The organism is Pseudoalteromonas sp. 68 DY56-GL68, assembly GCF_041414825.1.
GTDB lineage: Bacteria > Pseudomonadota > Gammaproteobacteria > Enterobacterales > Alteromonadaceae > Pseudoalteromonas.
In genome coordinates this window covers 749,729-807,399 of the sequence record NZ_JAOCZL010000006.1, presented here as the reverse complement: position 1 = coordinate 807,399, position 57,671 = coordinate 749,729, and the positions used below count along the sequence as shown (strand labels likewise).

47 protein-coding genes (2 of these 47 running past the window's edge) are annotated in these 57,671 nt (G+C 40.5%); 15 read left to right on the top strand and 32 right to left on the bottom strand.

All coding sequences use genetic code 11. From position 1 onward, the window contains the following. Positions 1-574, bottom strand: partial view of a LysR family transcriptional regulator gene (locus NYF15_RS04395; RefSeq protein ID WP_237119094.1) — the 5' portion only. 332 nt of this gene lie to the left of the window's left edge; only the first 574 of its 906 coding nucleotides appear in the window; it begins with the start codon at positions 572-574; the stop codon falls past the left edge of the window. A gap of 119 nt (positions 575-693) precedes the next feature. Between NYF15_RS04395 and NYF15_RS04390 the strand changes: the two genes are divergently transcribed. Beyond that, positions 694-2,670, top strand: coding sequence for a ligand-gated channel protein (locus NYF15_RS04390; RefSeq protein ID WP_371352910.1), 1,977 nt, complete (start codon positions 694-696; stop codon positions 2,668-2,670). Positions 2,671-2,748: 78 nt separating this feature from the next. Here the strand turns inward: NYF15_RS04390 and NYF15_RS04385 are convergent, their stop codons facing one another. From NYF15_RS04385 to NYF15_RS04375, 3 genes are read right to left on the bottom strand one after another with little or no spacing between them, the layout of a single operon-like run. Beyond that, positions 2,749-3,669, bottom strand: a complete 921-nt coding sequence (locus NYF15_RS04385; protein WP_371352909.1) for a sugar kinase — start codon at positions 3,667-3,669, stop codon at positions 2,749-2,751. Then, positions 3,669-5,156: a UxaA family hydrolase gene (locus tag NYF15_RS04380; RefSeq protein WP_371352908.1), complete on the bottom strand. Its 1,488-nt coding sequence runs from the start codon at positions 5,154-5,156 to the stop codon at positions 3,669-3,671. Before NYF15_RS04380 ends, NYF15_RS04385 begins: the two co-directional genes overlap by 1 nt. A gap of 2 nt (positions 5,157-5,158) precedes the next feature. Beyond that, the gene (locus NYF15_RS04375; protein ID WP_371352907.1) at positions 5,159-6,616 is read right to left on the bottom strand and encodes a tagaturonate reductase; all 1,458 of its coding nucleotides are present in this window, start codon (positions 6,614-6,616) and stop codon (positions 5,159-5,161) included. A gap of 286 nt (positions 6,617-6,902) precedes the next feature. Here NYF15_RS04375 and NYF15_RS04370 point away from each other — a divergent pair, with 286 nt between their 5' ends. From NYF15_RS04370 to NYF15_RS04355, 4 genes are all read left to right on the top strand, one after another. Further along, on the top strand, positions 6,903-7,892 hold the full coding sequence (locus tag NYF15_RS04370; protein WP_371352906.1) for a TRAP transporter substrate-binding protein: 990 nt from the start codon (positions 6,903-6,905) through the stop codon (positions 7,890-7,892). Then, the gene (locus tag NYF15_RS04365) at positions 7,889-8,374 is read left to right on the top strand and encodes a TRAP transporter small permease (RefSeq protein WP_062565778.1); all 486 of its coding nucleotides are present in this window, start codon (positions 7,889-7,891) and stop codon (positions 8,372-8,374) included. Before NYF15_RS04370 ends, NYF15_RS04365 begins: the two co-directional genes overlap by 4 nt. Beyond that, positions 8,374-9,675 (top strand): TRAP transporter large permease, encoded by a 1,302-nt coding sequence (locus NYF15_RS04360; RefSeq protein WP_289097049.1) that lies wholly within the window; start codon positions 8,374-8,376, stop codon positions 9,673-9,675. The genes NYF15_RS04365 and NYF15_RS04360 overlap by 1 nt, the downstream gene beginning before the upstream one ends. Positions 9,676-9,763: 88 nt before the next feature. Beyond that, positions 9,764-10,780, top strand: a complete 1,017-nt coding sequence (locus NYF15_RS04355) for a LacI family DNA-binding transcriptional regulator (protein ID WP_371352905.1) — start codon at positions 9,764-9,766, stop codon at positions 10,778-10,780. A gap of 35 nt (positions 10,781-10,815) precedes the next feature. Here NYF15_RS04355 and uxaC read toward each other — a convergent pair whose 3' ends face one another. Both uxaC and NYF15_RS04345 read right to left on the bottom strand, forming a co-directional pair. Then, positions 10,816-12,258, bottom strand: coding sequence for a glucuronate isomerase (uxaC, locus tag NYF15_RS04350; protein WP_371352904.1), 1,443 nt, complete (start codon positions 12,256-12,258; stop codon positions 10,816-10,818). Between the two features lie 286 nt (positions 12,259-12,544). Beyond that, the gene (locus NYF15_RS04345; protein ID WP_371352903.1) at positions 12,545-15,325 is read right to left on the bottom strand and encodes a TonB-dependent receptor; all 2,781 of its coding nucleotides are present in this window, start codon (positions 15,323-15,325) and stop codon (positions 12,545-12,547) included. Positions 15,326-16,028: 703 nt separating this feature from the next. Here NYF15_RS04345 and NYF15_RS04340 point away from each other — a divergent pair. Further along, positions 16,029-18,983, top strand: a complete 2,955-nt coding sequence (locus tag NYF15_RS04340; protein ID WP_371352902.1) for a glycoside hydrolase family 2 TIM barrel-domain containing protein — start codon at positions 16,029-16,031, stop codon at positions 18,981-18,983. An 84-nt stretch (positions 18,984-19,067) separates the two neighbouring features. Here the strand turns inward: NYF15_RS04340 and NYF15_RS04335 are convergent, their stop codons facing one another. The 7 genes from NYF15_RS04335 to NYF15_RS04305 form a co-directional block, all read right to left on the bottom strand. Continuing rightward, positions 19,068-19,292 (bottom strand): hypothetical protein, encoded by a 225-nt coding sequence (locus tag NYF15_RS04335; protein ID WP_371352901.1) that lies wholly within the window; start codon positions 19,290-19,292, stop codon positions 19,068-19,070. After that, complete coding sequence (locus NYF15_RS04330; RefSeq protein ID WP_371352900.1) at positions 19,289-20,896, bottom strand: PepSY-associated TM helix domain-containing protein; 1,608 nt, start codon at positions 20,894-20,896, stop codon at positions 19,289-19,291. Before NYF15_RS04330 ends, NYF15_RS04335 begins: the two co-directional genes overlap by 4 nt. Further along, entirely contained in the window at positions 20,893-21,180 is a 288-nt protein-coding gene (locus NYF15_RS04325) for a hypothetical protein (protein WP_371352899.1), read from the bottom strand. Before NYF15_RS04325 ends, NYF15_RS04330 begins: the two co-directional genes overlap by 4 nt. A gap of 42 nt (positions 21,181-21,222) precedes the next feature. Continuing rightward, positions 21,223-23,562, bottom strand: a complete 2,340-nt coding sequence (locus NYF15_RS04320; RefSeq protein ID WP_371352898.1) for a TonB-dependent receptor — start codon at positions 23,560-23,562, stop codon at positions 21,223-21,225. A gap of 169 nt (positions 23,563-23,731) precedes the next feature. Further along, positions 23,732-24,595, bottom strand: coding sequence for a DMT family transporter (locus NYF15_RS04315; RefSeq protein WP_237115373.1), 864 nt, complete (start codon positions 24,593-24,595; stop codon positions 23,732-23,734). Between the two features lie 148 nt (positions 24,596-24,743). Then, positions 24,744-26,315 (bottom strand): PepSY-associated TM helix domain-containing protein, encoded by a 1,572-nt coding sequence (locus tag NYF15_RS04310; RefSeq protein WP_371352897.1) that lies wholly within the window; start codon positions 26,313-26,315, stop codon positions 24,744-24,746. Beyond that, positions 26,312-26,602, bottom strand: a complete 291-nt coding sequence (locus NYF15_RS04305) for a hypothetical protein (protein ID WP_371352896.1) — start codon at positions 26,600-26,602, stop codon at positions 26,312-26,314. Before NYF15_RS04305 ends, NYF15_RS04310 begins: the two co-directional genes overlap by 4 nt. Positions 26,603-27,007: 405 nt before the next feature. Between NYF15_RS04305 and NYF15_RS04300 the strand changes: the two genes are divergently transcribed. Beyond that, positions 27,008-29,059 carry a TonB-dependent receptor gene (locus NYF15_RS04300; RefSeq protein WP_371352895.1) on the top strand — a complete coding sequence of 684 codons (2,052 nt, stop codon included), beginning with the start codon at positions 27,008-27,010 and terminating at the stop codon, positions 29,057-29,059. A 36-nt stretch (positions 29,060-29,095) separates the two neighbouring features. Here NYF15_RS04300 and NYF15_RS04295 read toward each other — a convergent pair whose 3' ends face one another. From NYF15_RS04295 to NYF15_RS04255, 9 genes are all read right to left on the bottom strand, one after another. Beyond that, the gene (locus NYF15_RS04295; RefSeq protein WP_371352894.1) at positions 29,096-30,268 is read right to left on the bottom strand and encodes a methyl-accepting chemotaxis protein; all 1,173 of its coding nucleotides are present in this window, start codon (positions 30,266-30,268) and stop codon (positions 29,096-29,098) included. Beyond that, positions 30,265-30,762 carry a hypothetical protein gene (locus NYF15_RS04290; protein ID WP_371352893.1) on the bottom strand — a complete coding sequence of 166 codons (498 nt, stop codon included), beginning with the start codon at positions 30,760-30,762 and terminating at the stop codon, positions 30,265-30,267. Before NYF15_RS04290 ends, NYF15_RS04295 begins: the two co-directional genes overlap by 4 nt. 134 nt (positions 30,763-30,896) lie before the next feature. After that, positions 30,897-31,889 carry a Gfo/Idh/MocA family protein gene (locus tag NYF15_RS04285; RefSeq protein WP_371352892.1) on the bottom strand — a complete coding sequence of 331 codons (993 nt, stop codon included), beginning with the start codon at positions 31,887-31,889 and terminating at the stop codon, positions 30,897-30,899. 2 nt (positions 31,890-31,891) lie between these two features. Beyond that, positions 31,892-32,692: a class I SAM-dependent methyltransferase gene (locus tag NYF15_RS04280; protein WP_371352891.1), complete on the bottom strand. Its 801-nt coding sequence runs from the start codon at positions 32,690-32,692 to the stop codon at positions 31,892-31,894. A 4-nt stretch (positions 32,693-32,696) separates the two neighbouring features. After that, positions 32,697-33,068 carry a hypothetical protein gene (locus NYF15_RS04275; protein ID WP_371352890.1) on the bottom strand — a complete coding sequence of 124 codons (372 nt, stop codon included), beginning with the start codon at positions 33,066-33,068 and terminating at the stop codon, positions 32,697-32,699. A 54-nt stretch (positions 33,069-33,122) separates the two neighbouring features. Then, positions 33,123-33,542, bottom strand: coding sequence for a DUF3429 domain-containing protein (locus NYF15_RS04270; protein WP_237127335.1), 420 nt, complete (start codon positions 33,540-33,542; stop codon positions 33,123-33,125). Between the two features lie 99 nt (positions 33,543-33,641). Then, positions 33,642-35,177 carry a long-chain fatty acid--CoA ligase gene (locus tag NYF15_RS04265; RefSeq protein ID WP_371352889.1) on the bottom strand — a complete coding sequence of 512 codons (1,536 nt, stop codon included), beginning with the start codon at positions 35,175-35,177 and terminating at the stop codon, positions 33,642-33,644. 9 nt (positions 35,178-35,186) lie between these two features. After that, positions 35,187-35,879 (bottom strand): hypothetical protein, encoded by a 693-nt coding sequence (locus NYF15_RS04260; protein ID WP_371352888.1) that lies wholly within the window; start codon positions 35,877-35,879, stop codon positions 35,187-35,189. A 97-nt stretch (positions 35,880-35,976) separates the two neighbouring features. Further along, a complete protein-coding gene (locus NYF15_RS04255; RefSeq protein ID WP_371352887.1) occupies positions 35,977-36,996 on the bottom strand; it encodes an AraC family transcriptional regulator in 1,020 nt (339 codons plus the stop codon). Positions 36,997-37,138: 142 nt separating this feature from the next. On the opposite strand from NYF15_RS04255, the gene NYF15_RS04250 reads away from it, so the two are divergent. From NYF15_RS04250 to ahpF, 3 genes are all read left to right on the top strand, one after another. Then, positions 37,139-37,642, top strand: coding sequence for a 2,4'-dihydroxyacetophenone dioxygenase family protein (locus tag NYF15_RS04250; protein ID WP_237119082.1), 504 nt, complete (start codon positions 37,139-37,141; stop codon positions 37,640-37,642). 207 nt (positions 37,643-37,849) lie between these two features. Beyond that, entirely contained in the window at positions 37,850-38,419 is a 570-nt protein-coding gene (gene ahpC / locus NYF15_RS04245; protein ID WP_130152382.1) for an alkyl hydroperoxide reductase subunit C, read from the top strand. A 154-nt stretch (positions 38,420-38,573) separates the two neighbouring features. After that, positions 38,574-40,154 carry an alkyl hydroperoxide reductase subunit F gene (ahpF, locus tag NYF15_RS04240; protein ID WP_130152381.1) on the top strand — a complete coding sequence of 527 codons (1,581 nt, stop codon included), beginning with the start codon at positions 38,574-38,576 and terminating at the stop codon, positions 40,152-40,154. A 102-nt stretch (positions 40,155-40,256) separates the two neighbouring features. Here the strand turns inward: ahpF and NYF15_RS04235 are convergent, their stop codons facing one another. The 8 genes from NYF15_RS04235 to NYF15_RS04200 form a co-directional block, all read right to left on the bottom strand. Next, a complete protein-coding gene (locus tag NYF15_RS04235; protein WP_371352886.1) occupies positions 40,257-40,727 on the bottom strand; it encodes a DM13 domain-containing protein in 471 nt (156 codons plus the stop codon). 5 nt (positions 40,728-40,732) lie between these two features. Further along, on the bottom strand, positions 40,733-41,539 hold the full coding sequence (locus tag NYF15_RS04230; protein WP_371352885.1) for a substrate-binding periplasmic protein: 807 nt from the start codon (positions 41,537-41,539) through the stop codon (positions 40,733-40,735). 37 nt (positions 41,540-41,576) lie between these two features. Continuing rightward, complete coding sequence (locus NYF15_RS04225; protein WP_237119079.1) at positions 41,577-43,202, bottom strand: methyl-accepting chemotaxis protein; 1,626 nt, start codon at positions 43,200-43,202, stop codon at positions 41,577-41,579. 142 nt (positions 43,203-43,344) lie between these two features. Beyond that, positions 43,345-43,698: a hypothetical protein gene (locus NYF15_RS04220; RefSeq protein ID WP_371352884.1), complete on the bottom strand. Its 354-nt coding sequence runs from the start codon at positions 43,696-43,698 to the stop codon at positions 43,345-43,347. A 97-nt stretch (positions 43,699-43,795) separates the two neighbouring features. Next, positions 43,796-44,632, bottom strand: a complete 837-nt coding sequence (locus tag NYF15_RS04215) for a patatin family protein (RefSeq protein ID WP_130152376.1) — start codon at positions 44,630-44,632, stop codon at positions 43,796-43,798. 221 nt (positions 44,633-44,853) lie between these two features. Further along, on the bottom strand, positions 44,854-45,747 hold the full coding sequence (locus NYF15_RS04210; protein ID WP_371352883.1) for a bile acid:sodium symporter family protein: 894 nt from the start codon (positions 45,745-45,747) through the stop codon (positions 44,854-44,856). Positions 45,748-45,756: 9 nt separating this feature from the next. Continuing rightward, positions 45,757-46,506, bottom strand: a complete 750-nt coding sequence (locus NYF15_RS04205; RefSeq protein ID WP_371352882.1) for a class II aldolase/adducin family protein — start codon at positions 46,504-46,506, stop codon at positions 45,757-45,759. A 9-nt stretch (positions 46,507-46,515) separates the two neighbouring features. Next, positions 46,516-46,836, bottom strand: a complete 321-nt coding sequence (locus NYF15_RS04200) for a DUF962 domain-containing protein (protein WP_062567566.1) — start codon at positions 46,834-46,836, stop codon at positions 46,516-46,518. A gap of 82 nt (positions 46,837-46,918) precedes the next feature. Between NYF15_RS04200 and NYF15_RS04195 the strand changes: the two genes are divergently transcribed. Continuing rightward, complete coding sequence (locus NYF15_RS04195) at positions 46,919-47,893, top strand: AraC family transcriptional regulator ligand-binding domain-containing protein (protein ID WP_371352881.1); 975 nt, start codon at positions 46,919-46,921, stop codon at positions 47,891-47,893. A gap of 43 nt (positions 47,894-47,936) precedes the next feature. On the opposite strand, the gene NYF15_RS04190 is transcribed toward NYF15_RS04195, so the two are convergent. Further along, the gene (locus NYF15_RS04190) at positions 47,937-50,117 is read right to left on the bottom strand and encodes a TonB-dependent hemoglobin/transferrin/lactoferrin family receptor (protein ID WP_371352880.1); all 2,181 of its coding nucleotides are present in this window, start codon (positions 50,115-50,117) and stop codon (positions 47,937-47,939) included. Between the two features lie 176 nt (positions 50,118-50,293). Here NYF15_RS04190 and NYF15_RS04185 point away from each other — a divergent pair, with 176 nt between their 5' ends. The 4 genes from NYF15_RS04185 (at position 50,294) to NYF15_RS04170 (ending at position 57,172) form a co-directional block, all read left to right on the top strand. After that, positions 50,294-50,821, top strand: a complete 528-nt coding sequence (locus NYF15_RS04185) for a MotA/TolQ/ExbB proton channel family protein (protein WP_130152365.1) — start codon at positions 50,294-50,296, stop codon at positions 50,819-50,821. A 1-nt stretch (position 50,822) separates the two neighbouring features. Further along, positions 50,823-51,167 carry a DUF2149 domain-containing protein gene (locus NYF15_RS04180; RefSeq protein WP_237119072.1) on the top strand — a complete coding sequence of 115 codons (345 nt, stop codon included), beginning with the start codon at positions 50,823-50,825 and terminating at the stop codon, positions 51,165-51,167. Beyond that, positions 51,164-55,066 carry a cobaltochelatase subunit CobN gene (gene cobN, locus NYF15_RS04175; protein WP_371352879.1) on the top strand — a complete coding sequence of 1,301 codons (3,903 nt, stop codon included), beginning with the start codon at positions 51,164-51,166 and terminating at the stop codon, positions 55,064-55,066. Before NYF15_RS04180 ends, cobN begins: the two co-directional genes overlap by 4 nt. A 171-nt stretch (positions 55,067-55,237) precedes the next feature. Further along, positions 55,238-57,172, top strand: a complete 1,935-nt coding sequence (locus NYF15_RS04170) for a methyl-accepting chemotaxis protein (protein WP_371352878.1) — start codon at positions 55,238-55,240, stop codon at positions 57,170-57,172. A 23-nt stretch (positions 57,173-57,195) separates the two neighbouring features. Here NYF15_RS04170 and NYF15_RS04165 read toward each other — a convergent pair whose 3' ends face one another. Continuing rightward, on the bottom strand, positions 57,196-57,671 hold the end of the coding sequence (locus NYF15_RS04165; RefSeq protein ID WP_371352877.1) for a diguanylate cyclase domain-containing protein. The gene runs 970 nt beyond the window's last position; the window shows 476 of its 1,446 coding nt (coding positions 971-1,446); the start codon falls outside the window, past its right edge; its stop codon occupies positions 57,196-57,198.

The window sequence follows — 57,671 nt, the reverse complement described above, 5'->3', positions numbered from 1 at the left end:
CTCTGGCATGGCATTCAAGATCATTCCATGTTGCGTGCTGAATTTTGCTGAGCGGGTGATCTTTATGGGCGCATAATTTAAGTGGCCATGTTGCGAGTTTACGAGCCACTAAATTAGAGTCTGTTAAAGGGCCGATTGCAATGGCCAAATCAGCACCAGATTTGATCATATCGACGGGTTCATCTGTTAAAACAAGCTGAATACTTAAATCATCAAATTGATGGATCAGCTGTTTTAACGGCTCACTCAATAAACCACTGCCAAAACCTACCGGCGCAACAAGTTTTAGCTCCCCACTTGGATTTCTTTGCAAATTTTGCAATTGACTACTGGCATGTTCTGCCAGTGTGAGCATTTTCAAACAGCTTTGATAATACACATGCCCAGCTTCTGTTAGGGTCAATTCTCTTGGGCTTCGATTAAATAAACTTAACCCAACCTCTTGTTCTAAATGTTTGATGTGTTGGCTTACCGCAGATGTGGTCATTGCCAGCTCTGTTGCGGCACTGCTCATATTGCCTGTTTCAACTGTTCGAGAAAATACTCGTAATGTTTTAACTAGTTTTGAGTTCATTGTTCAGGCCTTCTTAATTCAGTTTTAAGAAATCGTAAATTGTAGAAATAGGGACTTCTCATTAATATCGCAAACGCTAATTATTATCATTTATAAAACAAATGTCACGGAGTATTATTATGTCGAGGGTAGTTTCTACGCTTTTACCACTTAGCGCAGCAGTGTTAGCTGGATTGTCTAGCTACGCAAATGCAGATGATAAAAAACAAGATATGGAAGTAATCGTGGTATCAGCATCTGGCTATGAGCAAATGCTTAAAGAAGCGCCTGCGAGTATTAGTGTGATTGATCGTGAACAACTAGAAAAACGCTTTTATCGTGACTTAACAGATGCCATGACTGACGTGCCCGGTGTTGTTGTAACAGGCGGCGGGGACCGAAAGGACATTAGCTTACGTGGTATGGCAAACCAATACACCTTAATTTTAATTGATGGTCAACGCCAAACCTCACGCGAAACCCGCCCAAACAGTGATGGCCCAGGTGTTGAAGGGGCGTGGACTCCACCTATTTCGGCGATTGAACGTATCGAAGTTATCCGCGGTCCTATGTCGTCATTATATGGCTCAGATGCAATTGGTGGGGTTATCAATATTATTACTCGCAAAACACCAGAAAAATGGTATGGCGAACTGCGTTTAGACAGCACCATTCAAGAGTCAAGTGAGTCGGGTAATATCAATCAAGGCAGTTTCTTTACTGCGGGTGGTTTAATTCCTGAGTTATTAGGTATGCAGCTATCGGGTCAATTTTCAAAGCGTGATGAAGACGATTTTGAAGCAGGCTTTCGTGGCAAAGAGCAAAGTAACTTAAAAGCGAAGTTTATTTTAACCCCATCAGATAGTCACGAAGTGATGCTTGAGATAGGCGGCGCACGACAAAAGCTCGATGAAACATTGGGTAAAACGGTTGCTCCTTTAGCTGAGGGCGAAAGTTGTGGGCGCAATGGTTGCCCTGAATCATCAACAACTGAATATGAGCAAGAGACCTATTCATTGAGTCATAATGGCTTTTATGATTTTGGCTCATCACGCAGTTACATAAAATACGATAAATTCGATAATACTTCTCGTGAAATGTATGTTGAAAATACGGATGCACAAACAAGCTGGACTTTACCTTTTACCAATCATAACGCTGCATTTGGTGCGTCGTATTTAAAAGAAGAGCTGGACGATTACACCAGTAACCGCATTAGTGATTTAACCCATGTGGAGAATGAGCAATGGTCGGTGTTTGCTGAAGATGAATGGAGTGCAACTAAGCGTTTCAAGCTAACAACAGGGCTTCGTTACGATCATGATGGTAACTTTGCAGGCCACTTTAGTCCTCGATTATATGGTGTATACACTGCATCAAAAGCGATAACACTTAAAGGGGGGATTTCAACAGGCTTTAGAGCGCCGAATATTCGTCAATCTACCGCAGCTTGGGGGCAAGTGAGCCGTGGCGGTAACATTTACGGTAACCCTGATTTGAACCCTGAAAAGTCAGTAAACTATGAAATGGGTATTTATTATGATGCAAATCGTGATTTAACTCTTTCGAGCACAATATTCTACAACGAATTTGATGACAAAATTACCCGTATTTCATGCCCATTAACACAGTGTACCGATGGACCAAACCAGTTTGGTTCAATGCCGACGACCTATGTCAATGTGGATGAAGCCGTCACGCAAGGTTTTGAGTTATCTGTATCTTACGACATTACCAGTGAGCTTGATGTAAGTGCAAATTACACTTACACAGATTCTGAGCAAAAAACCGGTGAATATAAGGGCAGTCCACTTAACCAATTACCTAAGCATATTGTCCAAACCTCAGTAAATTGGCGTCCGGTTGATAAGCTAGGCACGTGGTTACGCGTTCATTACCGTGGTGAAGAAAGCCAGCCTACAACAGGGCCATCACAAAGCAGCCTAATAGCGCCAGATTACACCTTGGCTGATATTGGCGGTAACTATGATTTAAGCCGCAGCATTAAGTTAGGTTTTGGTGTTTATAATCTATTTGATAAAAAAATCACTGAAGATGAATACGGCTATGTTGAAGATGGTCGACGTTATTGGGTATCGCTAGGCTTTAACTTTTAAAGGGTAATTATTAAGTTATTTGTATTGATAGGTTTAACCACTGAGTTAATTGGTGGTTAAACCTTATTTTAGTAAAACTTAGGTTGTTATCTCAACGATAGCGCCTTGATGCTGAATGACTTGACCTGCAATATAATTTCCTTGTTTTGCGCATTTTTCAATAGCCTGTTCCTGCAGCCAAGCAGATAAAAAACCAGCATTGAATGCATCTCCTGCCGCTGTTGTATCAATGACTTTGTTAATCTTATTGGTAGGATAATGTGTTGCACTTTGCTGCTCTAACGTACTGTATTGGCAGCCATTTTCACCATCTTTAATTACAAGCTCTTTAACGCCTAATCTATGAAGCCGTTCTCTACAAGCTGAAATATCTTTGCAATTCCAAATCAGCGCTTCATCATCAAACGTTACCAAAGCCAGGTCGGCTAATTGCGCCATCCGCTTATTAATATCCTGACAGTATTGCATCGAGTGCCATAACGAAGGCCTGTGATTGCTATCATAAATTATTTTAACACCTGCGCGTTTTAAGTTTGTCAACTCGTTAAGTAATGCATAGCAATCATCTGGGGGCAAAATTGCCAAACTAATGCCTGATAAATAAATAGCATCAAACTCAGTTAATTTATTGATGATATTATAAAATTTGGGCTGCTGAACAAGGTGTTTTGCTGCAGAATTATTGCGCCAATATTGAAAAGAACGCTCGCCATGTTGGTCTGTTTGAATCATATAAAGGCCAGCGTGTCTTTGCTTATCTTTGAGAACAAAGTCGCAATTTATTTGATAATCCTGCCAACGAGCTATCATAGCTTGGCTTAATGCATCTTCACCCATGGCAGTTACATAACAGGCATCGACTTTTTCGCCCGCTAATTTCTTTAGGTAAATTGCGGTATTCATGGTGTCACCACCAAAGTTTTGTTGCATGGCTGTGAACAGCTTGCCAGACAATTCCACCATACACTCTCCAATAATGGCGACTTTTTTAGCCTGCATTACAGAGTGACTCCTTTTTTCCAAATGGCGACTTCACGAATATCATTTATTTCGTTACAAGTTGGCTTTCCATTTACTACCTCAACTAATAAATCGACAAATTCCTGATGCACTTCAGGCATGCTTTTACCGCTGACTAGCACACCGGCATCAAAGTCTATCCAGCGCGTTTTTTTATTCGCTAGCTCTGAGTTAGTAGCAATTTTTAAAGTCGGCACAAAGCCACCATAAGGGGTACCTCGGCCGGTTGTGAATAACACAATATGACAGCCTGCAGCGGCAAGTGCGCTGGTGGCAATGGGATCATTACCCGGTGCATTAAGTAAATTTAAACCAGCGACACTTAAGCGTTCACCATACTCAAGCACAGCCTGTACTTTGCTTGTGCCAGCCTTTTGTGTACAACCCAACGACTTATCTTCTAATGTACTAATTCCGCCTTTTTTATTGCCTGGAGAAGGGTTTTCGTAAATAGGCTGATTATGTGCTTTGTAATAACCTTTAAAGTTATTAACCATGCTGACAAGTTGATTAAAGGTTTCTTCATCTTTACAGCGAGACATGAGTAGTGTCTCTGCACCAAACATCTCGGGGACTTCCGTCAGGACTGTCGTGCCCCCTTGAGCAATTAAGTAATCAGAGAAGTAGCCAAGCATGGGGTTGGCTGTGATCCCAGATAGGCCATCACTGCCTCCACACTCAAGACCAAATTTTACTTCACTGAGCTTGCCGGTTTCTCGCTTATCGTGTTTAACGACGCTGTAGATTTCTTCTAGCAGAGCTACGCCATCTTCAACTTCATCATCAGAGTGCTGTGAAATTAAAAACTTAATTCGTGATTCGTCTATTTCACCTAAACCCGCTTTAAAAGCAGCTAATTGGTTGTTTTCGCAACCTAGACCAACGATTAACGCGCCACCGGCATTAGGGTGTAAGGCCATATCTTGCAATAAAACTTTTGTGGTTTCTAAATCATCGCCTAATTGAGAGCAGCCAAATTGATGAGGGAATATGTGAACGCCATCAATTTCAAGATCAGCATGGTTACGTAAAAACTCATCTTTCATTTGTTTGATCATGCCATTCACGCAACCAACGGTTGGGATCAACCATATCTCGTTGCGAATACCAACCTCACCATTGGCACGACGATAAATATTAACCTCAGGTGATGGCTTTTCGGGGGCTTGTGCAACGAACTCTGGCTGATATTGGTAAGTTAATTCATCATGCAATGTTGTTTTGATGCAATGTGTGTGCACCCATGCACCAGGGTTAATATCTTCAAGTGCAAAACCAATTGGGGCGCCATATTTAATGACTCGCTCACCCTTAGCAATCGACTTAAGCGCAACTTTATGACCCTTATCTATGTCTTCTAACGTTGTAAAAGAAAAGCCTTCAAATTCGATTCTTTCATTTGCATTGATTGGCTGTAAGGCAATGGCCACATCATCAGTATTATGAAGTCGTAATAGTCTGCTCATGCTTATGACTCCAATAAGTTAACAAGCGTTTGTTCAACTGAGCTTGATAGCATTAGACTTAGTTGCTCAGTCACTTTATCAGTAAGACCTGCGATTTCATTTAAGTCTCTATCCCAGTGCCAGTTTGCAGCTAACACAGAGCTTACTAGCTCATTGGTTGTTATTGATCCTTGCTGATGTTGTTGCCATTGCTCGTTGAATAAAGTCAACCACTTTGGACTGTCGGCTAATTCAATTTTGTCGCCATTTCGCTTGCCACGATAGAACAATATTTGCCCAGCTAAGGCTGTTGCGATGAGTGGTGGTACAGTTTTGTTATCGCTAATATATTGCTCTAATTGAGGTAACAAGCGTGTTTTGAATTTAGTCATGCTATTTAATGAAATAGACATCAGTAGGTGGCATATATAAGGGTTTCTGAAGCGGTTTAATACGTCATTAGCGAAAACCTGTAACTCTTCTTTAGGCAAGGATAGAGTAGGGATGATTTCATCAAATATCAGTTTAGTAATGTATTTTTCAAGAAGAGGTGAAGCGAGAGCCTCGCCAACCGAATCAATATTTGCCATATAGGCAAGTGGAACCATAGCAGTATGTGCACCGTTCAAAATAGCCACTTTTCGTTGTTTATAAGGCGCGATATCGTCAACAACTTTAATGTTTAACTCGCTTCCTTCAAGGTGTAATACATCAGCTAAATGCTGTGGCCCTTGGATCACAAATAAATGAAAGTATTCTGCTGTTACCATGAAGTCGTCGTAATAACCGCATTGTTGCTGTAGAGCTTGATGTTCATCGCGCGGAAACCCCGTCACAATACGGTCAACGAGGGATGAACAAAAATGATTGTGCTCGTTAAGCCAGTTCACAAACTCGCTCGGTAAATCCCATAACTGACTGTACTGCAATACAATCTCTTTAAGCTTTTCGCCGTTATAATCAATCAGTTCGCAAGGGATTATGATCATGCCGCTGCTGCTTGCACCATTAAAGTGCTTGAAGCGGTGAAATAACCATTGCGTTAGCTTTGCAGGAAATGCTTTTGCAGGTGTATCAGATAACTTGTCATCAGGAATGTATTCAATGCCGGCTTCTGTCGTATTCGAAAAAATGACTTTAAGGTCGCTGTTCTCGGCAAGCTTTAAATAGTTGTCAAATTCTTTGTAAACAGGGATTTCTTCGTTAACGCAACTGATAATACGCTGCTCAGAAACAGCTTTGTTTTGCTCATTGATACCACGAATAATACAGGTATATAAGCCATCCTGTGTATTAAGAAGCGGCAGCGAGTCGTAGTCGATAGGTCTGATGATAGCAACACCGGCATTTAAACCTGTTTGTTCGTTAAGCTTATCTATTTGCCAATCGACAAATGCACGTAAAAAATTGCCTTCTCCAAACTGCATTATACTCGTTGGATATTTGTTTTTATTAAAGTTTTTACGATTTAAAGTTTGCATTTTTGTGCCCGCTCTTAGCATTGTTACAGTGTATTGCAGAACATAGTAGTTAATTTTGCCACCGGTGGCAAATAAGATTTGACAATTTGCTACCGGTAGTCAAAACTGGCCCTTAACAAATAAGTAATACAATTAACGTTTGTTTATAGCTTTCCATTAAAAACTCACAAAATTTTTTAAATGGATACGCAGGTCATAGCTTGGATTGCCGTGTACCTTAATGAAATATAAAGGATTATATAAGACAACATGAATACACAACTGAACACACAAAGAAGACACAACAATGCATAAAAATCTTCTGAGCACGCTATTTCTCTGCTGCTGTTTACTTTTTATCAGTGCTTGCAGTGACGACAACAAGGTTATTCGCTTAACAATGGCGCATACATTAGATAGCCGCCATGTTACTCATCAAGCCATGGAGTATATGGCAGAGCGTTTAGCTTATTACTCTGATAATCAGATGGAAATTGTTATTTATCCCGCAGCACAATTAGGCACGGAAAGAGAGTTAATAGAGCTATTACAAATCGGTAGTTTGTCGATGACAAAAGTATCGTCAAGCCCACTTGAAGGCTTTGTGCCTCAAATGAAAGTATTTGGGGTGCCTTATTTATTTAACGATAGTGAGCACTTTTGGAAAGTACTTAATAGTCAGCTTGGGCAAAAATTGCTTGATGGCCTAGCTGTAGCTCGCCTTAAAGGGCTTGGCTATTATGATGCGGGTAGTCGCAGTTTTTACACAACAGATGCTGCTATTAGAACGCCCGATGACTTAATTGGTAGCAAAATTAGAGTTGTAACTAGCCCAATGGCTATTGCTACAGTGCAGTCTTTAGGTGGCGCTGCCACTCCCATTGCGTGGGGTGAACTTTATTCTGCGCTGCAACAGGGTGTTGTCGATGGTGCAGAAAATAACCCGCCTAGCTATTACCTATCTCGTCATTATGAAATTGCGAAATACTACACTCTAGATGAACACACTTTTGTGCCTGACATCGTAGTTGCTAGTCAAAAGGTTTGGCAGCAATTAACGACTCAGCAGCAACACTGGCTGAAGTTAGCAATGCAAGATTCTGTTACCTATCAACGTAGTTTGTGGCAATCAGCATCTGAGCAGGCATTACAGGCCGTTGTTGATGCGGGTGTTGAGGTTATTTACCCAGATAAACAAGTGTTTCAAGAGAAAGTAGCCCCTTTTCATGCCTCATTCAAAGGCACGCCTATCGCCGCACAAATTGCGGCAATAAAAGCGATGCAGGAGGCGTTATGAAAGAGTTTAACGCGAAAATAAATCAGCTCATTGAATGGGTATTAATTGTTGCGATGTTTGCCATTGTTGCAGTCGTTAGTTGGCAGGTGTTCTCACGCTTTATTTTGCGATCTCCTAATTCTTACACTGAAGAACTTGCTCGCTTTTTACTTATGTGGATTGGCGTTTTAGGTGCTTCGTATGCCTATCGTACCCGAGCACACTTAGGGCTAGATCTTTTCTATCAAAAGATGATTCCAACGATACGTCGTAAATGTTCATTTTTAATTGAGTTTTCAGTACTGATTACCGCGCTCAGCCTATTAGTTTATGGAGGCGGTATGTTGATGAACTTAAGCTTTGCATTAGATCAACGTTCAGCAGCTCTTGGGATTAATATGGGTTTTATTTATGTTGCTTTGCCAATTAGCGGCGTACTTATCACACTTAATTGCATTGAAAATATCATTTATTTTTTTAGACAAACACAGGAGCAAGAATAATGGAAATGACAGCCATCTTGTTGCTTGTTTGCTTCTTCACACTACTGTTAATCAATGTTCCGATCTCAATTAGTATTGCTCTGTCGACCTTGTTAGCACTGGTTTTGCACATGGATTTTACCCCAGCGGCAACGACTATTGCGCAGCAAATGATAGGGGGAATAGATAGCTTTGCACTACTGGCCATTCCGTTTTTTATTTTATCGGGTCTGATCATGGGGCAGGGGGGCATAGCTAGGCGTTTAATTGAATCTGCTATGGCTATGGTCGGTTTTTTACCGGGCGGTCTAGCGCTGGTCAATGTGATGTCTTGTATGATGTTTGGCGCAATTTCTGGTTCTGCAGTAGCGGCCACATCGGCGATAGGCAGCTTTATGGTGCCAGAAATGAAAAAGCACGGTTATAGTGAAAACTTCGCCGCTGCGGTCACGGCCAGCGCAGCAACAACGGGTATGCTAATACCGCCAAGTAACATCTTAATCATTTATGCCATAGCAAGTGGTGGTGTGTCGATCGCGGCATTGTTTGTTGCCGGTTATTTACCAGGTATTTTACTGGGCTTAACACTGATGTTGGTCTGTGCCATCTATTCTTTAAAAAATAACTACCCCGTAGCAGCACGTTTACCACTTGCTTTAGTTTTAGAAAAAGTGATTGCAGCCATCCCTAGTTTGCTTCTCATAATAATCGTTATTGGCGGTATTATAGGGGGGGTATTTACAGCCACAGAGGCCGGTGCTGTCGCTGTACTATATGCACTGGTTTTAGCCGTTTTTGTGTATAAAGAATTATCGCTAGATGAGTTACCTAAACTACTGCTAAAAGCTTGTGAAACAACGGCAATCGTGATGCTCATTATTGCCGCTTCTAGTGCGATGTCGTGGGTTTTATCCTATTCACACATTCCGCAAATGGTGAGTCAATTTTTCTTAACCTTAAGTGATAACCCATTACTGATTTTGTTATTAATCAATCTCATTTTAATATTAGTGGGTGCTTTTATTGATATGACACCTGCTGTGCTTATATTTACTCCGATCTTTTTGCCCGTTGCAGCACAGTTTGGCATGTCGCCAGTACAATTTGGGGTAATGATAGTGCTTAATTTATCAATCGGTTTGGTATCGCCGCCGGTTGGTAGTGTATTGTTTGTCAGCTGCGCAGTAGCAAAAACTTCGCTTCATAAAATCATTAAGCCAATGATGCCTTTGTATTGTGTGATGTTTATGGTGCTTATGTTGGTGACCTATTTACCTGCCATAAGTGAGTTTTTACCTCGCTTACTAGGATTGATTGATTAATAAAAACAATTGCTTTGCTAGAGTTAACAGCTTTTATGGATAAAAGCTTGGTGCTACTATAGCTAAGTTAGTTATTTCGGAATCTTCTATGTCAGTGACAATTAATGATATTGCCCGCTTATCGGGGGTATCAAAACGTACCGTTTCGCGTGTAATAAATAGCTCACCCGCAGTAGGTGAAGCAACTCGTGAAAAAGTGCTTGAGATAATAAAGCAAACAGGCTTCTCGCCAGATAAGCAAGCCAGGGGGTTAGCCTCAAGCCGTTCGTATTTGTTAGGACTAATTTATGATAACCCTGATGCACTCTATATTGATGAAGTGCAACGAGGTGCATTAAGTGTTTGTGCTGAATTAGGCTACGAATTAGTGGTACACCCAGGTTCTGCAAAACGCGAAGATTTTGTTGATGACTGCCTGCGCTTTATTGCTCGTTCAAAATTAGATGGTGTAATTATTTTGCCTCCAGTATCAGAGAACAAAGAGCTTGCAGCAGCTTTAAGAGATGTTGATTGTCCTTACGTAAGGCTTGCATCAGTTGATTTGGATGACGCTGATAATATTGTTGTATCTGACGAACGTGCAGCAATGCGTGATATGGCTGCCCATTTAGTTGAATTAGGTCATCAGAACATTGGCTTTATTTCTGGCCCACAACATTATCGTTCATCAATAGAGCGTTTAGCTGGCTTTTTAGCTGAATTACAGGTTTATGATGTGAATTTACCTTCAGAATATATTGTTGAAGGCAAGAACAGTTACGACAGTGGCTTAGAATGCGCTAGGGAGTTGTTAAACAAACACCCTAGGCCTACAGCAATCGTTGCTAATAATGATGAAATGGCTGCTGCTGTGCTTCGCGTTGCTAACAACCAAGGCATAAAAGTGCCTGAACAGTTATCAGTCGCAGGGTTCGATGACAATATTCTTGCATCTCGGATCATTCCATCGCTGACCACGATACGTCGACCTGTATTTAATATGGCGTGCTTAGCCGTACAAAAGTTGATTAATCGTTCTCGTGGTAATCAAGACAAACTACCGATGCCAAAAACAGTAACGCCACATTTGGTGACACGCGAATCAACATCTCGAGTTCCTGAGTAAGCACGACATTATGGCAGTAATGCCGTGCTAGATTTTTATAAGTTATACGCCTTTTTAACCAACCCATAAGTTAGTTGATAAGCAAGCTCGTGGGCTGTTTCAATCGTTATTTGATGATTTGTAACAAGCTCTGCTAAGTAGCGGCAATCAACTCGACGTGCTACATCATGCCTTGCTGGAATCGATAGAAAAGCTCGCGTGTCATCATTAAAACCGACCGTATTATAGAAACCTGCGGTTTCAGTTGTTTGCTGACGAAAACGCAGCATACCTGCAGGGCTATCATGGAACCACCATGCTGGACCTAGCTTTAAACTAGGGTAGTGACCAGCAAGCGGTGCCAGCTCACGACTGTAAGTCGTTTCATCTAGGGTAAATAAAATGATTTTTAACTTTGGATGATTACCATATTTACTTAAAAGAGGCTTAAGCGCATTAACATACTCGGTTTGGCTTGGAATATCTGCGCCTTTATCACGGCCAAATTGATTGAAAATTGGCTGGTTATGATTACGATGTGCACCAGGGTGGATTTGCATAACAAGGCCATCTTCAATACTCATACCAGCTAGTTCTGTCAGCATTTGGCCGCGAAATAGCTCTTGTTCTTGTTCTGTTGCGTTACCTGTGCGGCATTTTTTAAATAATGCTTCACATTCAGATAGTGATAAATCAGCAGTAATCGCACTGGGGTGACCATGGTCGGTTGCAGTTGCTCGACCTTGTTTTTTAAAGTAAGCGCGACGAATTCGGATCGCTTCTAAATAACCTTGCCAAGTACTGGTATCTTGGTCTGTTAATTCGCCAAGCTTAGCGAGGTTATCAGTAAAGTCTTCTCGGCTCGCATCCACAACATCATCAGGCCTAAATGTGGTTATAACTCGTTTGGCCATGGCCGTTTCAGCCATCTCTTTATGGTGTTCAAGTGAATCTAATGCGCCTTCAGTTGTTGCTATGAGCTCTATATTAAAGCGATCCATTAATGCTTGTGGTTTATAGGCATCTGTTGCAAGTTCAGTGGTGATTTTATCGTAGTATTGCTGAGCGTTTTCAGAGTTAAGTTTTTCTTTAAAACCAAACACATCAAAAAACACAGCATCTAACCAGTAGCCACTTGGGGTGCCTGCAAATAGGTAATAGTTATCAGCAAAAATCTGCCAAGCTTTTTTTGGATCTGCATTCTTTGATCGTGTTAAATCACCATCGATGCCATGCTCAGGAATGCCAAGCTCAGTTAAATCGATACCTTGGCTGTAAAGCATTCTAAATACATAATGATCAGGCTTTATGAATAGTTCAGTGGCGTTACCAAAGTTAGGGTTTTTATTAAACCACTTAGGGTCTGTGTGGCCATGTGGGCTGACTATAGGAAGATCTTTTATTTCTTCATAAAGCTCTCGGGCAACACTAACTATTGCCGGGTCACTCGAAAATAGCCTGTCAGGATGAAGCGAAAGCGGCTGTGATTTAATTGACATAAGGTTCCTCAAAATCTTGCGTTGCCAGCGGTGGCAAAAAACTTAAATGTGTAATGACTAAACTTAATTAGCATTAAGTAAATTAGGCACTTTACTTGTTCTTTGATGGCCTAAGACTGTTATTTATGCAAACAACTTTAGCAAAAATTGCCACCGGTGGCAATGCTGTTGCGCGTAGATAGGCTTAGTGTTTTTGAAATGAAAAAAGCACCGACCTTGAAGGTACAGTGCTTTACTTTCTAACTTGATGGGGAAATCAAATAAACCTTCCTTGGTTTTGCTAAACTTAGAAGCTATAGCGGAATCCTAAGCCGAATGTCCGGCTATAAATAGACGCTGAGTCGTTTAGAACGGTTGGTAGTTCGTAGTATTGACGATAAACCTCATCTGTTAGGTTTGTTGCATCAAATGTCACAACCAAGTCTTCAGTGACATCGTAGCTGACTTGGAAGTCTAAACTTTGTTCAGGTTTACGATAAACGCCTCGTGGATGCGCGAAACGACCTGAGCCATAGCGATTTAAGAATGAGTCACGCCAAACGTAAGAGAGGCGAGTGCTGAAATTTTCTCGTTCATAAATTAATACACCACTATAAGAGGTGTCTGACACACCAAATACACTTCTATTCGTGTACCCAGTTAACTCGCCTTCATCGCTGAAGATTGGAATGTCTTGATCTGAATCTAAGAAGGTACCACTTGCCTGAACGCCAATACCATCTAACCATTGCGGTACAGATTCAGGGAAGTAAATAAGGCCCACTTCAACCCCTTTTAGAGTACCATTTGAGGTGTTGCCAGGCTGCGAAAGTATATAATCTTCCATCTCACCCGTTTCAGGGTTTGGGAATTGAGCTTGACGCAGCGAATCAAAAACAAATCCTTCTATATCTCGGTAAGAATAAGTCGCGTAGGCTGAGCTACCCTCGTTAAAGTAATACTCAAGAGAAAGATCATAGTTGGTTGATTCTACTGGGCGTAGACTCTGGTTACCACCATTTGCATTACCATAGCCAACATTTGTGGTATCTGGGTTAAGGTTGATAAAGCTATTTAATTGACCAAACTCAGGGCGACGTAAAGTCTGCGTATACGCGAATCGGGTAATTAAATCATCGCTCAAATGATAGCGTAGCGTTAAGTTAGGTAAGAACTTTGCGCTGCTATTTCGACCTGTACTTTGTACTATACCACCCACTTCTGCATCCCAATGGTAAAAGTCCATATCAGCACCTGCATAGGTATAGCGAAGACCAATATCACCATCTAATGGTTTACCAAACAATTGTGTTTCAAATTGACTTTGTATGTAAGCTGCCCACGAGGTTTGATCGATATCGAAATTCTTTTGTAGCGTCATTCGGCGTTCACCATCGGCGCTATCATAGAAGTTAAAGGTATCACGATACTCTGCACGGTTTTGCCATAAGTTTTTGGCATTAAATGCAACCCATGATCTCGGTAAGTCACTTTTCCCGTCAAAGAAGTTACTATTTGCATAGTGCATGCTTGAATCAAGGGACGCCAGTGGAATCGCATTGAAGCGATTTGAATCACGGCTGCTGCTATCAGCCGTGCGTTTATCATAACGTACGCCTGCTTTAGCTTTAGTAAAGATACCCCAGTCAACATAGAAGTCGAGGTCGAGTGTGAATGTTAAACCATCACCATTATCTTCACCGCCATTATCAAACATGGTACTGGTAGTCCATAAACTTGGGTCGGTTAAATCAAGTGGAGTACCAAACTCTTCATCGTAAACAGTCCATGCCATGATGCCGTCTTCATGATTGAAGTCTGCCATGACAAATGGAAAACGAGTATTTGCCTGCATAGCAACAAACTCACGTTCATATTTACTTGTTTGGTAGACCAGTTCAGATTTTAACGTTACATCTTCAGTGAGGGCCCATTTTCCACCCAGTGCAAACATATAACTATCTGTCTTACTTTCAGAGTAGTCACCACTAGTAAATGCACCTGAGTCACCCCAAGCACGAGACTTGATGACATTTGTGCCTTCAAACAAGACTGGTTGAGTCACTGTTTCTACACGTGAAGAATCTGCGTAAGAGAATAGCAGGTGGTTATTACTTTCGTTGCGGTAACCATTATAAAAGGCTTCAAATATATATTCAGATGTATCATTTGGTGCCCATTGAAATGATAGGTTTACTGCTGGGCGTTCACGTTTGCCTGTTAAGTCTGACTGATTTAATGCATCACGACTCAGATAATACTCAACCTCGCTGTCAGTTGCAGGGTCATACATAGTTGCCCCAGGCGTTCTATCCATACCGTGTTCGAGGCCTGTTGGCCATGGGTAAATACGGTTTAAGTTATCAGCTCTAAATGGCACAAAACCACCTGGTGCACTGTTTTCATCTCGATAGCTGGTGCTAGCAAATGAAAGGTTAATTAATGCGCCGAGATCACCAATTGATGATTCCCAACGATTGCTGGCAAGTACACTCACTATTGGATCTGTTTCTTCAGATTGATCTTGATAAACCCCCCGAGCATTGATCACAAACTTTGAGCCTTCAAAGTTAAATGGACGCTGGGTGCGAACATTAAGTTGACCTGCTATACCGCTTGCCAATTGGCTAGCATTGCGTGTTTTGTAAACTTCTACACTTTCAAGTAATGCTGCAGGTATATCTGCAACAGCAAGTTGACGCCCTGCTGCGGTGAACATTTCGCGGCCATTTATTGTTGTTGTAACATCGGTTAAGCCACGGATTGTAACAGTATTTACTTCACCCGATGCGCGGTCTGTTACCTGTACACCTGTTACACGTTGTAGCGCCTCAACAAGGTTATTATCAGGAAACTTACCAATATCTTCGGCAACAATCGCATCAACAACCTGAATTGATTGGCGTTTGATATTAACGGCTTTATTTAAGCTACTTCGGATCCCAACAACTTCAATTATTTCTAGGGAATCATTGTTGTCATTTGCTTGAGCGTTTTGTGTTTGTTCTGCAGCCACATCTGCTGCGTAAACACATTGCCCAAAAAGGGCCATACAAATTGTGCTGGCTAATGTCGTTTTCTTAAACATTTAAAATAACCTCCAAAATTATTTTAATGCGAACCAATAACAGGAGCTATTTGATTCAGTGTTAAATCAGCATCATTAGAAAAACTCTAATGCTCGACAAGGTGCTGATATCGTGTGTCTTTTTATTAAGTGTATTTTTCTTGCGGCCCTGCCACCGGTGGCATTTTTGGCCGAATAGTTGCACCGCAAGTAAGCATGCCAGGCTTGTTGTGTTGTCTTCATCCCCCTAATCACGCTCCTAAATTTTATAACACAGAAAATTTAGTTGTTTAAGTATTATTATATTCTTTTTAATGATTTGTTACTTGTTTCTGTTTGTTTTTGAAATAAGTTGTTTTTTATCAGTAGGTTAAATTTTTAATAAATTTTAAAATAAAGAGTTTAAATGTGTAGTTACATAGCGGTTTGTATTATTTTCTGCTTCAGAAAGAGAGGGTTCAGTTGTAGTGCAAGGTTTGATTTCTTTTTGGTGCAAGACAAAAACAAATAACTTTATTGCTAATTTATTTATTAAAATTAATGCATTAGGTCGTTTTATAGCGTCAAATATGATGAGTAGAACACGCGAACAAGGTGGATAAAACCTCAAAATGCTACCGGTGGCAATTGTATTATGATATGTATATATTTAATGGTAATATTAGCTTGTGTAGACTAAAAATTTTCTAAAAACATTATAATTTCAACAGTTAGAGGAACACATATGAGGAAGGATTATTTTGGCCGGCTTGAAAAAAAGCTAAGGTTAATAAGCAAACCAGCATGGTTTGAAACCAGTATATTAAGAAATGCGTTTATCGCTTGCTTGAGCGTCTTGGTTGTAGCCTGTAATAGTCAGCAAAGTGTTGACATTCAGCCTAATGATGAAGCTAAAACAGACATCATGATGTTAAGTGGCACCGGCAGTGATGATGCGGTGAAATGGGACTTTTACTGTAGTGAAGGGCAAAACTGTGGTCAATGGAGCAAAATAGATGTTCCTTCTAACTGGGAGCAACAAGGCTTCGGTAACTATGATTACGGCTACATCCCAGATAAACATAGCGAACAAGGTATTTATCGTCGAGATTTTACTTTACCTGCTGATTGGTCTGGTCGCAAAATTGAAATTGTTTTTGATGGTGTGATGACAGATGCCACTGTGTTTGTAAACCAACAACAAGTGGGGCCAACGCACCAAGGTGGTTTTTATCGATTCAGCTATGATATTACCCCTTATTTAAAAAGCGGTGAAGCTAATGAGCTAAAGGTTGTGGTAGATAAAGTGTCGGCTAACAAAAGTATTGAAGCAGCAGAGCGCGCTGCAGACTACTGGGTGTTCGGTGGTATCTATCGTCAAGTCTTTTTACAATCTTTGCCACAATCTCATATTGATTGGGTTTCATTAGATGCAAAAGCGTCTGGTGAATTTAAAATGGATGTTTATCTTGAAGGACTAGATAAATCAAATGCTTCTGCCATTGAAGCACAAATTTTAGATTTAGATGGCAACCCAGTAAGTGAAACGTTTAATGCCACACTTAATGGTAACAAAGTGCACTTAGCCACTAATGTTGACTCTCCTGAGCTTTGGAGCGCCGAGACGCCTAATTTATATCAAGTACGTATTGATTTAAAAGAAGGCTCTAAAACTTTACATAGTTTTGATAAAACCTTTGGCTTTAGAACGTTTGAATTACGTCCACATGACGGCTTATATTTAAATGGCGAAAAAATTATCTTAAAAGGGGTTAACCGTCACAGCTTTCGTCCAGCAACGGGACGTACTATGACTAAACAAGCCAGCATCGATGACATTAAGACGATGAAAAGTATGAACATGAATGCTGTTAGAATGTCGCATTACCCACCCGATGTGCATTTTTTAGAAGCGGCGGACCGTCTTGGTATTTATGTTATTAATGAGTTAGGCACATGGCAAAAGCCTGTTATTGATACGCCATCAGCAAGACGCTTAGTTGCACAGCTTGTTAAACGCGACCAAGCACACCCAAGTATTTTATTCTGGGCGAACGGTAATGAAGGCGGTTTTAACACCGATGTTGATGATGATTATCACCTTTATGACATTCAAAATCGTCCAATTCTTCATCCTTGGGAGTTGTTTCGTAATATCGATACAGATCATTATCCAACTTACTCCGAGCTGGTAGCCAAAAAAGCCCGTAATGAAGTATTTTTCCCAACCGAGTTCTTACATGGCTTGTATGATGGTGGCCATGGTGCAGGTTTGAGAGATTTTTGGGATTTCATGATGTCGACTCCTGTCGGTGCCGGTGGCTTCCTATGGGTGTTTGCTGATGAAGGTGTTGAGCGTACAGATCAAAATGGCCGCGTTGATACCGATTTCAACCATGCACCAGATGGAATTGTTGGCCCTTATGGTGAAAAAGAAGCGAGCTTTTTTACAATTAAAGAGATTTGGTCACCAATTCAAGTTGAAAACTTAAAGAATGGCCAGTTACTTGCCGACTCTTTTAACGGCCAGCTGCAAGTTAAAAATCTCTATGACTTTGTTGATTTATCAACTATGTCGCTCGAATGGCGTTTATATCAGCCAGTGACTGCGTTTTCTGATAAAAAGCAACTTGTTGCGAGCAATAAAGCTACATTACCTGCAATTAAGCCAGACTCGACAGGAACAGTGCAATTGAACTTACCTGACAATTGGTTGCAAAATGGTTGGTTAGAGGTTGAATTTTTTGACCAGCAGCAGAATTCAATTTGGACAGATGCTTGGCCTATTCAAAGTGCAGCTAAGCTTGCACAATTAACTCAAGAGCAATTTGAAAATCAGACATCAGCGACTAAACCAGCTCAAATTGTTAGTCAAAACGAATCTGAGTTAGCGGTTAAGGCTGCTGATAGAACAATTATTTTTGATGCGACAACAGGTCTATTAAAGTCATACAGTAAGCAAGGTCAAACTGCAGCGTTGACAAATGGTCCTAAGCTACTTCGTTCTGATAACTCACTAAATAAAGGTGTTTATAATGGTATTGGTTCATGGCTAACTCATGATCCAAATGCTGAGAAAGAAGCGCAACAAGATAAAAAACCGACAGAATTAAAGTCTGAAATGATTGCTAATGATTTAGTGATTGAAGTGATGAACCCGCCAGCAGGTATCACTAAACTAACTTGGACAGTTCACCCAGAGGGCCATTTATCAATGGATGTTGATTATTGGCTTGACGGTGAATACATCCTTCATGGTGTTGGCTTTAGTTATCCGAAAAAAGCAATCGAGCATAAACGCTGGTTAGGTGATGGCCCTTACCGTGTATGGGCTAACCGCTTAGAGGGCGTAAACTACTCTGTGTGGGAAAATGATTATAATGATGGGGTTGCTGGCGAACGTTGGGAATTACCAGAGTTTAAAGGGTATTTCTCTGATATTCAGTGGCTTACATTAAGTTCACAGCAAAGTGAAATCACTTTTTCTACTGCAACTCCGGATCTATATGCGCGAGTTATGCAGCCTGATGATGGTGAGCGACCTGACAATACATTAGCACTTAAGTATGATGAAGAAATTAGCTTCTTACACAGAATTAGTGCAATAGGCTCCAAGTTTCATGCTCCTCATCACTTAGGTCCACAAGGCCGACCTGTTGCAGAACGAGGTATTAACAATATTAAATTGACGATCTATTAAAAATGATACGCTAGCTTAATTAGGGGGCGCTACAGTGTAAATGTAGCGCTTTTTTATGAATTAATAAGCAATTAGATTGTTCTGCTATTGTGCCTTCCCCATAATAAGTGCGGTAAACAGGCCTATAACGAGAAAGCTTGCAATAGAAATAAAAATACCACCAATAGCACCATAAAGTATTATGAGTGGAATATTTGCACCTCCAAACAGGCAAAGCGCAATATAACTGTGAGATTTTTTTGTATTTCTAAGTAATAAGCTACTAGTGATAAGTAGCATTATCGCAATCAACAAATAAATAACGTTCATACTACAACTCCCTGTTGAGCCATTTTTTTAGTGGCTAATCGAGCCGATAACTTACTTATTGCACAGTAAATGACTACACTGCCAATAACAAAAAAGCTGATATCAACAACGCTAATTAAAAGGTTATTTGCAGTGAATGCATGGCTTGACGAAAACAATAAATTTAATGGCAAAATTGCACAACATGCTAGGCCAATAGTGAGTAGTGTCAGCTGTAAAAAGCGATGGTAGTTTAGTGGTATAAAAGCAATTAAACACCAAGCTAACCAGCCATAAAAGAACAGTGGTGCAAAGTAATTATTGTGTAATGCGCTATCAACGAAGTTATTCAGTATTACTTGAGTAGGAAATAAGATTGCGCAAGCGGCAACAAGGCCACCACAAGTACCAATAATAATTCTATTCCAGCGCTGGTATGCTTGTTGACTTAATGTTGGGTTATTGCCTCTACTGCGTTTAGATAACCACATCATCATGCCTGACAGGGGTAAAAGTGCGGTTGTAAGTCCCAAGAACACCCATATTAGTTTTACAAATAGCCCTGCAAAATTGCCAAAATGCAATGGGAATAACAGCTCTAATACCTTTATTGATGCTCCAGGTATATCGCCAAAACTGCTCATTGATTTTACAAATTCGCCTGAGCCATGGTACTTCAACAGTTGTGAAGCCACTTGCTCACCACCAATTAGTCGCATGTAGACTTCTGCATTTGCATCGTTGTGTGCCATGATTGTTAAATCGACGATTTTAGCTTTTGGATAACGAGTTTGTGCATCATGCAAAATGGTATTGATATCGGTGGCTTGAAATTGCTCACTTATGGCAGGTTCTGGTATGGCGGTGAATTTTTCTATTAACTTATCTTGATCGCCGCCAAAGCTGACAAATGCCGCAGCAGGTAGCAAAATAACAGTTGCGAGACCTAAAAAAGCACCTGTAAAACCAATGACAGCATGGAATAAGCTGCCCCAAATCCCCATAATTTTATGGCCATCGTTAATAATGACATCAAGCGGTTTTTTGCGTCTAAACGTGAATAGCTCTTTAAAGAATTGTCTATGTATAAATAAACCTGTCACTGTAGAAACAAGTAATGTTAACCCTAAGAATCCAGTTAAAATTAGGCCAATAGGTCTACCTAAGTGCAGGTCAGCGTGAAAATGCCCGATAAATGAAGGAGCATCAGTTTTTCTGTGTTCGTAAAAGTAACTCGTTGCTCCATAATATTCATTCACTAATTGATAATTACGTGGATCAAACTGATAAGCATAAGCAGCGGCTTCACTGTAGTTTTCATCGCCATGGTGTGATTCAAACAATACAGTCAGTAAATGTGTATTGTGCCCCGTTGGTAAATACACATGAATATTTTCACCAAACTCTTTTGGTACGGCTTTATGGTATGTATTAATTATTTCTGTAATTTTTTCGCTAGGAAGGGCATTGAGTTGATGCAGCTCTGGATTTGCCCAAATCTTTAGTTCCGGGCGGCTTAACACAGCTAAAGCACCAGTAAAACAAACAATAAACAGCAAGATGGCTGTCACTATACCGACCCAACTATGCATTAAGAAAAGTTTTTTCAAGCTGATTGATTTCATGACAGCCCCCCTGAGACAGCGAAATAGCTTAAAGCACCATGGCTGAGTAATATGAGCAGCATGAGTAGAAAAGGGTGCCAAGCTTTAATAGCCATGTAAGCGTAAATAAATAACCCTGCCCAAATTAGCGGAAACAGCATAATAGGAATAAGGATTTGCTCTTCAAGTGCAAAAGGGAGGTAGGTTGTCATCCCTGGGATCATTACAATTGCTGTGAGTAGTGCGAGTAAGCAGGCCATAAAATGGCGGAACTTAGTTGCAGTAAATGTGTGGTTTTTTGTCATTATTGTGCCCCAAAAAAAGGCGGCCGTAGCCGCCGCATTTAATTAAAAACTTACTTCGAAACGAATACTCGCTGTTCTAGGTGAGGTAAGAGTTTGATTACCAAGCCCTGCTGGTTTTAAAAGCACAGACTTTTCATCAAGTAAGTTTTCTATAAGTGCATAAATGCCGTAGTTATCCCATTGGTAGCCAACACGTGTATTGACTAACCAATAAGCGTCATTACGTGGATCGATAACGCTGCCATCACTTGTTTCTTTTGGGATAGATAAACGTTGTGAAGTTCCTGTATAGCTGGCATTGATATTTGCAACGAAACCCTGTTCATTAAAGTAATCTAAACCAAAAAGTGCAGTCCACTCAGGTGCCCCTGCGAAAGGACGGCCTTGATAATCTTCGTCTGACCCATTCACGTCAGTGATAAATTCATCAATTTTAGTTTTTGAATAACCTAACCCGCCGTAAAGATTAAGGTTATTCGTTAACTCATAACTAATTTCTGTCTCAAAGCCTTGCACATGTGATTTACCAACATTGCGAGTTTCTCTGTCATATTGATTGCCAGATAAAAACACAGCAATTTGTTGATCTGTCCAATCTAAGTAAAACGCATTGGCGTTGATTACCAGCTTTTCATCAAGCCAAACAGAGCGAAATGCTAATTCGTAGTTCCATGTATATTCAGGATCAAAAGTGAACGGCGTCGCTTTTGCCACGTTAGTACCAACACCGCCTGAGCGGTAGCCTTTTTGTACAGTGAAGCTAGTTGAAACATCTTGATTGAAGCGGTATGTTGCGCCCAGTTTTGGTAGCCATGAGTCAAAATCAGCATCTTCTACAGGTTCATCCCCTGATGCGCCATCCGCCATTGCAAAAAGCTGTTGATTAATACCTGCAATTAGTTGCGCAAGCATTGGGTTACTCGCAAAATCCTCAGGATTAGGTAAAGCGTTTTGGGTTTGCTCTGTGATGTAAATATCAGCAATGGTTCCGTTGGCTTGTTCTTCTTTATCGTAGCGAAGACCAGCAAAAACATCCCATTGCTCATTAATTTCATAGGTAAAATCGGCGAATAAAGCTTTTGTTTTTACTTTTTGAATGTAATCAGAATTTTGACCTATAAAGACAGGATCTGCACCAGCGTAAAACTGTAAGACTTGCGATGCTAATGCATCTGGTAGGCCTAAACCTCCAAATTCAGTGGGTGCTGTTAAGAGCGAGCGCACACCTAAATCCGCGAATGTAATACCGCGCTCACCACCACTGCTATCAAATACATCAAGATCAGAGTAATAAAAGCCGATTAATCCCGAAAGTCTGTCGCCGTCGTAGGTCAGTCGAAACTCTTGTGTGCTTGTTTCATCTGTTCGCACATCTGTTAGGGTCGATTGTGGCGGATTCATACTGGCATCACCATCCCACTCATAACCATACTTGGCGTCAGAATAAGTGGTGATTGATGAAAATGACCATTGATCATTAATGTCATAGTCGAGATTTAGGATATATAAATCGGTATCAACCCATTCATACGTTGGAGAATCGAGATACACATAACGGTCGTCATAAATATCGTTAATAGGAAAGTCCTCATGACCACTTTCAACCATGACCCAATCAATTCCTTTCTCATTTTCACCGTGCATAAAGCTTAACTGGGCTTCGAATTCAGGCAATGCTGAAGGGGTATAGCGTAATTTTGCACGATAAAATTCGTTGTTATCAAAGTCAGACTCTTCACCTGTTGCTACGTTTGTGTTGTAACCATCAAAGTCACGTTTTTCGCCACTTACACGAAATGCTAATTCGTCCTCGATAAGGCTCCCACCAAACGCAACGGCGGCTTCTTGTGTGCCATATTCGCCAACACCAATACGTCCTTTAAAGTCGTATTCGTGCATGGCATCACGGGTTTTCATTACCACCGCACCTGCCAGTGAATTTCGTCCTTGAAGCGTTGATTGTGGGCCGCGCAAAATTTCGACTTGGCTAATATCCCAAGTCGAAAATCCACCTTGTTGCATCATACGATAAGGTACGGGAGCACCATCAACATACACACTCGCTAAGCCACCAGAGCCACCGCCAGTAACATTAAATGCGTCAATACCACGAATATTGAAACCTGCACCGTCCATTCCTGAGGCATTTGGTGTGCGAGCAAGCACATCGTAAAAGTCGTTTAGGTTTTCACGTTCTATAGTTTGGCTTGTAATAACGGCTACACTTGCTGGGGTTTCTTGTAATGTACGATCTATTTTTTGTCCTTTAACGACAATTTTTTCTATATCAGCTTCATCAGCAAGCACGGTATGAGAAAGAAGTGAGACACTTAAAAAACTTGTTATAGCAGCAGCTAACTTTGTTTTTCTTAGAATAAGCATTGTAGGTTCCATTTATACTGTAATAAGAATTATTATCATTGTACCAATGAGACTTATTATTAACAATTGTTAAATAGAGTAAAAACTAAAATATCTTAAAGGGGAGATTAATGTGAACAAAAAAGACGCTCTTGAGCGCCTTAATTCAATAATTTACTTATGATTGAAGTTAATTTTTAGTATCACTGTGAGACATTGAACTGCCCACTGATGCTGTTATTACAAGTAAAATAGCAAGCCATTGCCATATGCTTAAAAATTCACTTAAGATTATAAATCCGGCGAGTGCCGCTATGGCAGGCTCTAAACTCATCATAATACTAAAGCCTTGGGCTGGCATATTTCTCAGTGCTACCATCTCAAGGGTATAGGGCAATGCGCTCGACATAACGGCAACTAAAATCCCCAATGGCAGAACTTCCCAGCTTAATAAGGCCATCCCTTGTGACGCTGCACCATAAGGGACTAACACAATAGCAGCAACACTCATACCCATTGCTACAGTCATACCGCCAGAGCCTTGGTTACCGGTCTTTTTGCCAAACAAAATATAAAATGCCCAACAAGCACCGGCAGCTAATGCCAATATAACACCTACCGGATCTAAACTGTCTTCGCCTTTCATATCGGGTAGTAACAAAATAATGCCAGCAATCGCACAGGCAACCCAGAAAAGGTCGCGCTTTTTGCGTGATGAAAGTAGGGCAACTGCAAGTGGGCCAGTAAACTCCAGCGCGACACCAATACCCAAAGGAATACGCTCTATGGCGTAATAAAACAGAATATTCATACCGCCTAAGCTCAGCCCGTAAACAATGACTGGCATTCTTTGGCCAACAGGAGGAAAGGCACGCCAAGGTTTAAAAATTAAACATAAAATGGCGGCAGAAAAACCAAGGCGTAAAGCGGTTGTGCCCTCAGGGCCAATCAAAGGGAATAATTGCTTAGCAACAGAAGCGCCTGATTGAATTGTAACCATGGCTAGAAGAACGCAAATAACAGCAATTAGAAACGGTGGTATAGTGCGCGGCATCACTGTCCTTATGAAATTTTTAAGCTAGAATTTGCCGCGATTCTACTGATGTTTTTAGTTTTAAGAAATGTTTTTCGTTAAATGAATTCAGTTATTAGTAGTGTGAACAGGGTAGTAAATTCTTTTACTACCCCAGCTAAGTGCTAGCTTAAGCTTGGCTTAGTTTATTGAAGTTTGGCATGATCCTGTCAGGCTCTGCCTTGCGCTGATTTCGCTTAGCAAGTGCAAAGAAAATAATGCTGAAAATAATGGCGACAGCATCTACTAAATAACTTGAATACAGAGCAAAGCCATTATGGGTTGTCAGCAACTTTACAAAACTAGAAATAACCATGGTTGCGCATAAGGCTGCAAGTAAATATAAGCCCATTGCAGTTGCTCTGCTTGTACCTTTTAAAAAGGTGAATCCAACAAATGCAAAAAATACTGCGTAATAACATATTAATGCGCCGTAATTAGTATTGGCAACGATGCTGGGCAGCCATTTGGCGGTGATCAAGGTGCTTACGACAGCAAGCATCGAGCCTAAACACACACCAATCGTAAGCTTTGCCATGAATAAAGTACTGCGTTTAGTCGGGTCTTTTTTAAAACGTTTATCAATCCATAGTAAGTTACCAGAATAGAATAAAAATGCGCCCAGTAGGCCCATTATAAAGTAGCCCCAGCGTCCCCATTCACCACCGTAGGTGCCAAAGTGTAAAGAAAATATACTGGCGACCATATTGCCCCAAATACTTTCATCACCTTGCGGGTAGCTTGAGTTTACCACTTCTAAAGTATACGGATTCATAAACAAGTAATCAGTTTCTGGACCGCGCACGACGGCTTGTTTATTACTCATCATAAATACAGCTGATGGAGTGGCTGAATTTAGGTTGCTGTAGCGGACATGAATCGGGGTATAGCCTGGTGCATAGTTTTTGGCAGCCAAAATTTGCTCATTTATACGTGGTAAATCTTTAATATGATAGCTTTGTGCTGCTGGGGGAGTGCGTTCAAATAAAGGCTTATCGTCATAAAATTGAGCAAGACCACCATAAATAAAATCGTGAAAAGCAAACACCACAACAGTAAATGCAATCACTAAATGAAAAGGTAAGCTGGCAATGCCAATTAGATTATGGCTATCGAGCCAAAAGCGGCTTGGGCCTTTTTCTTTACGAAGCGCAAAAAATGTTTTCACTAGGGTCGGCAGTAAAATAATTACGCCAGAGACAAGCGCCAAAAAGTACAAGACAGAAGCGATGCCCAACACATAAACCCCTGACTGATCATGACCAATTTCGCCTGCAATGCCTGCAGTGCGATGTAAATAGTCCACTAAATCAGCGAGTTTGTTCTCTGTTTGTTGTTCTATTGTGAGCTGTCCCTTTGCGCTTAAATAAGCTGTTTGTAGCTCATTATCTAGGTGCATACCACGTGGGCCACCTTTTACATACCAAGAAAGTGGCGCATTTTCAGTATGTAAATCGAGACTAAATCCTTTTGCCAGTTGCGCTGGCTTTTCAGCTATTGCAGCATCAACTAAAGGTTGGTAATCATAGTTCTCAACCGTAACTTTAGAAGTTTGTAGGGGAGTTGCCCATTGTTGGATTTCATGTTTGAACATGGTTAAGCTGCCTGCATAAAAGCCAATAAATAGCACTAAACCGGCGATGATCCCTGTCCAAGTATGTACACCTTGGTAGGTACGTAAAATATCAGACCTTACTTTCATAGCCCACCTCTTAGCATAAAAAAGCCTATGTAAAGCAGTACAGTTAACCCACCTAAAAGTAGCCATGCCTGTTTTGCAGAATTAAATAAGTAAGTGAAACTAAAAATAGATAACCACAAGGGGGGAATCATCCACATGTTGAACTGTACTTTATCGCGCGCATCAATCCCACCTGGACCATACCACGCAAAAAAAGCGATAAGTATAAAAGCAAGCGCTAATCCTAGTAGTGCGCCTGCGAAGGTCTTACCTAGCCATGTCGGCTGATATTTTTGAGAGCGAGTCATGAATTATCCTTTTTATAGAACAAGCTTAGAAGTGGGATCAGCATCAACATCATCATCAGTGTAAAAATGACTAAAAACACAGTTGCGGAGTTTGAAAACTGTTGAGAGGTCAAAATAATAGCGGAGATTACTAAGCTCACAGCGACCCCTCGAAAACGTTTGTTCAAAGGTTTTATTAATAAGCGTTGCTGCTTTCGAGTGCAATAAAATATCCCCACCGCTAGTGCAAGCAGTAAGGTTGATAAAGTAAAAAACATAGGTAGTTAGTTGTAATTATTTTAATCTAATTCTAAATGATAACTAAACTCAATTGCAATAGGGTTTTTGTTGTGCTAGATTTTTTGCGCTTTTTCTATTAGCTCAAACATTCATAAATACTAATAATCTCTTTTTGGGGAAAGAAAATTGGCCACTGCATTTAAATTAAACTCACTATCAGCTGTGATTGCAGCTTCATTACTTGTTACTAATACAGCCGTATTAGCTGATGACGAAAGTAATCGAAAATCGATGGATACGATTGTTGTCACCGGTGAAAAAACTGAAAAATCATTGAAAGAAACCATGTCATCAGTTGCTGTTGTTGACACGTCATTAATTGAAAATGGTCAGCTTGCATCTATATCAGAAGCTCTTTCAGAGATGGCTAATGTGGTTGTGTTAACTGGCGCAGTACCGGATATGCGGGGTGTGTCTGGCAATGGTGGTGCAACAGGTTTTAACTCGTTTAGTGGTGGTTCGAAAGCGCGTGTCTCAACATTAATTGATGGAGTAAGCCAGCCCTTTGTTGCAGACCTTACGGGCGATACTGGTCTTTGGGATATGGAGCAGATCGAAGTATACCGAGGCCCGCAATCTACAAGCAACGGCCGAAATAGTATTGCTGGCGCGGTATACATGAAAACTAAAGCCCCAACGCAAGAATTTGAGGGAGCAGTGCGTGTTGGTTATCGTAATCAAGATAACTATTTTGATACGGCGGCGGTTATATCGGGGGCACTCGTTGAAGATGTGTTAGCATTTCGCTTATCAACACAATATATTGATGGCGAGACTTTCTCTAACCCACCAGTGTACGACACAAACCCAACAGATCAAGAACTAAACAAGCTGGATACTAGTAGCACCCGTGCCAAGCTCCTTTATACCCCATTCGAGGATTTATCTGTACAACTAACCTATTCAACATACAACGAAGAGGGTAACGCTGGACGTAAATACTTTGAAGCTGCTGAGCCAACCGATTATATACCGCTATTTCAACGTATTCTGGATACTGAATCAGATACAACACAGCTCAATGTTGACTACAAAATTAATGAAAACTTCTCGCTGGATGTGCTCGTTGCCTATATGGATTACAAATGGGCATTTGATGCCTATGAGCCGCAACAAAGTGCTGAATCAGATGTTTCGATGGATGAATCAAATGTAACCCTAGATACTAAATTAAACTTTGGCTTAAATAGTGATTTTTACTCAGGTTTTGTCGGGTTTGCTTATTTTGACCGTGATCAAGATTTTGAGAGTGTAGGGGCTACTTATTACTTCGGTGATGATAGCAGCAAATCAACGGCAATTTACGGTGAATCAAGCTTTAACTTGAATAGCCAACTTACTTTAACAGCAGGGCTGCGTATTGAGCGTGAAGAGCAAGTACGTAACTTCAATATGGCATTTCGCGGTGACATGCTTGTTGAGCAATTAGATGACTCGCATACTCTACGTTTACCTAAGCTTGCGCTGCAATACAAAATTACCGAAGAAACAACGTTATTTGCAAGTGCTCGCAGAGGTTACAACGCCGGTGGTGGCGCATTAGACTTTACTGCTGAAGATTACTACTACTACGATGAAGAGACGGTAAACACCTATGAAATCGGCTCCCGTAGTGTCTTAAATAATGGCGATCTAAATATTAGTGCTAATGTGTTTTATAACAACTTTAACGGTTATCAGGCACTGAGCGCAGCACGGAGAATTACTAATATTGAAGATGCACACAGCTACGGCTTAGAGCTTGAAGCATACAGTATGTTGGGCGACCAATGGCAATTACATGGTGGTTTAGGATTATTAAAAACTAAAATCGATGAATCGTCAGCATTTCCTGAAGCTGTGGATAATGACCTTAACTCAGCTCCTGAATTAACAGCAAGCTTAGGTTTATCGCATTGGTTTACAGATAGCCTAAAAGTTAATTTGAGCGCTAATTATGTTGATGAGTTTTATGGTGACTTAACAAACACAGAAGAGCGCGTTGCGGGCGATTATACCCTTACTCGTTTAACGATTACTTACGATACTGAGCAATGGTTGATTAGTGCATTTATTAATAATGCATTCGATGAGCAAGAGTACACAGCAAGAGAGCCTGCCAGTGGTCGTTACCCGCAAGGTTATGTGGGTGTTGTGAACCCACAAACTTTAGGGGCTTCAGTTACCTATAGATTTTAAATGGTATTAAACTAGTCACCCAGTCTCATTGGGTGGCTAGTTTAATTTGAAACGGTTTATTTGTGCATTTAAGCTACTGGCTAGCTTAGAAAGCTCACTTGATGAAACAGAAATTTTTTCAGTTTGCATTTGAGCTTCTTTACTTGTTTCTTGAACATCATTCAAACGCTGAGCAATATCTTCAGTGACTTGAGATTGCTGCTCAGAAGCCGACGCTATTGTTAAGTTTGCATCTGAAATTGAATGAGCTTGGGTACTTATTTCTTCTAGCATAAGCCCCACATTTTCAGAGTTAACAACAGCTTCTTTGATCTGTGAATCGCTTGAGCGTATGCGATTTGTTACGGCATTACTCGCGGCTTGCAGCGAATCAATTTTATCTTGAATCTCAAGCGTCGAGCTTTGAGTTCGGCTCGCCAGTGTGCGCACTTCATCAGCCACAACGGCAAAGCCTCTACCTTGTTCGCCGGCTCTAGCAGCTTCGATTGCAGCATTAAGGGCTAATAAATTAGTTTGTTCTGCAATGTTACTGATCACACTCAAAATAACGGTCACTTCTTTGACTGATGACTCTAAGTTATTGAGGTCATTCAATGATTGATTGAGTGTGGCGGCGACGGACTCTACAGATTTGATCCCTTTATCGACAATGGTTAAGCCTTCTTGCGTTTTGTTATTGGCAGCTGTTGCACTTTGCGCTGCTTCTGCACAGTTCTGCGATACTTCTTTCACAGCTGTGGAGTTTTCATAAACGGAGCTAGATATAACTTCGATAGCTTGGCTTTGTCTATCATTAAGTATTTTTGCTTGCTGAGATACGCTATCGAGGTTAGCTGCTGAAATCTGTGCTTGATCAGAAAGACTATTAATCTCTTTTAAAAGGCTTGAAAGTTTATCAACCATTAAGTTAAAGCTGGCAGCAAGCTTACCAATTTCGTCGTTACTGACATGGTCAATGTAGCGTGATAAATCGCCTTGTGAAATTCGGTTTGCTTCAGTAATCAGCCCTTGTGTTGCCTTAATTACTTTTTTCTCTAGTTGAATGTAGCAAAGTATTAAAGTGCATATAATTGCAATAACAAAAGCAATACTGATAATACTGAATGTTGAAACCTTATCATTGTTTTGTGTGACTTGTTCGGCACTTTTGCGCTCTATAGAAGACAAAAATTCACTAACAGGTTGCTGGATTTTGCCCACTTCAGTCATGTAATTTTCATCGGTAAGTAATACGATAGCGTCAATCCATTTTTCTCACTGATTACATGAGGATCTTGCCCTACAAGGTGATCTACTAGGGCGAATGCCTGCTCTTCTGTTTCGACTAATTTCAAGGAAAGCTCGTTTGACTCTGCGAGTAATGCTAAATCAGACTTATCGACATTATAGGCTTGTAGCCTTGCTAAATAGCTTTTCTTTTCGCCATTGAGCCAAGCAATATCTCCTTGGATTTGTCCAACTAGTTCAAAGTATTGTTGCTTATACTTGCTCTGTAGAGTAACAACATATTGCCTAGCAAGTTCTGTTAATTTGATAGAGTTAGACGACGATAATTTAGCGAGGTGACTCAATTCATATCGTTGTTGTGCAGCCTGTTGGCTGTCAGATAGACCTGATTTTAGCATTAGGATAATGATTAATAATCCAGCTGCTAGGGTAATCGTTGCTGCAAAGACAGCTCTTAATAAATACCTAATAGACAAAGGTAAACCCTCATTAATTTACAACAGTTATTATTAACCATAGTGCAAAAATAATGAGAGTAAATATAATCACGGCAAGAAAAAATAATTTCAAACTTAATGATTATTTAAGGCTGTAGAGTCTAAACGAAAGTTTAGCTATATTTATCAGCAGGGTAGACAACACCTAATTGAGTTCTTGCTTCATCAAGCACAGCCATAACCTGTTTTGATAAAGTATGTGTGTTGACACTTGACTCAATCTGCCCTGCTTTTACTGCATTAATAAAGTGGCTTACTTCGTGGCGCATAAAGTGCTCATCAAATGGCTCTGAGAGTTCCTCAACCGTGCCATCATTACCAATAAACTGCATACGTTTTAATAGTGATACTGCTTCGATACGAATACGGCCTTTTTCACCTTGAATTTCAGTAAAATTATCACCTTGCGAGATTTTAGAGTAGCTGATCACCGCTTGTTTATCGGCGTAATTCAATAACACATCGCCAGCGCCATCAACACCGGTTTCTAGTAACACACCGCTGGCTTTTACACTCTGAGGCGCGCCCCATAAAGCGAGTAAAATATAAAGCGGATAAATACCCAAATCGACTAATGCACCATTAGCAAATTCTGGCAAGAAAGTATTTGGCCGCTCACCATTTTTATATTTATCGTAACGTGATGAGTATTGACTATATTGACCAATATATTTACGCGGTGTGCCAATTTTTGTGAGGGCATTTTTTAAGCATGCAAAGTTTGGTAAATGCGTGGTCATCATCGCTTCCATGTATAGGCGTTGATGGGTTTTTGCCGCTTGAATGATTGCCGCAAGCTCTTTGCTATTAGCAGCCGAAGGCTTCTCACCTAAAACATGTTTACCGGCTTCTAAACACATGACAGCGCAGTTTTTGTGTAGGCTATTTGGTGTCGCAATGTAGACAGCATCGACTAATGGGTCTTGGCATACTTGTTCAATATTAGTGAACACTTTAGCGTCAGCCATGTCGTGCTTTGCAAGAAAAGCTTTGCCTGTTTGCTGCTCTCGAGAGCACACGCCATATAAGGAGAATTGTTCAATTTGTTTGGCTGCACTTAGTAGCGTGTCGCTTATAAAATTGGTACCGACAATCACAAAGTTCATGGTTACTCCTCGTTGTTTTGTGCAAGCCATGCTTGCCAATCCTGTTCAAATTTTTCCATTTGCTTATGTTTTTTGCTTAACAAATGTTTGTCTTCATCTTCTTGTGCCATATAAGGACCTACGCGGCATAATGCACAGTGTTTATCACCTAAATAAGCGGGTAAAGTCAGCTTAGAGGTAATCTCGCTGTTCGTTTTTTCGCTAAAGACGTAGGTAATGCCACTGGTGTCTTTAACGTGCTTATCGCGGTCAACATTGCGAATTTTATAGTCAGGGAACAGGTTAATATCAAATGGCATTTGCCCCAAGTACTGACAATTAAGCCCTTGATTTAAGCTGCCTTCAATATTCCATTCGCGATAGGGTTTTACATCTTTAGAGGTGATGTAACACAGCATTGGGCCGTTTTTATTTAATGCGAATTGACTAGCGTAGTCTAAATAGCGATGCAACAAAGCACGGTTTAATACATTCATACCACCGAGTTTTGTATTTGCTTTAAATGCAGCTTCACCTACAAAAGCTGGAATGAGTGGAAATTGAAAAATTACCACATCAAAACGAGCATCTCCTAAGCGCAGCCACGAGTCAGATTTTGTTACATCAAACCCGGTAAGTGTTTGTATATTGAGTTGTTGCAAGGCGCTAAGTGCGTTGTCGGCATATTTTTGTTCTATGGTATTTGCATCATCATAGGTTGAAGCAACTAGCTTTTTAGGTTTTAAATGACTTGCTAAAGCATGCGAAAATGATAAATCACCATCGCCAACCGTTAATATGCGCCAACTTGGGTCTAAAAACATGCTGTTATTTGCCTTGTTCTGGCGGTGTTTCAACTGTAATTTCAGGGCAAAGTGCTAAGCGAGTTTTTAAACCTTCAATGGCAATTTGCTTAAAGATTAAGTTAAAACTAATCAAAACGGCAATAACGATATGAATAGGACCATGCGTAAAGCCTGCATCTGTATCAAAAAGCATTAATCCGAATAGCAAAAACATGGTTGCTAAAAATATTTCAATGAGCTGATTTGAATACAGCTTTAAAGAACCTTGGTTTTTGTGGTCTTTTTTGATGTGAATCGCACAAAAAAATGGGATCACTTTAATTTTGAAGTGAGCACTTTTTTCAACGTAATTTTCGCCGAGGTGGTCTAGCTTGGCGCGTAGTTGATCTATCATAGCAAGTCCTTAAAAATCTGAGCCGCGGATGTTACCGCAAACGCGAGAAAAGGGCTACTCAGGATAGATGCTCATGCCAATCACAAATATATGGCATACAAATACCACTGAGGTTAAAACGAATCGCATCTTTTGGTAATCAACATGATACGTTTGCCACTGCGGTGAGCTTTTTTCGAATAAAAGCACTAACCAAAAACTCGCTGCGAGCCAAGCCAGTGTCCAAGTTGCTGGTAAAAAGCTTAAAAAGCCAATCGGTAAGATAGGGATAATGGCTTTAATGGCATCAGCATGCGTCTGTTGGCCAGCATGCCATAAGTTACCAGCCATAAAGGCTAAAATAGCAATGCTATAATAAGTGAAAAAGTCTAAGTTGACAGCATTACTCCCTGCTATGAGTGGCCAGCCTACGCAGCCTAAAAACGGCAGTAAACCTAAGTAACCGAGTTGAATGTGATTAATAAACTTTTCCATAATGACCTTAAAACCGCTTAAATTAAAAAGCATACCTAACGGTATGCTTTTATCTTTTAACTATTTTATACCAGTTATGCGGCTAAAACGATCGCTTTGTTATTGGCGTAACTCACGACGTAAAATTTTGCCTACCGTTGACTTAGGCAGCTCCTCCATAAAAATGATTGATTTAGGCACTTTATAAGCACTTAAATTTTCGCGGCAGTAATCTGTGATTTGTTGTTCGTCTATATGCTCTTTTAAAGTAATGTAGGCGCATACACGTTCACCGGTTTTTTCATCTTTTGTTCCAATAACGGCCGCTTCACAGATGGCAGGGTGCTGACACAGTACATTTTCAACTTCGTTAGGGTACACGTTAAAGCCAGAAACAATAATCATGTCTTTTAAACGATCTACAATTTTGTAATTACCACTTGGCAATTTTAGGCCTATATCTCCGGTTTTGAAAAAGCCACGTTTCATGCAGTTATCGGTTTCATCTTGGCGTTGCCAGTAACCCATCATCACCTGTGGGCCTTTAACAACAATTTCGCCAGACTCACCGTCAGCAACAGGTTCATCATTTTCATCCCAAATCTCAACGGTAGTGTTTGATAATGGGCGGCCAATACTGCCAATTTCTTCTTTTTTAAAGTCGTTGAGCGTGGCAACAGGTGAGGTTTCTGATAAGCCATAGCCTTCTGTGATTGTACAACCTGTGGTGTTCATCCACGCATCAGCGGCTGCATGGGTTAGGGCTGCGCCGCCTGAGACGGTCATTTTTAGGTTCGAAAAATTCAGTGCCTTAAACTCAGGGTGCATACACAAACCAATAAATAGGGTGTTAATGCCTGAAAAGTAATTAATTTCATATGGTTCGATTTGCTTTACTAAGGCATCTAAATCACGAGGGTTTGGAATCAGTACATTAAATTGCCCCATGGCAAATAGACCAACCATATTCACAGTAAAGGCGTAAATATGATAAAGCGGTAGCGGGCAAATGCCTGTTTCTTGACCTGGCTTTAAAATGTCGTCAAAGCGCTCATTCATTTGCTCTGCATTGGCTAAAATATTGCCATGGCTTAGCATCGCAGCTTTTGCTATGCCTGTGGTTCCGCCTGTGTATTGTAAAACTGCAATATCATCGCGACTTGCTTGATGAGTATTAAGAGGGGCGAGTCTTTCACCTTGGTGAATGAGTTCATTTAACGAAAATTGACCTTCTTGCAATGTTGGCTCAGCAACCGCGGCTGCAACAATAACGGTTTTGATCGACGTATCATTGATAATGGTGGCTAATTTATCGGTAAGAGCATCAAGAATAACAATGGCTTTTACATCTGCATCATTAAACTGATGCAGCATTTCACGGGCAGTATAAAGTGGGTTGGTATTGACTACGATTAACCCTGCACGAAATGCTGCATAGGTAACAATAGGGTAATCAACAATATTAGGCAGTTGAATGGCTATTCGATCCCCTGCAACTAGGCCACTTTGTTGTTGAAACCACTGTGCTAAGTAACGAGACTGTTGCTCTACTTGAGCATAAGTGAGGGTTTTACCCGCACTATTGTAGGCAGGAAGGTCGGCATAAGTTTGACACGTATGCTCAATTAATTGCGTGAGGTTATCATGTGTGTTCATGGGAATTCCTTAGCGTGTTGTTCTTATAAGTTGTTGTTTTATGAGGCGATCCATTACTGAACCCATTATCCAATTCGGTAAATAACGGCTCATGATATAGGTTAGTTTAGATTGTAAGCCTAGGATCACCATTAATTTTTGTTTATCTAAGCTGTGTAACATTTGCTTAGCGATTTTAGCTGAGTTTACATCTGTGCTATGCGCTTTGTTTGTACACACTAAGCTGACTTTTATATTGCTTGGTTTTAATTTGAGTCGTAGCTTTTTGCTTAGAAGTAAAAGGGCTGGGTTGAGTGAAAGCTTGGTGGGCTCTGTTATCGGTGCAGTTAATGCCAAGTGACTGTTCATTTCAAGGTAGGGGGTGATCACAGTGGCAAAATGATGACTGACTAAACTATGTTTTTGAGTTAATTGCTCACTGTATTCAATACAAAAAGATGAACACTCAATGGCTAATTCAGGTTTGCCGATTGCAGCAATCGCATTGTTTACTTGGATCTGTAATGTTTCGATATCACAGATTCGTATTGCAAAAAATTCAACATACTGACAAAAATCTGCAAGTTTAGTTAAGCGTTGTTTAGTCTGTTCGCTGAAGTGTAAGTCAAATAAAGCTACATCGTCACCTCGAAGAATATATTGTTTGGCTAATTCGTACCCAACACCACTGTTGGCACCGGTAATAAACACTCTTTTTAACATTACATGACCACTAATTAGCAAAACTAGCTAATCAATATATATAAATTGTTAACAGAAAAATTAGCTTTATACGACCTGTTTTTAACTTTTTACGCCACTAAGATGAATGTGATTTACGATAATCTTTTGGAGGAATGCCATACCAGCGTTTGAATGCACGGGTAAACTCGCTGTAATTAGAAAAACTTAAGATATCTGAAATGTTCGATAAACTAAGGCTAGATTCAATTAAATATTGATGTGCTAAATTACAGCGTACGTCATCAACTAGCTCACGAAAAGTGGTACCGTGCTGAGTTAAATGACGCTGTAAGCTGCGTGCACTCATTGATAGTTTTTCGGCTATCAAGTTTATTCCAAACTCTTCATGAAGCAGATATTGTTTGATCAGCACCTCAACGTGATCAGACATGTTTTCCCGTTTGGTGTCTTTAAGATGGCCAATTTGTTGGCTAAGAATAGAAAATAACTGCTTGTCTGAATTTTTAATTGCAAGCTTTAGGTATTTTTTATCAAACACAAGCGCGGTATGTGCACAGTTGAATGCTGGCACTTGGCCCAGCGCTTGGCGGTAAACACTGGGGTTTTCATCGCAACTGTGGGGAAGCTCCAAGCGGTGCAGTTTTATTTTATCATCAGTTAATTGCTTTAATAAATTGACTCCGACACTCAAGGCCAAATCGGCACCATGATAAACACTTATTTTTAAATTACTGCGTATTAAGAACGATAGTTTTACGTAGTCTTGGCCAATTTCGAGTAACAAATCAGCGCTGTTTTGATGTACATGGTAGTACTTGGTTAAGTTTTTTAGTGCTGTTTCAAGGGTATCGCAATTTCCAATCAAATAACCCACAGAACCCAAAATGTTGAGACTTTGCCAACGACCTAGCTCTAGGCCGAAATAGGGTAGATTTAATTCTTTCGCTGTGATTTTTAACAACTCAATCAGTTGCTGATACTGAATAAAGTTATTGGGCTCTGTGAGTTGCTTTCGGTCTAACCCTACGTGCGATAACAGTGCATCAGGGTTGACCAATTTACTTTCAATCAGTTCGATATAGCCATGCAGGGCAGATACTCTAATTAAATCGGGGGCGTGTGTCTTACGAGGCATAATGTGTTCTTATTGAGTGCGCTGGCGTAAAAAGTAAAAAATATTACGCGAAAAGTAAAGTAAATACGGTCGTTAAAGTTTAACAATGTATTAACGGCAACAATGAATTGCTTTACTAATAAGCATTAAAGAGGGCACACACATGGCATTACCAGATATTATTAATCATCAAGATTTTTTATTAACGATCCATACAAATGATGAAAAGCTGATTAAAAACGCATTACCTGGCGTTCATATTTATCCACTCATGCTGGACTCTGAAAACGGTGTATGGGTATTACGCGTTTTATTTGAGCCAGGTACGGTATTACCAAAGCATTTTCATACTGGGGTTGTGCATTTATATACCTTGGCGGGCAGCTGGCACTACACAGAATACCCAGACGATTTACAAGTGGCTGGTAGCTATTTGTTTGAACCAGGCGGCTCGATTCATCAATTTCAAGTACCAGCAGACAACACTGAAGTGACAGATACCTTTATGGTGGTTATGGGATCAAACATTAACTTTGACCCTGATGGTAACTATATGAACATTATGGATGCTGGCTGGATTGAACAAGTGATGTTAGCGGCTGCAAAAGAGCAAGGAATTGAGCCTAAATACATTAAACCAAAGAGTTTATATGGCTTTACTAAGTAATTTTGCTCGGTGAGGATAAAGCCTTTGATTAGCTAACTAACTGAAGGCTTTGATATTTTTTCCTAAACCTGTAGTTCAATCTAAAAAACAAATTATTTTAATCTAAACAATCAATTTTATTTTAATCACTCAGACCTCTATTGTATTAATCAAGCAGACGCAAGGCTGCGTTAATTAAACTTTTTAAATACATCAATGAGGAAAAATATGAGCACTTCATTAATTAACACAAAATTACAACCATTCAATGCAACAGCTTACCACAACGGTGACTTTGTTGAGCTAACTGAAAAAGACGTGCTAGGTAAGTGGTCAATCTTCTTCTTCTACCCAGCAGATTTCACTTTCGTATGTCCTACAGAGCTTGGTGATGTTGCTGACTATTACGAGCAGCTTCAAGAAATGGGTGTTGAAGTTTACTCAGTATCAACTGACACGCACTTCACTCACAAAGCATGGCACGATACGTCTGACACAATTGGTAAAATCAAATTCCCAATGATTGGTGACCCTACAGGTCGCATTACACGTAACTTCGGTGTGATGATCGAAGACGAAGGTCTTGCTCTTCGCGGTACATTCGTAATGAACCCTGAAGGCGAAATCAAAGTAATCGAAACTCACGACTTAGGTATCGGCCGTAGCGCGAAAGAGTTAGTACGTAAAGTACAAGCTGCACAGTACATTGCTGACCACGATGGTGAAGTATGTCCTGCATCATGGCAGCCAGGTGAAGAGACACTTGCTCCTTCACTAGACCTAGTTGGCAAAATCTAATTTGCCACTGCATTAAACGATAGCAAAGTTTTGCTTTGCTATCTCAATGCAACCTTAATTGTCCATCACAACTCACATTAAGCACATTAGCGGGTGATGGGCAGTTACCCCTAAATTTTTCTAGATTATTTATTCTGAACTCAAGGGCTAAGCCATGTTAGATACGAATATCAAAAACCAATTAACAAGCCACTTTGCTTCTATTACCAGCCCTGTTGAGCTGCTTATCGCCTTGGATGACAGCAATAAATCAACAGAACTTAAAAACTTAGCAAACGATTTAGCGTCGTTAAGCGACAAATTTTCGGTGCGAGATAACCCTAACCAAGATGTGCGCCGTCCGTCTATGGTGGTGTCTTCACCTATAAACAATACGCAAATCACATTTGCGGGTGTGCCGATGGGCCACGAATTCACGAGCTTGATCCTTGCACTTCTTCACACAGGTGGTCATCCAAGTAAGGCATCAGAGACTGAAATTGAACAAATTAAATCATTACCTGGGCCGCTTAACTTTGAAGTGTATATTTCATTAAGTTGTCAAACATGTCCGCAAGTTGTGCAAGCACTTAACTTAATGGCAGCACACAACGAAAACATTACGGCTACGATGATTGACGGTGCCTTGTTCCAAGACGAAGTGAACGAGCGTAATGTGTTAGCAGTACCCGCTGTTTACTTAAATGGTGAGTTATTTAGTCAAGGCGCTGTAAACCTGACCGACATTTTAAACAAAGTGGATACCAAAGCGGCTGCACGCCAAGCCGAGGCACTAAACGACAAAGAGTTATTCGATGTACTTGTTGTGGGTGGTGGTCCGGCAGGGGCTTCTGCGGCAATTTATTCAGCACGTAAAGGCTTAAACACAGGTGTGGTTGCTGAGCGTTTTGGTGGTCAGGTATCAGACACCTTAGCCATTGAAAACTTTATCTCAGTTAAAGCGACCGAAGGCCCTAAATTAGTTGCACAACTTGAAGAGCATGTAAAAGAGTACGATGTTGATGTGATGCAAAACCAACGTGCAGCATCGCTTACTAAGCAAGGTAATTATCAAATCACCCTAGAAAATGGTGCAGTTTTAAATGCTAAATCAGTGGTATTAGCAACCGGTGCCCGCTGGCGTGAAATGAACGTACCAGGTGAGAAAGAGTATCGCGGTCATGGCGTTGCTTACTGTCCTCACTGTGATGGTCCGTTATTTAAAGGCAAAGCGGTAGCGGTTATCGGTGGTGGTAATTCAGGTATTGAAGCTGCAATTGACCTTGCAAACATTGTTGAGCATGTCACCGTGCTTGAATTTGCCGATACCTTACGAGCTGATGAAGTCCTTATTCGTAAAGCAAATAGCTTAAATAACATTACGATTATCAAAAACGCGCAAACGACAGAAGTTGTGGGTGATGGTAAACGAGTAACAGGCTTGAGCTATATTGACCGCATCTCTGGCGATGAAAAATCACTTGAGCTTGCAGGTATCTTTGTGCAAATAGGCTTGGTGCCAAACACTGAATGGTTAAAAGATTCAGAGCTATCACTGACTCGCTTTGGTGAAATCGAGATTGATAGCAAAGGTGCAACATCATTGCCGGGTGTTTATGCGGCAGGTGATGCCACGACAACGCCGTTTAAACAAATCATTATTGCAATGGGCAGTGGTGCAACGGCAAGTTTAGGTGCATTTGATTACTTAATTCGTCACAGCGATGAGACTCAAAGCACGGAAGATGCAGCCTAATTAGTTGTATTAATAATGACTCTTGATTAGGCAGCTTTACACCCATAGCTGCCGTTTTAAAGCCGCCCTCTCCAAAGGCGGCTTTGCTTTTTATTAATCCAGCTATTGATACTGGGCTGCGGTTATAAATTCCTCAAAACTTTCACACCAAATAATCACGGTATTGTAATCGCTGACATCAATACCTTGTGGTACAACTAATTTAAAGCCATTGAACGAACGCACTCCTGCAACACGCTGCATGGTGCCTTTTTGTGCTAAGAAATCGGCTTCGTTATCAATAAAATTGCGTGATAAATACAATTGGTAATCAGGGCCAGGTGATAGCTCACCTTGCATTGAGATTGCATCATTGGTTAAGTAGACTGTGCCGTTTCCATAGTGAAAACGATCAGACCCCGCTAAGTTAGGTTTAAATTCACCACTGAATAAAGCACGGTTTTTGTGTTGCGTTAGGGTGCTTGAGCTAGGAGCGGGTGTTTCAGTCAAAATAGGTAAGCTGTATATTCCAGTGAAAAAACCGGCTGCAAAAATGATAATGACAGCCATCAACATCAGTAATTTTTTGAGCATTATTGTTACTCCATGTTAGTGAGTGTTATTGCGTGTCGCTGATTGAGTTTAAATTGCTTTTCTACATCACCAAAATAATGCAAATATAATGCTTCAAGCTCGCCTGATTTTGCGAGTTTTTGCATGCCTTGCTCAAGAAGATCTCTGACTTCAGTGTTCTCTTTGCTTAAATAAAAATAATAGTGACTTGGGTATTGCAGCATAATTTGTGGCGCAATAGCAAAATCAAATGATTGTAATTTGTTAAATTCTGACTCGATAGCCAACACAGAGCGAGGGAAGTAATCACCCAAGCCTGCTTCTAAGGCTTTGAGCATTCCTTGGTAGTCTAACTCGCCATTAACTCTCAATCCATTCGCTTTTAAAATAGTGTAATCAGACCAGCTTTGTTGCTGTAAACCTATAAATGGTTTTAGTTCGTTAAGGTGGGTAATGTGTTTGAAGGTTTCTTGGTCTTCTTTACGAATAATTAATAAGCGTTTTCCATGCAGCCCTTTGTACAAAGGAATTGTTGTTCTAATAAGTGTGTTAGGTTGACCGTAAGGCATTGATAACCATGCAAGAGTAATCGTTTTATTGTGACTTAACTGTTCTATAATTCGCTTATTGTTCATGGGCTTTACGTTATACATTAAGGTGACATCAGCACCCATTACGGCAAAGCTTTTTTCTAAAATTGCATGGATATATTGGTTTTTTGTGGCATCGGTATAATTAGGTTTGGCAAGTTGAATAACAAGTCTTTCGTGAGCTGTGTTTGAAAAGCTGAACAGAGCAAAATAAAAAATACACAATAAAATGGCTCTGTTCATGGCTATACTTTTGTTAATATGACTAAATTATTTAAATTTACACTTTAAAAACATGTACTTGTTGCTGTAAGCGCGATGCTAATGAAGCCAATTCTTGGCTTGCTTGCGCATTTTGCTGAGAGCTTTCGCTTACCAGTGAAATACTACTACTAAACTCGTTAATATTACAACTTAGTTCATTAGCGACAGTGGTTTGTTCATCGGTTGCAGTCGAAACCTGATTATTCATCTCAGCTATTTGAGCCATCTCTTGCGTTATTTCAGCTAAAAGTTGTGATGATCGTTCTGCATATTCAACACTTTGCTTTGCACTGTCATCTGCGTTCCCCATGGCACTAACAGCTTGTTGTGCCATAGATTGTAACTTAGTGATCATGTCATTGATACTTGCGGTTGCTTTTTGTGTATTATGAGCTAATTGCCTTACCTCGTCAGCAACGACAGCAAAGCCTCGACCAGACTCACCGGCTCGTGCCGCTTCTATTGCTGCATTAAGAGCAAGTAAATTAGTTTGTTCAGCGACACCCTGAATCATCATAACAACTTGATTGATATCGGTTGATTGTGTGTTTAACTCATTGATAAGTTGGGTATTGGCATTGACGATATGTGATAAATGATTGATTGCATCGATATTCTCTTGCACCGACTTTTGCCCAAGCTTTGCAGTATGATCTGTGTGAGATGCTTTTTCTGATGTTGCTAATGCATTTGCAGCGACTTGTTCAATTGCACTACTCATTTGCGTAATGGCGGTCGCTATCATCGCAGACTGATGCTCTTGTTCAGTGGCTGTGCTGGCAACTTGGTCGCTGATTGAGTTCATCTGTTCTGCCGCAGAAGAGAGCGTGAGCGTTGCGCTTGTTACATCGTTTACAAGGGCGTGAATGCGCTCCATCATGGCATTAAAATGGTGTGCGGCTTGCGCAATTTCGTCGCTGCCATGAGGTTGTGCGCGAAGTCGTAAGTCGGCATTTTCAGAGATAGAGCCAATTGTTTCACTGAGCGAAAGTAGTGGGTTATGAATCGAACGATAAATGATAAAGGCTATAAATAATAAGAGAATAATAAGTATTATGATGGATGCTGTCATCGCAATACTTACTTGGCTAAAGTCTTTGTCTGCAGACATTTTAAATTTATTTGCCTCAGTAATTTGTAAATCAATTAACCCTTGGTAGCTGGCACTTAGTGGATCAAATACATCATATAACTCTTTGACGAATGTATCTGAAGGGATTGCCTTAAACTCATCATTTTTAACTTGATTCAATAAAGCCGTCAGTTTTTGTTGGACCACAGTTAAGCGCTTTTCTACAACGCTAACGAGCCGCGCCTCTTCTGTCGTAAGCTTTGTACTTAGGTAACTTTGCCATTTTCTATCAGCGATATTCTTTGCTTCAGTAACTGAAGTCAAAAACTCACTTTTAGCTATTTGATTCGCGCGGTACTTATGAAATAAATCAACAATATTAACTGCATAGTTGTCAGACACTGACTTTATCTGCTCAAGTGGGACGACCCTGTCTTCATATAAGCTGTCTATCCCTTTGACCATACTCGACATTATAGACATTGCAAAAAATGAAGTGATCACAAAAACAGTAACCGGTAACAAAGCCAAAACGGCTAATCGCGTACGAACGGTGTAGTTATTTAACATGGTTGGAATACAAACTTTAATAAGGACTTATTATTAAAGCTAATAGAGAAATGTATTTAATCAAGTTTTTGCAATAGTAAATGTGAGAGCGGTTGAATAGACGGTGTACAAGATGGGACTACTAAAGCTTTTAGTACTAGTTTTAGTTTTGAACTTTAAGTAGCTTATTGCCTTCAATGTACAAAGTATCGCCATCCCAACCTTGAAATATTGCGGGGTTAATGTGATCTATGGCAGTACTTCCTCTAGGAGATAGTCTCATTCCTCCCTCATAAGCAATATCTCCGGATGCATAATATATTTTGGCAAAGTATTCATTTGGCTCTAAATTTTTATTTTTTGCAATTAAGACAAATACACCGCCGTCCAAACCGCCCACCCAAAATGCTTTATCTGGTACTGCACTTGGTTTTTTCGGTACATCAAGATCGATTTGTTGAGCATCGCAAGCACAGAGAAATAACATGGTTAATACTAAAAGCAGTATTTTTTTCATTTAATCTCTCCTAACCCTTCTATTTTTAGAGTTTTACTTTTTGGAACATATATGAAAACGGTTAAGCTAGATTCATTTGCAGGGCTTTGATTTATTTTTAAGCCGCTTGAGTTAAAAATTGTTGCCCTGCATCAATGCCCATACTGTATCCCGAAGATAATTTGGCAAACGATTTGGTGGTACGGCCGACAGCAAATGTAGGTGGCGGAGCAATAATATCAATATGACAATCACTAGGTGGGTTCATTATAAAATCAATGCTCTGATTGTAGTTTTCGGCACGATGTAACGTGGCCATAGCAAGCGCGGGGTTGTCTTTGTACAGGCGTTTTACAAGCCAAGGGGCTTTTGATGGTTTTTTCTTGTAGCCTAAAGGTTGAGAGAGAATAACTGTTATATCTTTATTACCCATTTCATAAGCTTTTCGAACTGGAATAGAGTCAGCAACACCGCCATCAGCAAGCTGTAGATTGTTCACTATTGGGTATTGACGATAAGCAATAGGCAAAGCACAGGATGCTTTTAATTGCTCTTCGAGGGACTGAGCATGACCTTTTAGGTATTCTGCTTTTCCAGTGTTTATGTTGGTGGCAACAATGTAAAACTCAGCAGCTTGCTTCTCAAAGGTTTCTAAATCGAGACGAATATCTCGCATGGTTTCTTGCCATAGCCAATCTAAATCAAATAAATGGCCACCTTTAATAAAACGAACAAAATCAATGAACTCTGGACGGCACGAATAATCAGTAATAACGGCATGGTTACGTTTGTATTGAGCACATAAGTAAGCTGCAATATTTGTCGCTCCCGCCGATACACCATAACATTGTTTGAAAGGTTGATAGTGCGCTTCTAAAAAGGCATCAAGTACCCCTGTAGCAAAAATACCGCGCATAGCGCCGCCTTCTACAACCAGAGCTTTGTTAATTGTCATAATAGCTACCTTGCTTTCAAACTGTTTATACCCAAACCATAGCAAACACAGGCTAAAAACAAAATAGAGTTTTGGCTCTAGTTATAAAAAATTGCATTTGCTCATTTTGCTACAACTAAATAACCATAAATGTGTGTACTTAAATAATATACATAGGAAAAAAGAGAAGTAGCTTGCTTATGTAAATGCGCCCCAAGTTAGGCGCATAAATAGAGGGATGATCAGCTTTGGAGTTTTTTCAAAGTATGGGCTTGTTTATTCTCATGGGCATTAAATAAGGTACAAAACACATAACCTGTTATAAACATTAGTATGCTGTATGTAGCACCCGGAATGGCCATGACTGAGTTATTAATTAAGCTACTGGCGATTAGAATGGCGAGCGTACCATTTTGTAGCCCCACTTCTACCGCAATGCTCATTTGCTGTTTATGAGAAAGGCCCGATAATTTGGCAAAGAATAATCCTAGTAATAGCGTGCTTATGTTCAATGTGAAGGTCGCAATGCCACTGGCTGCAAAAAAGCCTAACATTTGTTCCGCATTTTTATAGATGATTGCTAAAACGATAATCACTAAAAAGATACTAGAAAAGCGCCGTATTATGGGTTCAATTTTCAAGCTAATCAGTGAGTTATAATGATTGAACAGCATCCCAAGGCTAACGGGTAACACGGTTATAATTAGCATTTGAGAGATTGTTTTTATAATAGGTAACTGAAACTCATGACCTGGAACACTAAATTGTTCCATTGCGAAATGCAGTATCAGTGGCAAGGTAAATGGTGAGATGAATGTTGCTAGAGTCGTGAGGCTTATTGATAAAGCAACATCTCCTTTGAATAAGTAGGTATATAAGTTTGATGTTACGCCACCTGGGCAGCAAGCAACGAGTATTAAGCCAATAGCTAGCTCAGGTGGTAAGTTCAAGCTTATCGCTAACAAAAAGGCGACAGCAGGTAAAAGTAATAGTTGGCAGCTTAAGCCTATAGTCAAGGCCTTAGGGCTTATGAACAAAGCCCCAAAATCTTTCTTTTTTAGCCCAAGACCCATGCCAAACATAATGATAAACAGCGCTAAAGGAAGCACTATTTTAGTCATAATATCTATTTGCATGGCAAATCCTTATTGATTGTAGCTTGGGCTTCTTTCATCCAGTAAACGCAACAACGCAGGCCATGCAATTGCACCACCAAGCCCCTTTGTGGCTATGTCAGTTTGGCCTTTAATACCGTTTATAATGCTACTTGGCACTTGCACGAGTTGTTCGGTATTTTGTGAAGTACGGGTTTGTATGGCGCACGCTGCTTCAAATACATACATAAACAAGAAAGCATCAGCGACGGTTTTTCCTGTTGTTAATAGGCCATGGTTGCGCAGCATTAAGAAGTTGTTCGTGCCTAAATCATTTACTAAACGGTCTTGTTCAGCAGGGTTCAAGGCAATGCCTTCGTAGTCGTGGTAGCTAAGCCCTGAATGAACAACAACAGCTTGTTGAGAAATAGGTAATAAACCTTCTTTGTTGGCTGATACCGCAGTGCCATTGAGTGAATGTGTGTGTATTACGCAATGGGCATCTTCTCGTGCCATATGAATACAGCTATGAATATTGAAGCCCGCAGGATTAACAGGGTATTCGCTGTCATGTAATTTATTACACTGCTGATCCACTTTAATGAGACTCGATGCTGTGATTTCGTGAAACATCATGCCGTAAGGGTTTATTAAAAACTCGTTGTCTGTGCCAGGTACACGCATAGAAATATGCGTAAAAATGAGGTCATCCCAGCCATATAAAGCAACAAGGCGGTAAGCGGCCGCAAGTTCAACGCGAGCTTGCCATTCTTGCTCTGATACTGTGTGTTTTATAGTCATAGTTACTTCCTAAAATGGGACCTTACGAACAATAATGTCTTTAAACATCACCCAGTCGCCAATAAAGCTATAAAAAGGGTGAGTAAATGTGGCGGGGCGGTTTTTTTCAAAAAAGAAGTGACCTACCCAAGCAAAACCGTAGCCGATTAGCGGGCAGAAAATGAGCCAACTGTATTGTTGTTGGTAAAGTGCAGCAAATAAGATAGCCAACACAAACCAGCTGCCAATGAAGTGTAAGCGTCGACATACCTTATTTTTGTGTTCTTGTAAGTAGTAAGGGTAAAACTCTTTAAAGTTCGCGAACTCGCGTTTACTTGCGACGGTGCCCATATTGTTGTCTCCGTTGTTAATTACAGGTTAACAATAGGCTTTTATTTTCTAACTTACTTGATATTATAGGTCATTAAATTGTTTGTTTGAGACACGTATGCGTACCTTATCAAGCTGGTGGCTACGCGCCATGGCTGAGTCATTCAAGTGGCAAGGTTTACCCATCAATGCGCTATTTTCACAAGCTCATATATCGCTGAATGATCTAAGCAGCCAAACAGCTCGTTATCCGCAAGCCAGTGTTAGTACGCTTTGGAAGCAAGCTCAGGCGATGTTGCCTGATATTCATTTAGGCATATATGTTGGTAGTAATATGAATGTGCGAGCCATACCTGTGGTAGGGATGGCGATTATTCAGTCAACGCAATTACTCAGTGCCTTCCGGCTTATTTTACGCTATCAAAAGTTGATGGGTGATACGCATAATGTGTCGTTAATTGATCATGGTGCTGAGTATGAATTGCGCTTTAATTTCAGTGATGGTGAGCGTGATATGTCATTGTTAAGTTACGAGGCACCAATGGCATTTTGTTTGAAAATAGCACGTACCGTAAAAGGAAAAAACTGGCATCCATCGCGTATTTGTTTACAGCGCAAAGAGCATCTTGCTGAAATAAACGAGCATTTTAATTGCCCTGTCGAGTACGGATCCAAAACTCACAGCTTATTTTTTTGTGAGCAAACCGATGCGCAACCATTTATTGCGGGTCAAATCAAAGTTGCTACACAAAGTAATGTGAGTCATGTTTTGCGTATTTTACTTGAAGAGCATTTAACCTTAGGGGAGTGTGGTTGCAAAGATATGGCAAAGGCGCTCAATATGAGTGAAAAAACTTTGCAACGGCGTCTTGCTAAAGAAGGAACTAACTTCAGTCAAGAACTGGCGAATTTAAGGCAACAAAGAAGCACTACACTTTTAGTTGAAACAGACTTATCACTCACTGAAATAGCGTTTTTATGTGGTTACTCAGAAGTGAGCGCATTTTATCATGCATTCAATCGTTGGCACGGAATGTCACCAAAAATATACAGACAACAAATAAAGATGCATGAATAAACCGAGTGCATTGCAGCACTCGGTTTTTATCGCATCCTATTTGTTAAAATTGATAGCTCACACTTGCAGAAATATTACGTCCTGCGCTTTCTAAGCCCTCTAAACTGTCTGATGCTGAGTGGTCAGTAAGGCTACCATGTTGATAGTAGGTTTTGTCGAATAGGTTACGTACTGCGATGTTTAAACTTGCTTGACCAAAGTTAGCGCGTGCTAACCAATCGACTGTCCCATACCCAGGAGTTTGATATTTACCTGGATTTACCTTCGTCATTTTCTTCGCGAAATTAATGATTAAATCACTGCCGTAAATATCCCCTTGGAAAGAGAGACCTAAATTACCTGATAATGGACTAATTGAACTGATGTATTCATCGGTTTCATCATTTTTACCGTCTTGGTAACTGGCATTCAAAAATACAGAGAGTGTGTCCGATGCGTAGTAGGTTGTTGAAAATTCAGCCCCTTTAATCGTTACTGACTCGATATTTTTATACTGATATTGGTCATGAATATAGGCAAGTGAACCATCATTATTGAAAACGGTTTCGCGCTGGGTTAGTTCAGTTGCTAAAAAGTCATCAAACTCGTTATAGAATAAAGCGGCTGATACTGTGAAATCACCTAGGTGACCACGAAGACCAAGCTCATAAGTGTCACTTTTTTCAGGATCTAAGTCATCTGCTGGTAAAACTTCATAAATGTACTCAGCCGTGGGCTGGTTGTAGTGCTCAATGTAAGCTAGGTCGTAGGCAGGTACTTTAAAGCCCTGGCCGTATTGTGCATAAGCACTAAGCATATCATTGATATAATATAGGCCACCTAAATTAAACGAGACATTATGTTCATCAATTTTAGCGTATTCCTCACCATCTGTTTTTAGTACCCCGTTAGGATCCATACTGTAGTAATCGAAACGAGCGCCTGGGGTAATAACAAGTGTGTCGTTTAGTAGTTTGATTTCGTCATTTATGAATATGCCAGCGCGTAAAGTGTCATTTTTAGGGAACTTTTGGCTGGTGTCGTCTTTGGTTGTTTCGCCTTCGACTTCACGATATTCATGCACAGTACGCAAGCTTTCAGTTGTTTCAATATCAACGCCATAACCAAGAGTATGCTGCTTATTTAGTGCTTTACTAGCGTGTGAAATTAAGCCATAAGTCGTTTGCTCATACGTACCTGTTTTCCACATATCACGCATTTCAACAGTGCCGAACATGGGCGCGTTAATATCAAGTAAGGCATATTCTTGGTCGTCTTGGCGATTATTAGTATAGTACGCGTTGAATTGAGCCGAATCCCAAAAAGCATTGCCACTATTGTTATTGTAACTAATGCGGTATGAATCACTGTCTTTTTCAGTTTGGGTATTTTCTTGTGCAATATTATAGCCGTACTGAGCTAATCCTCTGAAATAAGAAAGTAAACCGTCAGCGCTATCACCATTGACATCTTGGCGCCATAAATCCGCTGCGAAGCTAAGATAATCTTGCTCGTTTAAATTGTATTTCAATTTATAAAGTAAGCTTTGAGAGTCAATATCGAACGGCGCATTGTTGCTGTGTTTGGTTTGCTCTTCTTCGCCATCACGAGCGGTAATGCTAAGTAAATGGTCAAAGTTACCGTGCTGAGCATATAGGGTTGCTCCTAGGCTTGCTTGGCTGTCAAGGTCGCTGTAACCCAACTTTACACGAGCACCAAATTGTTCACTCTCTTTTAAGTAATCACTCGCATCTTTAGTTGTAAAAACAACGATACCTCCTAAAGCATCAGAACCATACAGGGAGGAGGCAGCTCCTTTAGCGACTTCTACCTGCTTTAGAGTCTCTGTATCGATAAATCCGCGGCCAACAATATCATTCAAACCATCGGCACCATAGCCTTCATTCATTCGCATACCGTCTTTAATCATCAAAATACGGTCAGATCCCATACCACGCACCTGAATATTTTGTGCTCCACCAACTCGACCAGTAATTTGGATACTAGGGTCATACATAAATAATTGGCTCATATCGGTAACAACTTGTTGCTGGATATCTTCACTGCTTAAAACAGAGATACTTGCGGCAACATCTTTTAACGGTTTTTCTGTGCGAGAGCCACTAACAACAATGACTTCTAGGTCATCGTTTTTGATATTTTCGTCAGCAAATACAGGCATTGCGGAGCCGGCAATAATTGTTGCGATTAACATGCTAAGCGTATTTGGTTTTGTATAGCGCATTGTTGAGTTCCTTTAGGTGCTTTATTTGTATACAGCGAGCTGCTTCATTTTTTGGGGAATAATACGCTTATTGTTGAAAAGATCAATACAAATAATAATTGTTCCCATTTGCATTATTGTAATCTTTCAATAATTGCCGTACATTTGCTGTCGAAGAAATCTAACAAGGTATTAATGTGAATATCCAAATAATCGAACAACTTATGGCTGATGTTTCTGCGCTTTTAATGACACCTGTCATCTTAGTTATATCTGTACTTTTTATTTATGCGTTTTTTGCCGCAGGACGATTTGTCTCTGAATATTTAATCAGAAGAAAAAACCAACTTGCTTATCAAAGAGATATAGATAACAAAGCAGTAAATAACTATAACGGCTTTGATGTTCATAACTATTTTGTGGCAAATCCAGATGCATCAGAAGATGAATTAGAGGTTTTTGCGCTTAAAAAGCTTGAAGTACTCAGAGTTGTTACCCGTATTGCGCCAATGCTTGGCCTTATTGCAACGATGATTCCGATGGGACCAGCGCTAAAAGCGCTGGCAGATGGGAATATTCAGGGCATTAGTGAGAATTTGATCATTGCTTTCGCTGCGGTTATCTGGGGTTTGGTTATCTCTACTCTAACCTTTTGGCCAGCATCAATTAAAAAACGCTGGTGCGCTCAAGAGCTCATTAATATTCGTAAATTAAGAGGGCTGTAATATGCGTTTTTTAGACGAAGATGAAGAATTAAACCCGATTGTGAGTGCCGTAAATTTAGTGGATGTATTTTTAGTCATTATCGCGGCGTTGTTGATTGCTATTGCGCAAAACCCTTTAAGTCCGTTTACAGCAGAAAATGTGACTGTTGTTAAAAATGCGGGTGAGCCAAATATGGAAGTAATTGTTAAAGAAGGCAAAGAAATTAAGCAGTATAAATCGAATGGGGAAATAGGTTCAGGTGAAGGTATGCGTGCTGGGGTCGCTTATAAAATGGCTGATGGTAGTTTTGTTTATATACCTGAAAAAGGCGAAGCCACAACCAGCAGGCAAGAGAGCGGACAATGATGAGAATACTAACATTCCTGTTGCTTTTATTGAGCTCATTAAATACATATGCAGAGCAAAAGCCAGAGGTACTGATCATGATGTCGGGCCACGTGGCTAAATCGAAAGGTGCGTTGCTAACAAGGCTTTCTGAAGATCAGCCGTTTACGTTCACAAATTTTAGTAGTAAAGGCAAAACTGACGAGGAAATAAAACTTGCGTGGCAAAATGCAGATCTGATTTTGCTAGATGGTATTAACCCTGCGCTTTCAAAATATATGTTTACTAAATATCAGCCCTATTTAAGTGAATACCCCAATGTGCCAGTCATTTCACTGGGGGATATGGACAATTCTGCAATGAATACGGGCTTATCTGAGCTGCAGCATACTCGTCTTGGCAGCTATTACAATAATGCCGGTCGCGATAATTACCGAAATATGATGCTTTATATTACCAATGCAATTTTTAAATTATCAAATGTGCCTGCAGAGCCTGTTAAAGTGATTCCAGACGTTGGTTTATATCACCCTGAGTTTGACGGCCATGTGAGTGCTGACGAAACTCGCTTTTTTAACTGGTTAGATGTTAAAAGTACGCAACCAGTGATAGCGATAGCAGTACATCGCTCTGTGATTGATTATGAGCAACAGCAAGTCGTAGATGGGTTAATTTCTGGGCTCGAAAATAAAGGAGCAAAAGCATTTGCATTCTTCTTTGAAGGGAATGACGAGGCGCTCACCTACCCAGAGTTACTGACAGATGAAGCTGGTGCTCGGGTTGACCTAATAATTAATTATCGCTCTTTGCATTATGTAGAAAAACGCCGTGCTGAGTTTATGAAAATAGGTGTACCTGTGATCCATGCTCTTAACTACACCGATGGCGATGAGCAAGCATTTGACCAAGATCATACGGGTGTATCACCTTCACTGACTCCGTTTTTTTTGGTCATGCCAGAAGATACAGGAAGTACCGACCCAATCATTATCGCAGCAAATGATAAAGGCCGCAAAGTGGCTATTCGTTATCAACTTGATGCACTGATTGAACGTGCATTTAATCACGCGAACCTTGCACATATTAATAATGCGGATAAAAAAGTCGCTACTTTTATATGGAATTACCCGCCAGGAGAGAAAAATATTGGCGCTGCTTTTTTAGATGTTCCAAGCTCAATTGCTAATATAGCAAAAGCCATGCAAGCAAAAGGTTATCAAGTTAAGCAAACTGATACAGCTAGTTTAGTCGAGCAAGCAGGCAAATTATTGCGGCCGTATTATCGTGGTGAAGATGCCGAAATGCTTGTTGAAATGGGGCTTGCTGATTATTTACCACTCACTACATATCAAACATGGTTTGATGCACTACCTAATGAAGTGACTCAACCTATTATTGATAAGTATGGGCAGCCCAATCAAAGCACTATGCTGAGGATGCATAACGGACAAATGATGTTTGTGATTCCACGTATGGAGTTAGGCAATATGATTGTGCTGCCACAAGGTGTGCGCGGTGAGACAGCCAAAGAGCATGCGGCCCAGTATCACAGTACAAAATCGGTTATAAATCATAGTTACTTGGCTATTTATTTATATGCACGTGACGTATTTAACGCTGATGCAATTGTGCATTTAGGCACGCATGGCTCACAAGAGTGGTTAAGTGGCAAAGAGCGGGGTTTATCGGTTTATGATGCTCCTAATTTGGCAATCGGTAATATCCCTGTTTTCTATCCATACATTATCGATAATGTGGGAGAAGCCATGCAAGCAAAGCGTCGTGGGCGTGCCACCATGATAAGCCATCTAACTCCAGGTTTTGCAAAAGCGGGCTTATACAGCGAAGTTGCAAAACTGAATGAGCTGATCACCAACTATTTAATGTTGGATAATGGGCAAACAAAATCAAATACGCAGCAAGAGATAATTAAGCTTGCTAAGCAGTTAAATATGTTAAAAGATCTAGAGCTCGATGAAGCGACACTCACCGCTCAATTTGCCAATAAAGTGACTGTACTACAAGATCACCTCAATACACTTGCGCAAATGAGTCAACCTCTGGGTATTCATACATTTGGCGAACTACCCGTTGATGCACACCTTTACACCACTATTTTGCAAATGCTGGGTGATGAATTTACGCAAAAAGCGGGTGAATTTGAGCGTGAAATAGGTATAGCAATAGCTCCCTCTGAGCGTGAAGATGAGCGTAAAGTAATAAAGTTACAAGCCTTAGATGGTTTTCAGTTGCTTGCTCGTGTGCTTGGCGATAACCCTGACTTTGTCATTCCTCTACCATTACAAAGCGATATCACTTTAGCTAAAGAATATTGGCAAAACTTTCATAAGAGCGAAGAAATATCAGGGTTGTTGAATGGTCTTGATGGTCAATATATTCCTATTAGCCATGGTAATGATCCAATTAGAAACCCGTCAGCAGTGCCCACAGGACGTAACTTAATTGGTTTTAATCCTGCTAAAGTTCCCTCTAAAGAAGCGTATGAGGCTGGGGTTAAAATGTTGGAGCAAACAATTGCCCAGTATCAGGCTGAACAGGGGCGTTACCCTAAAAAGCTCGCTTTTTCATTGTGGTCACTTGAAACCATGCGCCACCAAGGCGCGTTAGAAGCACAAATTCTTCATGCCATGGGCATTAAGCCAAAATGGAATAAGCAAGGCAACATTGTTGGAACAGAGATTATTCCTTACTCAGAACTTGGTAGGCCACGTATCGATGTGGTGGTCTCTGCAACAGGCTTATACCGTGATGCATTTCCTAACGTCATGTTATGGATTGCAGAAGCGATAGATAAAGTTGCAAAAATGAAAGAAGACAATAACTTTGTGTATCGTCACTCAATGTCTTTAAAGCAAAACTTATTAGACCAAGGGAAAAGTGAAGAAGACGCAGACTATCTCTCATCATTGCGTATTTTCTCTAACGAAACCGGTGCATATGGAACTGGCCTAGCTGGTGTAAGTCTTGCATCTGATACTTGGCAAGACGATAGTAAACTCGCTAATTTGTATCTTGAGCGAATGGGCTTTGGTTTTGGTAAAGACGAAGCTCGTTGGAGTGAAAACCTGTCTGACACGGGCTTGTATAGTAAGGTGTTGTCTGGCACTGATGGAGTGGTCTTTTCTCGTTCGAGTAATTTGTATGCGTTAATGACTAATGATGATCCGTTTCAGTATTTTGGCGGCATAGGCTTGGCTGTACGTCATATTGATGGAAAAACGCCACAAATGTATGTCTCTAACTTGCGGCGTAAAGGTGATGAAAAAGTACAGACGCTCGAACAGTTCATTAGTAATGAGATGCGCAGTCGCTATTTCCACCCTCGTTGGATAAAAGCGATGCAAGATTCAGGTTACGCGGGGGCTACAGCGATGCTAGATCGTATGAATAACATGTGGGGCTGGGAAGTAATGACACCTGAAGCCGTCAGAGATGACCAATGGCAAGAATTCTTTGAGGTCTATGTTGATGATAAGTACCAAATGCAAATGCGAGAATTTTTTGAGCAACATAATCCAGAAGCATTAGCGCAGATGATTGAACGTATGCTGGAGGCTGTTAGAAAAGGCTATTGGCAAGCCTCGCCTGAGACCTTACAGAAACTGCTTGAAACATATACTGAGATAGCTAATCAGCATGATGTTGCTACAGACAATCAAACCTTTGTTGATTACGTGAAAGAGCAAAATGCTGGTTTTGGGCTAGCCCCTTTAATATCTAATCAAACAGCCGATATAACCGCAAGCTCCAGTGCGCAAACACAGCAGGTGAGAGGTCAAAAACTTGAACAAATTGAGCAAAGTGAGCCTTTCGAGACTGATTACAAGTTATGGTGGTTGCTCGCTGGTATTTTCTTCGCTGGAATGGCAAGTCCATTCTTTTCACGAAGAGCTGTGTAATACATTGATTAGGCAAAGTAATACGTGATAGAGCGTATTACTTTGCGTTAATAGTGAATCTTTATTGCAATAAATAAAATAGCGATTGCTAAACAATCAGTTGTTATCTAAAATTAGCCCGTAAGGATTATATATAAACAAAAAACACTATCAAAGTATGAGGCTTGCTTAATGCGAAACCTATCGCTACGCACTATTTTTATTAGTTTTGTATTAATCGCATTATTTATTGTTACGGTAGTCAGTGCCTTAATCAATACGAGTCAATTTTCTAAACTCTATTATCAACAAACCGAAAAACAACTCTTACCTGATGCGGTAGGCAAGGTTGCCGCACAAATTGATGCCCAAATGCGTTATCCAATCTCAGTGTCACAGTCATTGGCAGAAAATCAAATGCTACATACTTGGATGACCGAAGGTGAGAAGCGCTCGCCTATTCATCAGCGTGTAATGTCATACTTTGCTGACTTACAAAAGAAGAGCGGTGCATCATCGGTTTTTTGGGTGAGCAGTGATTCGATGAGTTATTACACTCAAGAAGGCTTTTTTAAGTCAGTTTCGAGTAGTGAGCCACGAGATAGTTGGTTTTTTGATTTTTTAAATTCAGATAAACGCCAAGTCTTAGCTTTAGATGTGAGTGAGCAAGGCGGTCATCTGACTTTATACGTTAATACCTTGGTAGAAATTGCAGGTAAGCGCCTTGGCGTTGCGGGGCTTGGCTATGATATTTCAGATATCTCAAATATTGTTACTTCACGTAAAATTGGTCAGCAAGGTTACTTATTTTTAATTGATGACTCTAAACGCATTATTGCTCACGAAAATGATGCATTTATTGGTAAGCAGATTTCAAATATTGCATCTTTAAGTGCGTTGCAAAACGTAACAAGTAGCAAAAGTGATGAATTTTCATTATCCCAAGCTGAATTAAATGGTCAACAAGTATATGCCGGTGTAATGCCAATTACTGGTATGGGGCTGACTTTGGTTGCTGTGCAACCGAAAGAAGAAATTTCGAGCGCAATCAACGCTGTCGTTCTTATGTCAATTTTAGTGAGTGTGGTGCTTGCCGCTGTTTTTCTGATCCTTACTTTGTATTTTGCTAATTGGCTGAGCACTAAAATACGCCGTGTGGGTGACGAGTTGTTAGGTATGGCAGGCCAAGGGGGGGATCTAAGTAAACGTTTAGACGACAGTGTTGATAACGAGCTAGGTCATCTTGCTAAAGGCTTCAATGCTATCATAGGTAAAGTTGCAGAGCTGGTAGATGAAATTAGTGTGACTGAACGAGCGATGCGTGAAGGCATTGAAGAGTTGGCCACGTTTGCTAATAAAACATTTGCTGCAACCGAAGATCAGCGTGCGCAAACAGATCAAGTTGCAACTGCGATTACAGAGATGGGCCAAACTATCAATGAAGTGTCTGATATTGCTCATCGTACAGCAAGCGACACCGAAGAAGCAGTAAAAGAAACTGTTGAAACGAACCATAGTATGGCCACAACAGCTAAAACAATGACTGAACTGAATGAAATTTTGCTCAATGTTGATAAAAGTATTGGTGAGTTTGCAAGCCAAGCTGCGGAAATAAACTCCGTGGTTGAAGTGATTAACGCTATCTCTGAACAAACAAACCTATTGGCATTAAATGCGGCCATTGAAGCGGCAAGAGCGGGTGAGCAAGGGCGTGGGTTTGCGGTCGTAGCAGATGAAGTACGTTCTCTTGCAAAGCGCACTCAAACTTCTACCTCGGAAATTCGCGAACAGGTCACACGGTTACAAAGTTCTTCACTTCAATCTCAACAAGCAATCGCAGAAGGAACACAAAGTAGTCAAAAAGTGACAGAACTCACTCAGGTTGCTGTATCTGCACTGCAATCAATTCAACAAAAATTTGAAGTTATTAGCCAAGGGAATCATCAAGTTGCAGCAGCAACAGAAGAGCAAGGTACGGTTGTCGAGCATATTAATCAATCGGCTCACGACATTTCAGACAGTGCAACATCAATTCATGACAATGCTGAGCAACAACAGCAGGGTACGCAAAGCTTGTTATCACGTGCACAGCACTTAAAGGACTTAGTGAGCCAGTTTAAGGTGTAAAAATTTTAAAACTGACAGTGAAATTACTCAGCAATTTCTTCTATGCGGTTACGACCATTTTGCTTTGCTCTGTACAGTGCTTTGTCGGCCATAATAAGAGTATGATCAGCCTCGCTGTGTTCATTAGGTTGGCATGAATAAATACCAAAACTTAATGTCAGTAACGGGCTTACTTTAGAATTAGGGTGTTCAATTGCTAGTTGTTTTATCGCTAGCTGTAATTTTTGGCAGAATAATGAGGCTTCTTGCTTGTTAGTGGCGGGGAGGATAATAGCAAATTCTTCACCACCGTATCTGGCTGCTAAGTCTCCTGGACGCTGACAATTTTCTTCAAGCGTTTTAGCAACGAGCTTTAGTGCTTGATCACCTTGTTGATGACCTAGCGTATCGTTATATAATTTAAACGAGTCAATATCACACAGAATTAAGCTTAGCGAGAGTTCACTGCGTGCACAGCGTTTTAATTCCTGTTGTAGGGTAGAATCGAGCTGTCGACGAT

Excerpts from the sequence above, each read along its gene's own strand:
- NYF15_RS04255 (WP_371352887.1), bottom strand. The coding sequence starts at position 36,996 with ATGCCTCGTAAGACACACGCCCCCGATTTAATTAGAGTATCTGCCCTG.
- NYF15_RS04390 (WP_371352910.1), top strand. The coding sequence starts at position 694 with ATGTCGAGGGTAGTTTCTACGCTTTTACCACTTAGCGCAGCAGTGTTA.
- NYF15_RS04340 (WP_371352902.1), top strand. The coding sequence starts at position 16,029 with ATGAGGAAGGATTATTTTGGCCGGCTTGAAAAAAAGCTAAGGTTAATA.
- cobN (WP_371352879.1), top strand. The coding sequence starts at position 51,164 with ATGATGAGAATACTAACATTCCTGTTGCTTTTATTGAGCTCATTAAAT.
- NYF15_RS04315 (WP_237115373.1), bottom strand. The coding sequence starts at position 24,595 with ATGCCGCGCACTATACCACCGTTTCTAATTGCTGTTATTTGCGTTCTT.
- NYF15_RS04170 (WP_371352878.1), top strand. The coding sequence starts at position 55,238 with ATGCGAAACCTATCGCTACGCACTATTTTTATTAGTTTTGTATTAATC.
- NYF15_RS04375 (WP_371352907.1), bottom strand. The coding sequence starts at position 6,616 with ATGCAAACTTTAAATCGTAAAAACTTTAATAAAAACAAATATCCAACG.
- NYF15_RS04200 (WP_062567566.1), bottom strand. The coding sequence starts at position 46,836 with ATGGGCACCGTCGCAAGTAAACGCGAGTTCGCGAACTTTAAAGAGTTT.
- NYF15_RS04320 (WP_371352898.1), bottom strand. The coding sequence starts at position 23,562 with ATGCTTATTCTAAGAAAAACAAAGTTAGCTGCTGCTATAACAAGTTTT.
- NYF15_RS04220 (WP_371352884.1), bottom strand. The coding sequence starts at position 43,698 with ATGAAAAAAATACTGCTTTTAGTATTAACCATGTTATTTCTCTGTGCT.
- uxaC (WP_371352904.1), bottom strand. The coding sequence starts at position 12,258 with ATGTCAATTAAATCACAGCCGCTTTCGCTTCATCCTGACAGGCTATTT.
- NYF15_RS04250 (WP_237119082.1), top strand. The coding sequence starts at position 37,139 with ATGGCATTACCAGATATTATTAATCATCAAGATTTTTTATTAACGATC.
- NYF15_RS04225 (WP_237119079.1), bottom strand. The coding sequence starts at position 43,202 with ATGTTAAATAACTACACCGTTCGTACGCGATTAGCCGTTTTGGCTTTG.
- NYF15_RS04215 (WP_130152376.1), bottom strand. The coding sequence starts at position 44,632 with ATGACAATTAACAAAGCTCTGGTTGTAGAAGGCGGCGCTATGCGCGGT.
- NYF15_RS04285 (WP_371352892.1), bottom strand. The coding sequence starts at position 31,889 with ATGAACTTTGTGATTGTCGGTACCAATTTTATAAGCGACACGCTACTA.
- NYF15_RS04330 (WP_371352900.1), bottom strand. The coding sequence starts at position 20,896 with ATGAAATCAATCAGCTTGAAAAAACTTTTCTTAATGCATAGTTGGGTC.
- NYF15_RS04335 (WP_371352901.1), bottom strand. The coding sequence starts at position 19,292 with ATGAACGTTATTTATTTGTTGATTGCGATAATGCTACTTATCACTAGT.
- ahpC (WP_130152382.1), top strand. The coding sequence starts at position 37,850 with ATGAGCACTTCATTAATTAACACAAAATTACAACCATTCAATGCAACA.
- NYF15_RS04360 (WP_289097049.1), top strand. The coding sequence starts at position 8,374 with ATGGAAATGACAGCCATCTTGTTGCTTGTTTGCTTCTTCACACTACTG.
- NYF15_RS04310 (WP_371352897.1), bottom strand. The coding sequence starts at position 26,315 with ATGAAAGTAAGGTCTGATATTTTACGTACCTACCAAGGTGTACATACT.
- NYF15_RS04365 (WP_062565778.1), top strand. The coding sequence starts at position 7,889 with ATGAAAGAGTTTAACGCGAAAATAAATCAGCTCATTGAATGGGTATTA.
- NYF15_RS04205 (WP_371352882.1), bottom strand. The coding sequence starts at position 46,506 with ATGACTATAAAACACACAGTATCAGAGCAAGAATGGCAAGCTCGCGTT.
- NYF15_RS04295 (WP_371352894.1), bottom strand. The coding sequence starts at position 30,268 with ATGACTGAAGTGGGCAAAATCCAGCAACCTGTTAGTGAATTTTTGTCT.
- NYF15_RS04280 (WP_371352891.1), bottom strand. The coding sequence starts at position 32,692 with ATGTTTTTAGACCCAAGTTGGCGCATATTAACGGTTGGCGATGGTGAT.
- NYF15_RS04355 (WP_371352905.1), top strand. The coding sequence starts at position 9,764 with ATGTCAGTGACAATTAATGATATTGCCCGCTTATCGGGGGTATCAAAA.
- NYF15_RS04305 (WP_371352896.1), bottom strand. The coding sequence starts at position 26,602 with ATGACTCGCTCTCAAAAATATCAGCCGACATGGCTAGGTAAGACCTTC.
- NYF15_RS04370 (WP_371352906.1), top strand. The coding sequence starts at position 6,903 with ATGCATAAAAATCTTCTGAGCACGCTATTTCTCTGCTGCTGTTTACTT.
- NYF15_RS04230 (WP_371352885.1), bottom strand. The coding sequence starts at position 41,539 with ATGAACAGAGCCATTTTATTGTGTATTTTTTATTTTGCTCTGTTCAGC.
- NYF15_RS04235 (WP_371352886.1), bottom strand. The coding sequence starts at position 40,727 with ATGCTCAAAAAATTACTGATGTTGATGGCTGTCATTATCATTTTTGCA.
- NYF15_RS04180 (WP_237119072.1), top strand. The coding sequence starts at position 50,823 with ATGCGTTTTTTAGACGAAGATGAAGAATTAAACCCGATTGTGAGTGCC.
- NYF15_RS04210 (WP_371352883.1), bottom strand. The coding sequence starts at position 45,747 with ATGCAAATAGATATTATGACTAAAATAGTGCTTCCTTTAGCGCTGTTT.
- NYF15_RS04325 (WP_371352899.1), bottom strand. The coding sequence starts at position 21,180 with ATGACAAAAAACCACACATTTACTGCAACTAAGTTCCGCCATTTTATG.
- NYF15_RS04260 (WP_371352888.1), bottom strand. The coding sequence starts at position 35,879 with ATGTTAAAAAGAGTGTTTATTACCGGTGCCAACAGTGGTGTTGGGTAC.
- NYF15_RS04265 (WP_371352889.1), bottom strand. The coding sequence starts at position 35,177 with ATGAACACACATGATAACCTCACGCAATTAATTGAGCATACGTGTCAA.
- NYF15_RS04385 (WP_371352909.1), bottom strand. The coding sequence starts at position 3,669 with ATGCAGGCTAAAAAAGTCGCCATTATTGGAGAGTGTATGGTGGAATTG.
- NYF15_RS04345 (WP_371352903.1), bottom strand. The coding sequence starts at position 15,325 with ATGTTTAAGAAAACGACATTAGCCAGCACAATTTGTATGGCCCTTTTT.
- ahpF (WP_130152381.1), top strand. The coding sequence starts at position 38,574 with ATGTTAGATACGAATATCAAAAACCAATTAACAAGCCACTTTGCTTCT.
- NYF15_RS04380 (WP_371352908.1), bottom strand. The coding sequence starts at position 5,156 with ATGAGCAGACTATTACGACTTCATAATACTGATGATGTGGCCATTGCC.
- NYF15_RS04270 (WP_237127335.1), bottom strand. The coding sequence starts at position 33,542 with ATGGAAAAGTTTATTAATCACATTCAACTCGGTTACTTAGGTTTACTG.
- NYF15_RS04275 (WP_371352890.1), bottom strand. The coding sequence starts at position 33,068 with ATGATAGATCAACTACGCGCCAAGCTAGACCACCTCGGCGAAAATTAC.
- NYF15_RS04190 (WP_371352880.1), bottom strand. The coding sequence starts at position 50,117 with ATGCGCTATACAAAACCAAATACGCTTAGCATGTTAATCGCAACAATT.